This window comes from Comamonas serinivorans, from assembly GCF_002158865.1.
GTDB classification, from domain to species: domain Bacteria; phylum Pseudomonadota; class Gammaproteobacteria; order Burkholderiales; family Burkholderiaceae_C; genus Comamonas_E; species Comamonas_E serinivorans.
Map to the genome: position 1 here is coordinate 1,818,428 of NZ_CP021455.1, position 57,671 is coordinate 1,876,098.

Genomic DNA, 57,671 nt, shown 5'->3' on the forward strand with positions numbered 1-57,671 from the left:
TGCCTGTGCTGCCCTACGATGATCTGAGTGAGGTCATCGACACCATCAAGCGCAAACCCAAAGCCTTGGCGGCTTACATCTTCAGCAAGAACCAGGTGGACATTGATCGCTTCCTGAAGAGCGTGTCCTTTGGCGGTGGGTGTGTGAACCAGACCAACCTTCATTGCTGGATTGACAGCTTGCCCTTTGGTGGTGTGGGGATGAGCGGCATGGGCAAATACTACGGAAAGGCGGGATTCGACGCCTTGTCCAACACAAAATCACTGCTCATTGGCAACCCGGACAAGCTGCTGGATGTGTTTCCTCCCTATGCAGGCAAGGACATCGCGCGCAATTTGAGTGTGTTTGCCGGCTGAGTCATGCGGAGTGCGTGGCGCTTTCGAGAGAGCAATGCCTGACTTGTCGACCGAGATGGCCAAGGTCCGGGGGGCGCTTCCGCGATCTACACACCAAAGCGTTGAACGACGTGAGGCAGAGCGGCTGGGTAGGGCCCGGTGTGGCCCGAAAAGCCAGGACCATGGAGGTGCACGCCGCTCACTGACGGATGATGAATCCGCTCATGCCTGTGAAAGGCGTTGACCAGACAAAAGGGCTTAGCTCTTTCGAGCTAAGCCCTTGAATCAATTGGTCGGAGCGGCGGGATTCGAACTCGCGACCCTCTGCTCCCAAAGCAGATGCGCTACCAGACTGCGCTACGCTCCGACGAAGCTGGCATTCTACTCTGAAATTTGATGAATCTGCCGAAGTGCTTCATCATTTCTCAGTGGACATTGGTGGAGTACATCGAAATCACCATCGATGCCCTCACGCCACGCCCCCAGACATGGCGCGAGAACCCGGATCAGACGCGCTCGATGATGATCGCCGGGGCCATGCCGCCAGCAGCGCACATCGTGACCAGACCACGCTTCAGATCGCGGCGTTCCAGCTCGTCCAGTACCGTACCGATCAGCAGCGAACCCGTTGCGCCGATGGGGTGGCCCAGGGCCATGGCGCCGCCGTTGACGTTGACCTTGTCGCGGTTCAGCTTCAGGTCACGGATGAACTTCTCGGCCACCACGGCGAAGGCTTCGTTGATTTCCCACAGGTCGATGTCGTCCACCGTCAGGCCGGCCTTGGCCAGCACCTTGCGGGCAGCAGGCACGGGAGCGTTCAGCATCAGGGTGGCGCTGTCGCCCACGTTGGCCATGGCCACGATGCGCGCGCGGGGCTTGAGGCCGCGCTTCTTGATGTAGTCGCCCGAAGCCAGCAGCAAGCCACCCGAGCCGTCCACCACGCCCGAGCTGTTGCCGGCATGGTGCACATAGTTGATGTTCAGCTCAGGGAAGACCTTGCGGATCATGCCGGCGTAGGTGTTGCCGAATTCATCGATGGGCTTTTCCGCCATCACTTCAAAAGCGGGCTTGAGCGAGGCCAGGCCTTCGAGCGTCGTTTGCGGACGAGGGAACTCTTCGTGGGCCAGCGCCACGCTGCCGTCTTCGTTGAGCACGGGCACCAGGCTGCGTTCAAAGCGATTTTCGGCAATGGCTTTGGCGGCACGCTGCTGGCTTTCATAGGCCAGCTCATCCAGCGCGCTGCGGGGAATGCCTTCCAACGTGGCGATGGCATCGGCGCACACGCCTTGGTGCGACTGCGGCACGGTGTTGCGCAGGTGCAGGTTGCCCGCATCCATCAGGTTGGGCTTGGTTGGGTCCGCCAGCGTGGCGGTGTAGCTCATCATTTCGCAGCCGCCTGCGATGACCAAATCTTCAAAGCCGGCAGCCACGGTGGCGGCGGCGAAGTTCACCGCGGTGATGCCCGAACCGCAGAAGCGGTCCAGGGTGACGCCGCTGGCCTTTGGGTTGTAGCCAGCGTCGAGCAGGGCCATGCGGGCCATGTCGCGGCTTTGTTTGCCTTGCTGGGTCGAGGTGCCCCAGATCACGTCGTCGACTTCGGCCGTGTCAATCTGGTTGCGCTCGGCCAGGGCCTTCAGCACCGTGGCGGCCAGGTGCTGGGGGTGGAAGTCGGCCAGGGCACCTTTGCCCACTTTGCCAATGCCGCGAGGGGTGCGGCAAGCGTCGATGATGTATGCGTCGGACATGGTTGGATCTAGTGTGTTGCGAACGTTGCGAGCCTAGCCCAGCTTGGCGGCCTCGTCATTCTCCAAGGTGACCTGCCGCCTGAAAAGCGACCGCGTTGCCAGGCCTTTGCCGCATGAGTGCCGAATGATTGGCAAAGGTATATGCAAGTTCTCGTTGATGAAGCGAGGAATCTGAATGAATACTGGCAAATGAGTGAGGCAATGCATGCAATGGGAAATGTGCTTTGCGGACCTGAACGCACCCTTTGCGTACGCCACGACGCGGCCAAACAGTTCGCGCGGCTGCCAGCCTCCGCCTGGAGTGGCAAGGGGACCGAGCCGCAGCAAGAAGCCCGCTGGTGCGGGCTCTTTGCTGGCAGGCGGGGTGTCGCTTACTCCACTTTCACACCCAGTTCGCGCACGTACTTGCCTTCCTCGGCGTAAAGGTCGTGCGCATAGCGCGTGTAGGTGGGGCTGTCCATGAACAGGGCAGGTTGGTCGTCGCGCATCAGCATGCGCTTGAAGTCGGAGTCTTGCGAGGCCTTTTGGAACGCGTCCTGCAGCACCTGGATGATTTTGGGGTCCATGCCGGCCGGGCCCCCAATGCCCCAGGAGCTTTTGGCCACCAGGTCGAAGCCCTGCTCGCGCAAGGTGGGGGTGTCAGGCCGGCTGGGGACGCGGTCGGCCAGGAAAATGCCCAGCGAACGCAGCTTGCCGCCGTTCACGTGGGTGCCGAAGGCGGCCTCGGGGCTGAAATCGACGTGGCCGCCCAGCACGGCCGAGAAGATCTCCGTCGAGCTTTTGAACGGCACCATGTTGAACTGGGCGCCGGTCATCTTCTCCAGGCGCAGCATCATGAGGTGGCTGGTGCCGCCCTTGCCCGTGGTGCCGTAGCTGAGCTTGCCGGGGTTGGCCCTGCCGAAGGCGACGAGGTCTTTCACCGACTTGAACGGCGATTCTTGCGGCACGGTGATGCCGAAGGTGTAGGCCGTGATGTTGGCGATGTAGGTGAAGTCCTTGAGCGGGTCGAACGGCACCTTTTGCAGGTGCGGCAGGCGGAACAGCGTTGCCGGCGTCATGCACAGGCTGTAGCCGTCGGGCGCAGCGCGCTGCGCGACCTGCGAGGCCCCGAGTGTGGCCGACAGGCCGGGGCGGTTCTCGATGACGATGCTCTGACCCAGCGCCATGCTCGCTGCCTTGGCCAGCGCACGGGCTTGCACGTCGGTGCCCCCACCGGCACCGAAGCCGACCACCAGGGTGATGGGCTTGCTGGGGAACACATCGGCGGCACGCAGGCTGGGGGCGGCCATCAGGGGGGCCATGCCCATCAGGGCGGCGGCACGGCGGCGGGTCATGGGCATGCAGGTCTCCTGGATGAGTGAGGACCGCATGCTCGGGCCGAGCCGATGCGCGTGCCACCGGGCAAACCCGCCTGGCCGCGGTGACGAATCACCCAAGGGACATGGTGCTGTGCTTGGAGGCGGAGCCTCACCTCGACCCAGCCAACGCGTGAGGTCATGGAGTCCGATCCGCTGTCAGCGGCACGTGCGGGCCACAGAACGCATGGGTTCGACACCCCAACCAGGTGCGTGCAACAGGCGGTGCCTGTTGTGTGGTGATAATTCTTGAAGGGGTATACCCAGCTTTCCGTTAACAAGAAAACGAGAGGCGCGCCATACCCATCATTTCCGTACAAACGCTGGCTTTCATCGGCGTAGCTGCCAGGGGCTGACGCGCGTGGCCCAGGCGATACGTGGCCCACAGCGTGCGGACGAGGGCGTCAGCGCCGGCCGCGGTTCATCAGGGCGGTGCCGGCCACCGCCAGGACGCCGCCGGCAATGGTGGCGGCATCGATGTATTCGCCCAGCAGCAGGGCCGAGCTGACCACGCCGACCACGGGCACCAGCGTGATGTAGCCCGCGGCCGCCCCGGCGCCCAGGGCCTTCACGCCGTCGAAGTACCAGGCATAGGCGATGGCGGTGGCGCCCAGCGCCAGGAACAGCAGGGCTTGCCAGGCGGCCGCGCCAGACTGAAGGGCGGCGCCAAACCCGGCCGGGCCCTCGACCACCAGGCTGGCCGCGGTGAGCAAGGCTGCGCCCAGCGTCGCGGTGACGGCGGTGGTGGCCAGCGCATCGACCCCGACCAGCAGCCAGCGGCCCAGCAGCGTGTACACCACCCAGCACAGCACGCAGCCCACGATCAGCAGTTCGCCACGCCCGACAGCCCCTTGCAGCAGCAACCACGGTTGGCCGTGCGAGATGACGATGACCGCCCCCAGGGCCGCAATCGCCATGCCCAGGCCGATCGTGCGGTTGATGCGCTCGCGAAACAGCCAGCTCGCGGCCACCAGCGTGATGACGGGGTTCAGGGTGACGATCAGGGCGGCCTTGCCCGCGGGCAGGTGCTGCAGGCCCATCAAAAAGCACAGCGCATAGCCGAACACCCCGGTCAGTGCCGCCGCGGTCATGCCCAGCCACAGCCGTCCGTCCCAGGCGCGCAACAACCCAAGCCCCCGCGTGCGGTGCAGCCAGATCAACAACACGGCGCTGGCCATCAGAAAGCGCAGCGCCGCCGCAGCCATGGGCGGCATGGCCTGGGCCACGACGCGGCCGGCGGGCCACGAGGCGCCCCAGAGCACCACCATGCCCAGCAGGCGCAGGTGCGGGGCCCAGTGGACGGCGCTGCTCATGGCGCCTCCACGCGCTGCCGCATGCCGGTGCTGGCCGTGATGGCGCAGCCGATGGAGGCAGCCATCACGCAGGCGATCGCCAGCCACTGGAACGCGGTCAGGCGCTCGTGCAGCAGCACCCAGCCCAGCATCGCCGCCATGGCGGGCTCGGTGCTGGTCAGCACGCCGAACGTCTCTTTGGGCAGGCGCTGCAGCGCGAACATTTCCAGCGAAATGGGGATGGCGCTGGACACGATGGCCACCCCCAGCGCGAACACCAGCAGGCCCGGGTCCAGCAGCAGGGGGCCTGCATGCCACACGCCCACCGGCACCACCACCAGCGCTGCAAAGCACATGCCCCAGGCCACCACGGCGCCGCCCGGCAAAGTGCCGGCCCGCTTGCCATAGACGATGTAGGCGGCCCAGAACACCGCCGCGCCCAGCGCGTAGGCAACGCCCGAGGGGTCCAGGGCCTGATCGGCGCCTTGCCAGGGCAGCAGCAAGCAGAGGCCGACCACCGCCAGCGCGATCCACACGGCATCCAGGCGCCGCCGCATGCCCATCAAGGCCACCGCCAGCGGCCCGGTGAATTCGATCGCCACCGCCAGTCCGAACGGGATGGTGCGGATGGCCATGTAGAACAGCAGGTTCATCAACCCGAGCGCCAGGCCGTACTGCATGACGGCGCGCCAGTCGCTGCGGGTGAGCCGCCAGCGCCACGGCCGGAAGATCAGCGTCAGCACCAGGGCCGAGAAGCCCACGCGCAGCCCGCTGGTGCCTTGTGCGCCGATGAGCGGGAACAGCTGCTTGGCGAACGAGGTGCCCAGGCCCAGGGCCGCGACCGAGCCCAACACAGCAGCCGTGGCGATCAACACCTGGCGCGATGACGAGGACATGGGGAGCAGCCTTTTGGAAAAAACGAGAGTATGCCGCCATGCCCGTTGATCATTGAGCGGGAATGGTGGCATACCCCAATAAAAACGAAACGCCCTCAAAGAGGGCGCATGGGGCTGGAGCAGCCGGTGGGGCAGGTGGACGACAGGCCATCTGCCGGGTTGCTCCTCAAAGGCTCAGCGCGCATCGCAGGGCGGCACGCGCATCACCTGGGTGGACGGATTCAGCGGCCGTTGAGCGAACGCCAGCCGTTGCCGCCGCCGTTGCTGCTTCCGCCGCCACCACCACCGCCACTGCGCGAACGGCTGCGGCCACGGCCGCCGCCATTGCCCGCGCCGCCACCGAAGTGGTTGCCGCCACGGTTGCCGCCGGCACCGCCGCCGCCGCCATAGCGCTTGCCGGCGCCCATGGCATCGATGCTGGTGCGCATCGGATCCGGCTGCGAACCCGGCGCGGCCGGACGGCGCACGCCGTTGCTGCGGCGGTTGTGCAGGTTGGTTTGCAACGGGTCGACGTTGCGTGGCAGGCGTTCCAGATCGGGATCGTAGTCCTCGTCGAAGTCGGCGCGTTCACGGGGCTGGGCGCGCTGACCGTCGTTGCGGTCCTGGCCATAGGGCGCGCGGCTGCGGCGGTTGCGACCGCCGCCCTCGCCATCGGCGCGAGGCTCGCGCATCGGTGCGTGGCCGGCTTCGCCATCAACGCGCTCCTGGAAGTCGGCGCGCGGTGCCGCGCTGCCGCCGGCACCATTGCCGCGGCGGCGGCTGCGGTTGTGGCCCTGGCCCGGACGGCCATCGGCGCTGGCAGCCTGGCCGGCATTGCCACGCGCCGGGCGTTGGGCGTTGCCGCGTGCCGGGCGCTGGCCGTCGGCTTCCGCGTCGCCATCGGCACGCTTGGGCTTTTGCCCTTGCGTGGCCTTGTTGTCGCGGATGCGCTGCATCATTTCCTGGCGCGCGGCCTTGGCGGCAGCGGCCATCACGTCGCGGCTGGGCGGCTTGCCCAGGCCGCCCCACAGGGTCTGGCGTCCCATGGCGATGGGTTCGGCGCGCTCGCCTTCTTCGGGGCCGAAGCCGTCGAGCATCTGGGCGGGGATCTCCTGCTTGGTGAAGCGTTCGATCTCCATCATGAAGCCTTCTTCGTCCATGCAGACCAAGCTCACGGCGTGTCCATCGGCGCCGGCGCGGCCGGTGCGGCCGATGCGGTGCACGTAGTCTTCCGGCACGTTGGGAATTTCGTAGTTCACGACGTGCGGCAGGTCTTCGATGTCGATGCCACGGGCGGCGATGTCGGTCGCCACCAGCGCGCGCAACTCACCGCTCTTGAAGCCGGCCAGGGCCTGCGTGCGGGCGGTCTGGCTCTTGTTGCCGTGCAAGGCCATGGCCTGTACGCCGTTCTTGGTCAGGTACTCGGCCACGCTGTTGGCACCGTACTTGGTGCGCGTGAAGACCAGCACCTGGCTCCAGTTGTGCTGCTCGATGATGGACAGCAAGGCAGCCTTTTTCTTGCCGCGGCCCACCGGGTGGATGAGCTGCGTGATGCGCTGCACCGTCGTGTTGGGCGGCGTCACCTGGATGCTCTTGGGCGAGTGCAGCAGGCCGTTGGCCAGCTCGCGGATCTCGTTGCTGAAGGTGGCCGAGAACAGCAGGCTTTGCTTGTCCTTGGGCAGCAGCTTGAGCACCTTCTTCACGTCGTGGATGAAGCCCATGTCCAGCATGCGGTCGGCTTCGTCCAGCACCAGGATTTCGACCGTGGACAGGTCGAGGTAGCCCTGGTCCTGCAGGTCGAGCAGGCGACCCGGTGTGGCCACCAGCACGTCCACGCCCTTGGCGAGGCGGTCGATCTGCGGCTTCATGCCCACGCCGCCGAAGATCACGGTGGAGTTCAGCTGGGGCAGGTTCTTGCAATAGGCGCGGACGTTGTCGTCGATCTGTGCGGCCAGCTCGCGCGTGGGGGTCAGCACCAGGGCGCGCACGGCCTTGCCGCCGAATTTGCTCTTGCCGGCGGCTTGCTGGCTCAGCTTGTTCAGCAAGGGCAGGGCGAAGGCGGCTGTTTTGCCGGTGCCGGTCTGGGCGCCGGCCAGCAGATCATGGCCTTCCAGAACCAGGGGAATGGCTTGCGCTTGAATCGGAGTCGGGGCGTCGTAGCCCATGTCGCGCACGGCGTCCAGGATGGCTGGCGCCAGATTCAAATCATCAAATGTCATGTTGGAGCGCCACAACCGATTTTTGTTTTGGGCGCGGGTGCCAGGGTCATGGCCGGCTTCTTGCGTTGGAAGACTGGTCAGTGTCAAACCCGGGCGGTTTCAAAAATGGGAGCCGGAATGTGCTTCTTCGTCCCCAGCCGATTGCTGTGATCGCGAGCTCACTGCGGTTCGCGACCCATGCATTGTGACACAGGCGTGGACAGGTCTTGTGGCGCTGCCGTGTTTTCCGCGCGGCGCCAGGGTTGACGCCGGTTTGCGGAGGGTGCTGCCGCTGACGGGGCGACCGGCCGTGGGATGGTCCGCCCATGCGGGCGCATGGCCGCCGGGTGGTCGCTGCGGCCCGTGCCGTCAGACCGTGAGGCCGAGTTCGCGCGCGTCGCGTTCGTAGTGCGGGTACGAGGCTTTCATCACCGCGCTGTTCAGGATCATCTCGGCCACCAGCGTGCGGCTGGGCAGCTCGAACACCCGGGTGCGGATCCAGGCCGACTCGGTGCGCGCGCTCTCGCTCAGGGCGATGATTTCGCGCTCCAGCGCATAGTCCTGGTCCACGAACAGCGGGCCTTGGATCAGGCGGATCTGCTGCCCTGCGAACAGGCCCACGGCCGGTGACCGCCCCTTGAGCTTGGCCTCCATGGTGGTGCTGCCCAGCAGCACGCTGATCATCTCCGTTGGGATGATGGGGCGGCCCCACGGCGACTGGGCACCGCCCTCGGGCGTGTACCAGGGGCAGGGCTCGGTGATGACCTTGAGCTTGTCGGCCAGCGTGAAGGGGTAGTGGTCGCCCATGTGCTGGTGGAAGCCCATGCGGATGGTCTCGGGCGCGGCGCCACGTTGGCCGACCTTCAGGTCGCGGTTGATCACCAGGCCGGTGGGCGGACGCAGCTTGGCGATGCGCTGCTCCAGTTCATGGGGCTGCGTGGACGCGCCGACCGAGGCCGTGCCGGTGAGCACCGGCGTGCCATCGGCCTTCTCGGCATGGATGCGCACAAAGGTCGCGCCGGGCGTCGGCTGCTCCACGAAGGCACGCACCGATTCGCCTTCGACCACCATGGTCTGGTAATGCGCGCTGATGCAGCCGGTCTCGAACCACTGCTGGCCAAACACCTGCACCAGCAGTGGGTCGAACTGGCTGAAATGCGTGGGGCCTTCGATGGGGCCCGCGCGCAGGCCCAGGTTTTCGGCCGTGGCGTCGTCGTGGATGGACTTGTGGCCGTCGTAGGTCTGCTCGGCCAGCATCTGGCGCGGCTGACGCAGCGGGCCGCACAGGCTCAGGGGAGTGGAAAACGGCGAGGCGAGGGTCATGGCGAAGTCCGCTGAGTGGGTGAGGCGAAGATGGTGAAGCGTCGGGTCCGGCCCCCTTGTCTCATGCGCAACTGAGCGCCGCGTGGCCGGTGCGCCTGCCCGCCAGACCCTTCATCTGCAGCTTGCTGTGCACGGCGACCGTGTCCATCTGCGGCGTCGGCCTGTGTGACCATGGCGAAGGCTGGTGTTGGCCCAGAAGATCACCTGCCCGACGGGCTCAAGGCCCGGGATCGGCAGGTGCCATGCCCCACAGCCGGAAGTCCCGCCCTGGCACTGAGGCGATAATCACCCCCATTCCCTCGCACGATGCGGCCGCTTGGCCGGGCCCCTCTTTCTCGGGGTGCCGGCGCTGGCCTGCCCCTCTTTCACCTCACTGTTCACATGGCTCAATACGTTTACTCGATGAACCGTGTCTCCAAGACCGTGCCGCCCAAGCGGCAGATCTTGAAAGACATTTCGCTGTCGTTCTTCCCCGGCGCCAAGATCGGCGTGCTGGGCCTGAACGGCTCGGGCAAGTCCTCGCTGCTCAAGATCATGGCCGGCGTGGACAAGGAGTTCGAAGGCGAAGCCCTGCCCATGCAAGGCCTGTCCATCGGCTACCTGCCGCAGGAACCGCAGCTCAACCCCGACCACACGGTGCGCGAGGCGATTGACGAAGCCATGGGCGAAGTCAACAACGCCAAGAAGCGCCTCGAAGAGATCTACGCCGCCTACGCCGAACCCGACGCCGACTTCGACGCCTTGGCGGCCGAACAGGGCGAGCTCGAAGCGGTGATCGCGGCGGCCGGCACCGACTCCGAGCACCAGATCGAGATCGCCGCCGACGCGCTGCGCCTGCCGGCCTGGGACGCCAAGATCGGCCTGCTGTCCGGCGGTGAAAAGCGCCGCGTGGCGCTGTGCAAGCTGCTGCTGTCCAAGCCCGACATGCTGCTGCTCGACGAACCCACCAACCACCTGGATGCCGAGTCGGTCGAATGGCTGGAGCAGTTCCTGCACCGCTTCCCGGGCACCGTGGTCGGCATCACCCACGATCGCTACTTCCTGGACAACGCGGCCGAGTGGATCCTCGAACTCGACCGCGGCCGCGGCATCCCCTACAAGGGCAACTACACCGACTGGCTGACGCAAAAGGGCAACCGCCTCGAGGCCGAACAAAAGGGCGAAGAAGCCCGCGCCAAGGCCCTGAAGAAGGAGCTGGAGTGGGTGCGCCAGAACGCCAAGGGCCGCCAGTCCAAGTCCAAGGCCCGCCTGGCCCGCTTTGAAGAGCTGAGCGACTACGAATACCAGCGCCGCAACGAAACGCAGGAAATTTTCATCCCTGTGGCCGAGCGCCTGGGCTCGCAGGTCATCGAGTTCAAGAACGTCAGCAAGAGCTTTGGCGATCGCCTGCTGATCGACAACCTGTCGATGAACATCCCGGCCGGCGCCATCGTCGGCATCATCGGCCCCAACGGCGCCGGCAAGTCGACGCTGTTCAAGCTCATCGCCGGCAAGGAACAGCCCGATTCGGGCGAGGTCGTCATCGGCCAGACCGTGAAGATGGCCTTCGTGGACCAGCACCGCGACGCGTTGACCGACGAAAAAACGGTGTGGGAAGACATCTCGGGCGGGCTCGACATCATCAACGTCGGCAAGTTCCAGATGGCCAGCCGCGCCTACGCGGGCCGCTTCAACTTCAACGGCCAGGACCAGCAGAAGAAGGTCGGCAACCTGTCGGGTGGTGAACGCGGCCGGCTGCACCTGGCCAAGACGCTGATTCAGGGCGGCAACGTGCTCATGCTCGATGAACCGTCGAACGACCTGGACGTGGAAACCCTGCGCGCGCTGGAAGACGCGCTGCTGGAGTACGCCGGCACCGTCATGGTCATCTCGCACGACCGCTGGTTCCTGGACCGCATCTGCACCCACATCCTGGCGGCCGAAGGCGACTCGCAGTGGTACTTCTACGACGGCAACTACCAGGAGTACGAAGCCGACAAGAAGAAGCGCCTGGGCGAAGAGGGCGCTGCCCCCAAGCGCATGCGCTACAAGGCCCTGAAGTGAGGCCCTGCGCCTGACCGCGAAAGCCGCCCCCGGGCGGCTTTTTTTTTGGTCGCAGGCCGTCTCCGGCACCGGCGCGATGCGATGCGCTCACCAGGGCGACGGCCGGCGCCTCACAGCCAGTTGGTCATGGCCAGTGCCCCCAGGCCCAGCGCGCCCATTTGCCAGCCCAGCAGCTTGCGCCACGAGATGGACCGCGACTCCACGGTCTGGTAGAGCACCTGACCCGCCGCCACCGACAAGGCGATGGCGACGCCCAGCCCCAGGGCGTTGGTCAGCACGCCCTGGGGCCACAGCGCGGCCCACACCGCGTTGACCAGCAGGCACATGGGAAAGTGGATCAGGAACACCGAGTACGACCGCGTGCCCAGCCAGGCCAGGGGCGACCAGCGCCAGGCGCGCAGGCGCGCGGGCCACGGCCAGTCGCGCGAGGTGGCCAGCACCAGCGCGCCCACGCCGGCCAGCGCGATGCGGGTGCGCCATTCCAGGCACAGCGCCAGGCCCGTGGCAAAGGCGATGGCGCCGACCCAGCGGTGGCGCTCGCGCTGCTCGGGGGCGTGGCCGGCCCACCACGCCATCATGCCCAGGCCGTAGGCGCCGACGAAGTAGATGGCCCACACGTCCAGATCGGCATCGCGGTTCCAGTGCCACAGCGACAGGCAGGTCGCCACCACCACGCCGGCCTGCGCCAGACGCGAGGGGCCGTGGTCGGCGCTGAGCGCATGGGCCAGCCACAGCCAGCCGGCGCACAGGGCATAGAGCTGGAAGTCGATGGCCACGTACCACACGCCCGCCGACAGCGATTCCCAGCCGCCCAGGGTGTGCAGCAGCAACAGGTGGGCCAGCACCTGCACCACGCTGGGCTCGGCCGACACCGAGTCGTGGACGAAGCCCGCGGCGCGCACGCCCTCGTTGACCAGGATGGCCACCAGCAGCGCCACGCAAAACGGCAGGCTCAGGCGCAGGTAGCGCTTGAGCAGCAACGGCAGCAAGGGCTTGCGGGGTGCCATGTGGCCGCTGGGCGCCAGGGCGGCGGCGCATAGGTATCCGCCCAGGACCAAGAAAATCTGAACGGCCATGCGAGCATACTCATAAAGCCAGTTCATGAAAGCGGGCACGGCGGGCCACACTTGATCGGCCATGGGGCCGTAGAACGCGAGGTGGTGGGCGACGATGAGCAGGCAGGCCAGGCCTTTGGCCTGGTCGATCCAGAGGTTGCGAGGGGGCACGAACACGAGGGGCCGGCGCGTGGGGCGCGGGCGCTTGACTGCGGAAAGGGCTGCATTGTCCGCCTGAATGCCGGGCCGGGGCGGCGGCGCTGTTGCCCAGGTGGCAGGCGGGCAGTGACTGTGTCGTGCCGGCACCGGGGCGGACCGTGCGGACCTGGGCGCATCACCAGCCAGCCGCCTGCGCCCTCTTGGACGAAGGGCGCACGTTGCAGGAGACCGGACGCCTGCGCGCGGTCTTGACCGGCTGCCGTTTGGGGCATGAACGCGGCCACGCGGTTCTGGGCGCCGCCTTCACCGCGCGTCGGCATGCATCCAGGGCCTGCGCTGGTCGTCCAGGCCGACATGCGGGCCCACCCATCCGCCTGGCAGGCCTGGCCTGCGAACCCCTTGTGAACGGGTTCGGCGCGGCGGGCGCGCACGCCGCACGCCAGGGCTGGGATACTCGGCGCTTTGCATGGCGCAGCCATGCACGCTTTTTCGCAGGCAAGGCCATGCACTTCATCGACCTGAAATCCCAGTACACCGCGCTCAAGACCGACATCCATGCGCGCATGCAGACCGTGCTGGACCACGGCCAGTACATCATGGGCCCCGAGGTGGCCGAGCTGGAGGCGGCGCTGGCGGCGCGCGTGGGCGTGCCGCACTGCATCACCGTGGCCAGCGGCACCGAGGCGCTGCTCATCAGCCTGATGGCCCTGGACCTGCAGCCCGGTGACGAGGTCGTCACCACGCCCTTCACCTTCGCGGCCACGGCCGAGGTCATCGTGCTGCTGGGCGGCGTGCCCGTGTTCGTCGACGTGGAGGCCGACACCGGCCTGATCGACGCGCAGCAGATCGAGGCCGCCCTCACGCCGCGCACGCGGGCCATCCTGCCGGTCAGCCTCTACGGCCAGGTGGCCGACATGGACGCCATCCAGGCGGTGGCCGACCGGCACGGCCTGCCCGTGATCGAGGATGCCGCGCAGAGCTTTGGCGCCAGCCTGCGCAACGCGCACGGCACGCGGCTCAGCGGCGGCCTGTCCACGCTGGGCTGCACCAGCTTTTTCCCCAGCAAGCCGCTGGGCTGCTATGGCGACGGCGGCGCCATCTTCACGGCCGACGCCGCGCTGGCCCAGGCCTGCCGCGAGATTCGCGTGCACGGCCAGAGCGCGCGCTACACGCACACCCGCGTCGGCGTGGGCGGCCGCATGGACACCCTGCAGTGCGCCGTGGTGCTGGCCAAACTCGGCCGCTTCGACTGGGAGCTGGCGCGCCGTGCCGAGGTGGGTGCGCGCTACGACGCGGCGTTCGATGCCGCCGGCGTCGAACGCATGCGGACGCGGCCCGGACGCACCAGCGTGCATGGGCAGTACACGGTGCAGGTGCCGGCACGCGATGCCGTGCAGGCCGCGCTGACGGCGCAGGGCGTGCCCACGGCCGTGCATTACCCCCGGCCCATGAACCAGCAACCCGCGTATGCGCGCCATGCCACGCAGCCCACGCCCGTGGCCGATGCCCTGGCCGAGCGCGTGCTCAGCCTGCCCATGAGCGCCGACCTGAGCGAGGCCGACCAGGACCGGGTGATCGCCACCCTGCTGAAGGCGTTGCGTGGCTGAATGTGATGTGTGATGTTTGTGCAGTATGACCCTGTTCCCGTCGCCATGAAAACGGCAATTGATGCATACCCCAAGAATGAGTACCCAGGAGACGGTGAATGACCGATGAACCCAGCCAGCCAGCCGTGCTGGAGGACGACGCGGTCGATGCCGGCGCCGGCGCGCCGGCCCTGCACGTGCGCGCCGGTGTGGCGCCCAAGCTCAACCTGTCGGCGTTCCAGAACGCCGTGCCCGCCCTGCACGAGCTGGTCATCGTCAACGACACGCCGGTGGCGGTGGAGGGGCTGACGCTGACGCTGACCTCCAGCCCGGCCTTCGTCAAGCCGCGCACCTGGCACGTCGAATCGGTGGGGCCGGGCGAGACCTACCACCTGAGTCAGCTCGATGTGCAGCTCGACGGCGCCTTGCTGTCGCGGTTGACAGAGGCCGAGTCAGCCACGCTGCACCTGGCCTTGCGCAGCCGCCGCGAGCCCGAGCGGCTGCTGGCGAGTGCCGAGGTGGGGGTCGAGCTGCTGGCGCGCAACCAGTGGGGCGGCCTAGACCACCTGCCCGAGCTGGTGGCGGCGTTCGTCCAGCCCAACGACCCGGCCGTGGACCGTGTGCTCAAGGGCGCTGCCCTGGCGCTGGAGGCAGCCGGCAAGCCCGGCGCCCTGGACGGCTATGCCCAGGGCGCCACGCGGGCCTGGGAGCTGGCGTCGGCCATCTGGACCTCGGTGCTGCAGCTCAAGCTGCACTACGCGCTGCCGCCGGCCAGCTTCGAGCATGCTGGCCAGAAGGTGCGCAGCCCCGGCCAGATCCTGGATGCGGGCCTGGCCACCTGCCTGGACACCACGCTGCTGTTTGCCGCCTGCCTGGAGCAGGCGCGGCTCAACCCCTTGCTGGTCTTCACGCCGGGCCATGCCTTCGCCGGCGTGTGGTTGCGCGACGAGGAGTTCGCCACACCGGTGGTCGACGACATCACGGCCGTGCGCAAGCGGCTCAAGCTGCGGGAGCTGCTGGTGTTCGAGACCACGCTGGCGGCGCAAAGCCCGGCGGCGAGCTTCAGCCAGGCGATTGCGCAGGCCGAGCGGCAGCTGGACGAGGCCCAGGCCGATGCGTTCGAACTGGCCATCGACGTCAAGCGCGCGCGCATGTCGCGCATCCGGCCACTGGCGCTGGCCGAGTCCCCGCAGCCGGCGACGCCCGAGGCCGCGCCCGGCGAGCAGGCGCTGACGCTGGAGTCGGCGCCGGAGCTGCCCGCCGAGGTGCAGGGCGAGGCGCCGGCGGCGGCGCTGGACCCGCGGGATCGCCTGGCCCGCTGGCAACGCAAGCTGCTCGACCTTTCGTTGCGCAACGCGCTGCTGAACTTCAAGCCGGGCAAGAAGGCGCTGGTGCTCGAGGCCTCGGCCACGGCGCTGGAAGACGCCTTGTCCGGCGGGCAGAGCATCCGCCTGCTGCCCGCCCCCGAGCTGATGCAGGGCCAGGACCCGCGCAGCCTGCAGCTGCACGAGGCGCGCAGCCTGGAAGACCTGCGCCGGGCCCACGCCGCCGAGGCGCTGGCGCGCCGCCAGGTGTTCATCGCCGTGGCCCAGGACGAGCTGGAGCTGCGGCTCGTCGAGCTGTACCGCAGCGCGCGCCTGGCGCTGCAGGAGGGCGGGGCGAACACGCTGTTCGTGGCGCTGGGCTTTCTGTCGTGGATGCGCGCCGACAAGCCCGACACGCGCCTGCAGGCGCCGCTGATCCTGCTGCCCGTCACGCTGGACCGCACGAGCGTGCGTTCGGGCTTCACGCTGCACCTGCACGAAGACGAGGCCTTGTTCAACCCCACGCTGGTCGAGATGCTGCGGCAGGACTTCCAGCTCGAGCTGGGGGTGCCCACGGGCGATTTGCCGCGCGACGATGCGGGGCTGGACATCGCTGGCATCTGGGCCAGCGTGCGCCAGGCCATCAAGGACATGCGGGGCTGGGAGGTCAGCGAAGACGTGGTGCTGGCCATGTTCTCCTTCGCCAAATACCTGATGTGGAAGGACCTGACCGAGCGCACGGGCGACCTGCGCGAGTCGCCCGTGGTGGCCCACCTGCTGGACACGCCGCGCGAGCCCTATCCCTCGTCCACGCCGTTCCCCGACACGGCCCGGCTTGACCGCGACTACCCGCCCCAGGCGGTGTTCAGCCCGCTGCCGGCCGACTCCTCGCAGCTGTCGGCGGTGATGGCGGCGGCCCAGGGCAAGGACTTCGTGCTCATCGGCCCGCCCGGCACGGGCAAGAGCCAGACCATCGCCAACCTCATCGCGCAATGCCTGGCCGAAGGCAAGCGCGTGCTGTTCGTGGCCGAGAAGATCGCCGCGCTCGAGGTGGTCTACCGCCGCCTGCGCGCCGTGGGCCTGGGCGATTTCTGCCTCGAGCTGCATTCCAGCAAGAGCCGCAAGCTCGAGGTGCTGGGCCAGCTGCAGAACGCCTGGGAGGCGCGCGGCGAGGTGAACGCCGACGATTGGCACGCCAAGGCGCAGGCCCTGGCGCGCGTGCGCGAGCAGCTGTCGACCTATGTCGAGCGCCTGCATTGGCGCCACGGCAATGGCTTGAGCGTGTACGCGGCCATTGGCAGCGTCACGGCCGGGGCCGCCTTGCCCCAGCTGGGCCTGAGCTGGCCCAGCGCGGACACGCACGACGCCGCGGCCCTGGCGGACTTGCGCGAGCTGGTGGCCCGCCTGCAGGCCAACGCGCAGGCCGTGGGCGCGGACGCGCTGGCGGCCGGCCCGCTGGCGCTCGTGCACGTCAGCGACTGGTCGGCCCGGTGGCAGCAGCAATTGATGCAGGCCGCCCAGTCTGTGCATACCCTGGGGCGGGAGTTTGAGTCTGCTGCCGTTGAATTGCAAACGCTTGTGGGGGTGAACTGGCCCACGCTGGGTCGCCAGACCCGGGCCGCGCTGGGCGTGCTGGCCAGCATCCTGCCGCCTGCGTCGGCGCAGGACTGGCGCTTTTGCGCCAGCGCCGACAGCGAGGCGGTGTGCGCCGAGCTGGGGGCCGCGCGCGAGCTGCTGAGCCAGCATCGCGCGCATTCGGCCCAGCTGGTGGCGCCATGGCCCGCCACGCTGCAGGCGCGGCTGGCTCAGGCTGCCGGACTGCTGGCGCAGCGCCAGCGTTTGCAGGCCGAGCTGGGCCAGCCGTGGTCGGCGACGGTCGCGGCCGACCTGGCGCAAGGCCTGCGCGGCATCGAAGAACTGCAGCGCCTGCGGGCCGGCCTGTCGGTGTCGTATGGCGCCGAGGCCGGGCAACTCAACGCCGCGCAGCTGCTGCGCGACTGGACCAAGGCCGAGCAGGCGATCTGGCCGCTGTCCGCGCTGGGCAAGCGCAAGGTGCGCCAGGCGCTGGAGGCGGCGATCGACGGCACGGGCGAGGCGCGCGTGGCCGATGACCTGGCGGCGCTGGCGCGCATCAAGCGCCTGCGCGAGGAGGTGGCTGCGCTGCCGCTGGACGCCGCTGCCGAGGTGTGGGCGGGCGAGCGCACGCGGCTGCCGCCGGCGCAGGCCGCACTGCAGGCCCATGCCGCGCTGCAGGCGGCGCGCGCGCACCAGCCGTTTGCGCTGGATGGCCTGGAGCCGGCGCTGCAGGGCGAGTGCGGCGAGCGCTGGGCTGCCGAGGCGCGACGCCTGAAGGCGCTGCACGCGCTCGACCGTGACCTGGCGGCGTGCGCGGACCTGGCCGAAGTCAGCCACGGGCTGTGGCGCGGGCCGGACACCGACGTGGCGCTGCTGCGCGCGGCCCTGGCCTTCGAGCAGGACCGCCTGGACCTTGCCCGGCGCGGCCGCCTGCCATCGGCCCATGCCGAGGTGGCGCAAGGCTTGGCGGGGCCGGTGTTGCAGCAGCAGCATGCGGTGCTGACGGCGCGTGGCGCGGTCGAGGTGCAGCTGCTGAGCCGGCAGGCGCTGGCCGACCGCTGCCCCGGCGTCTGGCAGGGCCTGGACACGGACGAAGCGGCCCTCGAGCGCGCGCTGCGGTTTCACGCCTCGCTCAAGGCGGCGCTGGCCGGACTGGGGCTGCCGCTCGATCAGCTGCTGCAGGTGCGCCAGCGCCTGCAGCAGACGGTGTGGGGCGCCGAGCCCGCGGTGCAGGCGGCCCTGGGCCCCGCTTGCCACCGGGTGCAGACGGCGCTGGCCGGCCTGCATGGGGCGGTGGACGCGCTGTGCCGCGCCGCGGGCCAGCCCGCAGCGGTGCAGCAGGCCTTTGGCGATCAGCCCCCGGCGCAGCTGGTGGACGCAGCAGCGCACTTGACCGCGCAGGCACACGACCTGCACGCCTGGTGCGCCTGGCGCCTGGCGCAAACCGAGGCCCGCGACCTGGGCCTGGGCGCGCTGGTGGATGCGCTGGTGTCCGGCGTGGTCAGCACGGCCCAGCTGCCCCAGGCGTTTGAGGTGAACTACGCGCGCTGGTGGCTGGACGAGGCCGTCGATGGCGACGAGGTGCTCAAGCGCTTCGTGGCCGCGGAGCACGAGCGCCGCATCCAGGCCTTCCGCGCGCTCGATGACGAATTCACCGCCATCACGCGGCAGTGGATTCGCGCGCGGCTGTGCGCCGACCTGCCGGTGATGGACGGCGTTCAGCGCAGCAGCGAATGGGGCATCCTGCGGCGCGAAATGGCCAAGAAGCGCCAGCACCTGCCGCTGCGCCAGCTGTTGCAGGCCATCCCGTCGGCGGTGTTGCAGCTGGCGCCGTGCCTGCTGATGAGCCCGCTGTCGATCGCACAGTACCTGTCGGCCGATGCGCGCCATTTCGACCTGGTGGTGTTCGACGAGGCCTCGCAGATCCCCGTGTGGGACGCCATCGGCGCCATGGCGCGTGGGCGCCAGGTCGTGATGGTGGGTGACCCCAAGCAGCTGCCGCCGACGAACTTTTTCGACCGCACCGACAACGCCGACGACGACGCGCAGGTCGTTGAGGGCGATCTGGAAAGCATCCTCGACGAATGCCTGGGCGCCAGCCTGCCCACGCGCAACCTGTCGTGGCACTACCGGTCGCGCCACGAAAGCCTGATCGCGTTCAGCAACCACCGCTACTACGGCGGCGGCCTGGTCACCTTTCCCTCGCCCTTCACGCAGGACCAGGCCGTCAGCCTGCACGTCGTGCAGGGCCGATACGAGAAGGGCGGTGCCCGCACCAACCTGCCCGAGGCGCGGGCCCTGGTGGCCGACCTGGTGGCCCAGCTTCGCTCGCCCGAGGTGGGGCAGGCGGGCCTGACCCTGGGCGTGGTGACCTTCAACGCCGAGCAACAGCGGCTGATCGAAGACCTGCTGGACGAGGAGCGGCGCCAGGACCCGGGGTTGGAGCCGTTTTTCTCGGATGCGGGCCTGGAGCCGGTGTTCGTCAAGAACCTGGAAAGCGTGCAGGGCGACGAGCGCGACATCATGTACTTCTCGATCACCTATGGGCCGGATCCGGCGGGCGTGCTGTCGATGAACTTCGGCCCGCTCAACCGCGATGGCGGCGAGCGCCGGCTGAACGTGGCCGTCACGCGGGCCCGCCACGCGCTGCGGGTGTTCGCCAGCCTGCGCGGCGATCAGATCGACCTCTCGCGCACGCAGGCGGCGGGCGTGCGCGACCTGAAGCACTTCCTCGAGTTTGCCGAGCGCGGCGCCAAGGCCCTGGCCGAGGCGCACCAGGGCAGCGTGGGTGATTTTGAAAGCCCCTTCGAGGCCGGCGTGGCGCAAGCGCTGCGTCAGCAGGGCTGGCAGGTGCACGCGCAGATCGGCGCGTCGTCGTTCCGCGTCGACCTGGGGGTGGTGCACCCCGATCTGCCGGGCCGCTACCTCGCGGGCGTCGAGTGCGACGGCGCCACCTACCACCGCAGTGCCACCGCGCGCGACCGCGACAAGCTGCGCGAGGCCGTGCTGCGGGGCCTGGGCTGGGAGATCGAGCGCATCTGGTCGACCGACTGGTGGGTCAACCCGGGCGGCACGCTGGCGCGCCTGCACGCCCGGCTGAACGCGCTGCTGGCCGCCGACCGCAGGCGGCGGGCGGCCGAGGCTGCCGCGCGGCCGGTGACGCCGGCCTTGGCCGAGCCAGCTGCCCAGGCCGATGGCCACGTCCCCATGCCGGACGGGGCCCAGGCGCCCACGACCGAACGCGTGGGCGAGGCGGTGATGGCGGGCGCGTTCATGCCCGAGCCCGCGTCGGTGGCGTCGCATGACGCCGAACCGGCCAACCCGCCCACCCGCGACGGAGCCGATGAACCCAGCCCGGTGGATGCTGGGGCATCGCCGCCGACCCTGTATGCGCGTGCGCCCGAGCAGCGGGTGCGGCCCGTGCCGCAGGCCCGGCCAGGCGGCCCGGTCATGCCGCGCGTGCTGCGCATCTCGCAGCCGGCCGATGCGGTGCCGGCCGGGGCGGTGTGTGCCGAGCGGTTTCACGAGCCGGCGTACGACGCGGTGCTGCAGGCCATGGTGGGCTGGGTGGTGCAGCACGAAGGGCCCATCCTGGACAGCGTGTTGGCGCGGCGCATCGCCCGCGCGCACGGCTTTCAGCGCACGGGCAGCCGGATCCACGAGCGCGTGCTGCAGGTGGCTGGCCGCCTGGGCCACACCACGCAAGAGCCCGTGGGGTGCTTCCACTGGCCCGCCGATGGCGCGGACGCCGCCGGGCTGGCCTGCCGCACACCCGCCGATGCGGACAGCGTGCGCGACATCGAGGAGATCTGCATGCCCGAGCTGGTGTCGCTGGCGCGCTGGGTGCGGGCTCAGGGGCACCACGGTGACCAGGCCCTGGGCGCCATGGCGCGCGAATTGGGGCTGAGCCGGCTGCGCGCCGCCAGCCGCGAACGGCTGCAGGCGGCGGTGAACGCCGCGGCGGCGGCCTGATCGGCCCGTTGACCGAAGGTGGCCCCATGGCGCTGACACCGGCCCGTTCTCCCCACCTGGCGCGTGCCGTGGCCGTGCTGCTGGCGGGCGGCGCGGCGGCGCAGCTGCTGCCGTTGCTGCTGGGGCCGGTGCTGGCGCGGCTCTACAGCCCGGCGGCCATGGGGCTGTACACCGCGTTCGCGGCCTGGGCCGCCACCCTGGCGGTGGCGGCGTGCGGACGCTACGACTTCGCGCTGCCCCTGGCCCGCGACGAGGCCGAGGCCGAGGGCCTGCTGGCCCTGTGTGTGCGCATCGGGATCGGTGTATCGCTGAGTATGGTGCTGTTGTCGATCGTGTGGATTGTGCTGTGGCCGGATACCAGCCATCTGGTGGCCTGGCTGGCACCCCTGGTGGCCCTGATGGCCTGGGTGCAGCTGCGCGTGATGTGGGCCACGCGCGCCCAGGCGTTTCAGGCCATGGCGCTCAGCCGTTTCGTGCAGTACGGGGCCGTGGCGCTGCTGCAGGTCGCGGTGGCCTGGGGGGCGATGGGCGCGCCGGGCCTGCACGCAGCGTGGGGCGGACCGCTGCCGGCCGAGCAGGCCTGGCTGCTGGTGGCCAGCCAGGCCGTGGCATTGGGGCTGGCCGCCTGGGTGCTGCGCCGGCCGGCGCCGCGCCGGGGCTGGCTGCGCGCGGCCTGGCCACCGGCCGATGCGCCCGGGCTGCGGGAGTTGGCGCGGCGCCACCGCGACTTTCCGCTGCTGAACGCGCCGCATGCCTTGCTGGGCGCGCTGCAGGACGCGCTGGCCGTGGCCCTGATCCTGGCGTTCACGGGCGACGTGGCGGCCGGCTTCTGGGGCCTCGCGCTGCGTTACCTGAAGGCGCCCGCGGCCCTGGTCGGCCAGGCGGTGTCGCAGGCGGTGTACCCCCGGCTGGCGCAGACGTCGGTGGCCGAAGGGCGGCGCCTGGTGCGGCGCCTGCTGGCGCTGCTGGCGGCCCTGGGTGTGTTGGGGGCGGCGCTGCTCATGCTGGTCGGGCCGGCGCTGTTCGCCTGGGCCTTTGGCGAGCCCTGGCGGCCTGCGGGTGAGCTGGCGCGGGCGCTGGCCCCTTACATCGCCGTGCATTTCGTGGCGGCGCCGCTGGCGGTGGTGACCATGGCCTGGCAGGCCCAGGCCTGGGCGTTCAAGCTCGCCCTGGTCGGGCAGGCGGTGTTCCTGCTGGCGCTGGCGCTGGGCCTGTGGCAAGGCGGTCTGCAGGGCGCGGCCTGGGCCGTGTCGCTGGCCATGCTGCCGTACTTCGGCTGGTATTTCTGGCGCCTGGCGAACTGGCCGCTGGCGCCCAAAGGCCGAGAGGCGGCGTGACGCCATCCGGCCGGTTGGCCTTCAAGGGCCTGGCGCCGGCACACCGGTGATGAGCAGTATGGGATGGTTGCCGTTCATGTTACATCGGGAATCGGTGAATACTGCCAAGCTGGGTTGACCAGACCGCCAACCCGCAGGTGCATCGTGATGCCGTGCAGGCCCGAGCGCACGCGCGGCCAGCCCGCAGATCGACACGCTCGCGGGTCAACCGGGCAGACGCTGGCGCAGCCGCCAGCCCAGCCACAGGCCGACGCCGCACGCCACGGCGAACACCCAGCCCGACACGGCCGCGGCCATGATGCCCGACAACAGCGTGCCCACGGTGCACCCCAGGGCCAGCATGGCGCCCCAGCCCATCAGCAGGCCGCCGAGCAGGTTGCGCCAGACCTCGTGCCGCGTGGGCCATTGCAGGCGAAAGCTGCCCGACCCTGCCGCCGCCGCGAACGAGCCCAGCACCAGCGCCGCGATGAAGGCGCCGTTGCGCGTCCACAAGCCGTTTTTCACCGCCGTGATGCAGCCACGAAAGCTGTCCAGCCCCTGCAGGGTGTCGGGCAGCAGGCCGGCCGCGTGGGCGCCGGTGCGGCCCCAGCTGCCCAGCTCGGCCGTCACGCCCAGCGGGGCCACGCGCAGGAAGGCCACCGTGGCGATGCCGGCCACCAGCGCGCCGGCGCATCGGCCGCAGGGGTGCGGTGCAGGCGCAGCAGCACCAGCGCCACGCCGCCCAGCAGTGCCAGCTGCAGCAGCAGCGAGCCGCCGTAGCCCAGGTGGTGCGGCAGCCAGAGCACGGGCGCGCCATGCACGGCGTTCAGGTACAGCGTGTTCCAGCACAGGAAACCCAGCGCGAAGCCGATCACCGTGCCGGCCAACGCCAGCAGCGTGCCCAGCGCGCCTTCGCCCAGCCGGTACAGCTGGGCGCTGATGCACGAGCCGGCCAGGGCCATGCCCAGGCCGAACGCCAGTGCGCCCAGCACCAGCACCCAGCTCACGGGGCCGATGTGCGCGTTGGGGGGCAGCCGCGGCAGCTCGGGGGCGGGCAAAAACGCGCCGAACACCGCGTGGTAGCCCAGCGTGCCCAGGGCCAGCGCCAGGGTGATGCCCCACAGCCCGCGGGCGTCGCGCCGCTCGAGGAAATCGCGCGCATCGCAGTAGAAGCACAGGCGGGTGCGCTGCAGCACCACGCCCAGCGCGGCGCCCAGCCACAGCGAGAGCACGAGGTCAGGGCCCAGGTCGGCGTGCACAACGTGGCCCTGCAGCAGCGCCAGCACGGCGGCCACGGCCAGCGGCGCGAGCAGGAGACGGCCTGGCGGCAGCCAGGATGTGGGAGGTGGATGCGCGGTGGGGGTGAGGTCATGGCGTGGGGCTTCGCAATAGGGGTGAGGACGGGCGGCGGGCGCGCGCTGCGGCTGCGCGGCAGGTCAGGGGCGGGGCATGGGTGTGTTTGTGGGTGTGGGGCAGGGTGCGGATTCGCGGTCGCCCGTGGTCATGGCCGGGCGCTCGTGGGCAGGCATCAGGGCGGGCGTTGCGGTTCGCGGGATGCGTCTGCCGCGCTGGCCCGTCGCGGCTTGGCGTCGAGGCGTCGTTGCATGGGCGAGACCGACACCGACGACGCGTACCGGCGCCTTGGGCTGCGGATGCGGGCGCCGTGAGCAGTTGCAGCACATGGGCCGATGGCTGCGGACGCTGGCGCGTCGACCGCTGCGCAGTCTGGTGCAGCGCTGCACCGGATGGCATCGGGTGGCGAAGGGTTGGCAAAAAAAGGCCGGTCCAAGCCATGCTCGGAACCGGCCCAACACCAAGTCACCCGTCGACTCACCGCCACAAAGTGTCTTACATCAGGGGTATGGGCTGATTGCCGATGTTCATGAATCGGACATGGGCGCATACCCTGTACTGAATCATTTGCCCGTCCAGACCGTGCCGGCGAGGTTGGCCACGGGCACGCCCACGGCGTTGCCGTACTCCGTCCATGAACCGTCGTAGTTGCGCACCTCGTACCCCAGCAGCTTGCTCAGCGCGAACCAGGTGTGGCTCGAGCGCTCGCCGATGCGGCAGTAGGTGATGACGGGCTTGCTGCCGTCGATGCCGACGGCGCCGTAGAGCTTCTTGAGCTCCTCCACGCTCTTGAACGTGCCATCGGCGGCCACGGCCTGGCTCCAGGGCACGTTCACGGCGCCGGGCACGTGGCCGGCGCGCACGGCCAGCTCGGCCACGCCGGGCGGCGCGATCACCTTGCCCGAGTACTCGTCGGCCGAGCGGATGTCCACCAGCTGGGTGGACGATTTCTTCTCGGCCGCGGCCACCACGTCAGGCAGGCGGGCGCGCAGTGTGGGGTTGGCCGCACTCAGGGTGATGTTGCCGGCCTTGGCTGTGGTCGCCAGCGGCGTGAGGGGACGCTTCTCGGCCTCCCACTTCTTGCGGCCGCCGTCGAGCAGCTTCACGTTGGGCACCTGGTAGACGTCGAACACCCAGGCGCCCCAGGCGGCGAACCAGTTGTTGTTGTCGCCGTACAGGATCACGGTGTCGCCGCTGGAGACGCCGGCCTTGCGCAGCGCGGCCTGCAGGGCGTCTCTGCTGGCGATGTCGCGCCGCACCGGGTCGACCAGGTCGGTGTGCCACACCAGGTTGGCGGCGCCCTGGATGTGGCCGCGCTCAAAGACACCGGGGTCCACGCTGACTTCCAGCACCTTGACCTTGGGGTCGCCGATGTTCTTCTCCAGCCAGTCCGTGCTGACCAGGAACTGGGCCGGTGACGCCTGGGCCGCCACCGTGGTGCCCGCCCACAGGGCCACCGCCACCATCCACTTCGTGCCGCGCATCGTTGTGCTCCTCATCTCATCCGAAAACCGCAGTCTCGGGGCGCGCGCCCCGTGCGCCAACGAAGTTGTCTGCATGTGCATGCGCGGTGCGCGCATATGCGGGGCCTGGGTGCGCCGGCGGCTGGTGCGCCGCGCGGCTGCGGCGACAATCCGGGGCAGAGACCTTCATGCGCTTGTTTCCGTCACCCCTTCGCGTCCGCATCCGCGCCAGCGTCAACCGCCTGCGCCGCCAGCTCTGGCGGCTGCTGTTCGGTCGCCTGCTGTTTGGCGAGCGCAGCCAGGGGGCGCTGCGGCCGGCCACGCGGCTGTCGCCCACGGTGCTCATCGAGCACGAGGACCGCCTGCGGCTGGCCGACGACGTCTTCATCGGCCATTTCGTGTTCATCGAGGCCAGCGCAGGCGTGGCCCTGAGCACAGGCGTGCAGGTCACCAATTTCGTGTCCATCGTCAGCCACTCGACGCACCGCAGCGTGCGTGTGGCCAAGGCCTTGTCGGGGCTGAGCCTGGACACGGCCGAGCAGGCCACGGGCTTGCCGGGGGACCGGCGCGAGGCCGTGACCGTGGGCGCGCACAGCTTCATCGGGCCGCACAGCACGCTGGAGGCCGGCACCCGGCTGGGCGCCTGTTGCCTGGTGGCCGCGCACAGCCGCGTGCGCGGCGTGGTGCCCGATTTCGCCGTGGTGGCCGGCAGTCCGGCGCAGGTGGTGGGCGACGTGCGGACGGGCGACGCCGCGTGGCTCACGCGCCTGGCTGGCGAGCACGGCCTGGATGGCGCCGAGCTGCAGGCGGCCTACCAGCGCTGGGTGCAGGCGGTGACGGCCTCGTCGCCCGGCGCGCCGGGGCTGCCGCAGGTCGGTGCGTGGCATGCCTGAGCCACGCTTGATGCCCTATCCCGCAACGGCCATGTTGGCTGACTTGCCCGCTGAGCCGCCCGCCCGCCCGCTGCGCCATGTGCTGGTGGGTGATGGCGAGAGCCCGCACCTGCTGAAGTGGGCGCGCGCGTTGAGTCAGGCGCGCGTGCACGGCCAGTCCGTCGAGGTGTTCGCCGTCTCCACGCGGGGCTTTGTGCCCGATTGGGACGCCTGGGTGGCGCCCGAGCGGCGCCTGGCGCTGAACACCCGGCCGCAGCACGCGGGCGGCAACACCAGCCTGCTGAAGCAGCTGCCGCGCGTGGGGGCATGGCTGGCCCGCGTTGATGCCGACTGGATCAACCCGCATTACCTCACGTCGAGCGGCACGCTGGCGCTGCTGGCCAAGCGCGTTTGGCGGCTGCGGGGGCGGGTGCTGGCCTCGGCCTGGGGCAGCGACATCCTGGTCACGCCCGAACGCAGCGCCGCGCTGCGCTGGCTGACCCAGGCCATCCTGCGCCAGGCCGACCTGTGCACCAGCGATTCGCACCACATGAGCGCACGCATGCAGGCCCTGGGCGCGCGCGAGGTCATGACGTTTCCGTTCGGCCTCGAGGCCCTGCCGCCCGCAACCGACAGCCACGCGGCCGCCAAGCCGCCCTGGCTGTTCTTTGCCAACCGCGGGCTGGAGCCCATCTACCGCCCGCAGGCCGTGCTCGAGTTGTTTGCCCAGGTGCAGGCCCACCGGCCCGAGGCGCAGCTGGTGGTGGCCAACGACGGCAGCCTGCGCGACGCGCTGCAGGCCTGGGTGACGCAACATGGCCTGGGCGAGGCGGTCCGCTTCGTCGGTCGCCTGGACGCGGCCACGCAGGCGCAGCACTACGCGGCGGCGCGCTGGTACCTCAGCCTGCCCGCCAGCGATTCGGTGGCCGTCTCGGTGCTCGAAGCCATGGCGCACGGCTGCGTGCCGGTCTTGAGCGATCTGCCAGCCAACCGCGAACTCGTTGCGCACCGCGTCAACGGGCTGCTGGTGGGCGATGCCATTCAGGGTGCGAGGCAGGCCGTGCCCGAGCGCGACTGGCTCGAGGCGCTGGCCGAGGCGCCGCGCATCGCCGCGCGCAACCGCCAATGGGTGGCCGAGCACGCCGTGTTCGGCCCCTGTGTCGAGGCCCTGCTGAGGCGCATGCAGGCCATGGCTTGAGTGCCATCAGATCGCCATTGAGGCGTCCTTTTGATGTCAGGGCATCGAACAGGCCAGGGTTTGCCGCCCGTGTGCTCCTCGTGCAGCAAAAAGCCCGCCGAGGCGGGCTTGAATCAGGACGGTTTGCGCCCCACGCACAATGCCAATGTCAATGCGACGCCGAGGCTCAGTCCTCCATGGGCAGGCCCAGTTTGACCGATTTGAAGAATGGCCGACCCTGCAGCATCTCCAGACGCGAAAAGGATCGCGATGGCGTGGATGGCGCCTCATCTTCAACCTCAACGCGCAACGGCAAGATCAGCGTGCCTTCCAGGCTTGCGTTGCCTTGGTCATCATCCCCTTTGCCGTCGATGCGAATGCGGCAAGTCTGCAGGTAGCTGCCGGATATCCCCGGACGGTCTGAAATGTCCATCAGGCCGTGTTGCTCGCCCATGATGCGCTCGTAGTAATTGGCCGGCTTGAAGCCACCGCCAATCTTGTTGAGGCGCATCCCGTTTTCCAGCTCCATCGTCACTGTCGTGCGCCCCAGCAAACGCGTGTTGTTGCTCCTGCCCTCTTCCACAGAGTATTCCACCAGGCACTGCACCGCCGTGCTGCTTCGCACAGGAACCGGCGTGAATGCGCGCACATACACATGGGTGCTGCGTCCGGACTTGGAAAAGATGTCGGCATCGCCCCCGCTGACGTGGTTCAGGCGGGCAATGCGAACTTCAGTCTGCGGAAAAAAGTCAATGATCTTCGACATGATGGTCTCCGTAACTCCCTGCGACACTTGCAGGTTGTTCCAATGTAGTCCAAGAATTTTCGTATGGACTGTATTTGAACTTTCGGAAACATCTTTGCGGCGCAAGGGCTCCGCGCGGTGTCATCCGCAGACGCAGCGCCAGCCAGCCGGACATCGCGTCTGACCGTCGGCAGGGATGAATTCCACCGTGAACACAACTGGGTTCATCCATGCCCATTTGAACCCGTGGCGTACGGACGCGTGCGGCTTCAGTGCGCCAGCCGGTGACGCGTTGGCAGACCCGCCATTCGGCGGTCGATGCGCTGTGGCAAAGCCTGAGGCTTGGTCCAACAAGTCAGGGACCCGGCCGGCGAGCCAATCACAAGGCCGTGGCGCGCCGCTGCACGCAGGCCACGTAGGCGTCGCCGTCGGGCGGGCGCTTGTTGCGTTGCGCGTCCCACAGCATCTGGCCCAGGCAATCCATGGCGGCGTGGTGGGCGGCGTGCAGGTCGTCCTTGCGGCGGGCCAGCAGCTCGACGGCCTGGCGGATGCCGCGGGGCTGGTCGATGCTGCACTGTTCGCTGATCGACAGGTGCATGGACAGGTGCAGGAACGGATTGCCCATCTGGCGTGCGTCGCCGGCTCCGTCGCTGGGGTATTGGGCCTCGAGGGCCGCGTCGACGTCCGCCAGCACGGTGTGGTACTCGGGGTGCAGTTCGATCCATTGCGCGGCGATCTGCTCGATGGCTTCCATGGGCGCGCCGTCGCGCCACTTGGCATAGGCGCTGCAGAAAAAGCGGCGGACTTCCGCCTGGGTGGGGGCAAACATGGGGCGCGAGGGTAGCACGCGGGGGCTGCGCTGCACGCCATGGGGGTAAACGGCGGTCAGGTCCTGCGGTGGGGCTGTTGCTGAATCTGAATACGACAGTATGGTGTGCTTTGCGTTCAGCTTGAAACGGAGGAGGCTGAATACTGCTTGCTGTGTGCGGGCTGGCTCAGGCCTTGTGAGTGCGGGTCAGCCTTTGTGGGGTGGCTGCTCTGGAGCCTGAGCGCGAAGGCCGGCGTGTGCGGCCCTGGCCTGAAGCGGTGGGGTTGCGCGCCGCCTGCGGGGCGTCAGGCCGAGGATCGCGCCGCTGTCCAAGGGGCTCCAAAGGTCGAGACCATTGCGGGACGTTTTTGCCGGTATCGACGGGTGCGCAGGGCCTGGCGCCATCACTCCGGCACGTCGGGCACATCGGCCGCGTTGCGCTCGGCGTGGCGCTCGGACTCGTAGTTGAACAGCGCCCAGAAGGCCATGAACATGGCCGCCACGGTGGGGCCGATCACGAAGCCGTTGATGCCCACCAGCGACATGCCACCGATGGTGGACAGCAGCACCACGTAGTCGGGCAACTTGGTGTCCTTGCCCACCAGGATGGGGCGCAGCACGTTGTCCGACATGCCGATGACGATCACGCCCCAGGCCACCAGGGCCAGGCCTTGCCAGGTCTGGCCGGTGGCCAGCAGGTAGATGGCCACGGGCGCCCAGATCAGCGCCGCGCCCACGGCGGGCAGCAGCGACAGGAAAGCCATGATCACGCCCCAGAACACCGCGCCGGTGATGCCCAGGAACCAGAAGGCCAGCGCACCCAGCGCGCCCTGGACCACGGCCACCACCACGTTGCCCTTGACCGTGGCGCGCACCACCGTGGTGAACTTGCCCAGCAGGTAGGTGGTGTGCATCTTGTCCATGGGCACGGCGTTGCGGATCAGCCGCGAGATGGCGACGCCGTCGCGCAGCAGGAAGAACAGCAGGTACAGCATGATCACGAAGCTGACCATGAACTGGAAGGTGTTCTGGCCGATGGACAGCGCATGCGTGGTGACCACCTGGCCGGCCTGCAGCGCGGCGCTGCCGATTTTTTCGGCCAGCTCGTCCAGGTTGTTCACCGAGATGCCGACGCGCCGGGCCAGGTCGTCGACCCAGGGCGGAATCGCCTGCAGCACCTGCTGGTAGTAGTGGCGGTAGTCGATCTCGCCGTTGTTCACGCGCTGCGTGAAGGCGACGATGTCGGACACCAGCGACATGCCGACCAGTGCCAGCGGCAGCACCACGATGACCAGGCAGATCACCAGCGTGACCAGCGCCGCCAGCGTGGCCTGGCCACGAAACTTGCGCTTGAGCCACTGGAACGGTGCGTTGAACAGCATCGCCAGGATCATGGCCCAGAACACGGCGCCGAAGTACGGTGACAGCACCCAGCCAAAGGCCAGCGTCACCAGCAACAGCAGGCTGAGGAAAACGATGTGGTGCAGGCGCGGTGTGTTCATGGTTGCGGGCACTATACCTGCGCCGATGCGCTGTCGAGGCCCTACGCGGGCCGGTGGTCCGGGATGCTCGGTGCAGGCCGCACCGCCACGCCCGACCGCGACCTGGCGGTGCGTGCCGGTGGGGGCCTGGGTGTTTGTGGCTTAATGCCGGGCCTTGGCCTGCGGTGTGGCGGGTTGCGGCGGTTGGCGCTCCGGTGAGCACCTGAAGTTCCCCATGACCTCTGGCCATCCGTGCCGGCCTCGTCCCCGGTGGCGGCCTGACGTCGCGCGACGAGCGCAACCTCGTGGTCATCCGTGCCGCCTCGGTGCGTGGCGCCGCTGATGACCTGCCAGCACAGGGGCCGTCGCCTGCCGGCCCCGCGTTCCTCTGCCCGGGGTGCAGCCCACCGCCGCGCCGCGTTCCGATCTGTTTTCATCCCTGTCCGCCATGCACCCCAGTCCTGTGTCCATCACCGTCCACGCCAAGTCGCGCGTGCTGGAAATCGCCTTTGACGACGGCGCCGCGTTCCGCCTGCCGTTCGAGCTGCTGCGTGTCTACTCGCCATCGGCCGAGGTCAAGGGCCATGGCCCCGGCCAGGAGGTGCTGCAGACCGGCAAGCGCGCGGTGACGGTGACCGCCGTGGACCCCGTGGGCAACTACGCCATCCGGCCCACGTTTTCGGATGGCCACGACAGCGGCATCTTCACCTGGACCTACCTGTACGAGCTGGGCCGCGACCAGGCCGCACGCTGGGCCGACTACGAGGCCAGGCTGCAGGCGGCAGGCGCCTCGCGCGACTGAGGCTGCTGGCGCTGTTCATCGAGCGGCACGCCGTGGGTTGATGATCCGGTAGGTCTCAATGGCAGGGGTATCGGGCGTTGCTGTCGATGGATGAATCGGCAGCGTTGGATACTGCGTCAATCAATTCTTGTCCGGCCAGCAAAAGGATGACGAACCCGGGCGCGCACTGGACGTGGCCGTCGGCCGGCGGTACGTAGACGGGCTGGGGAGCGCTTCACTGCAGGCCGCTGTGGATGGGGCTCACGCTGGCGGCCGATGCCAGGGGCGTGAAGCGGGCAAGCACGCGCGCCACCAGGAGCGGCGATCCCACGGGCCGCGCTCACGGCGTTGGCCTGTTTGACAGGCTTGCATCCTGCGAACACCGCTCCGTGTGGTGCAGATGTCGGGGCCGGGCCCGCGGCGCGAGTCGGCGCGGCCCTCATGGACCGGCGCGCGCTCAACGCTTCGATGCGTCTACAACCCGCTGCGGCACACGGCGGCTCAGCCCTGGAACACCTCGAGCAGGCGGTCCAGCCCGCCTTCGTTGATGGCCACCTTGGCCTCGCCGCGCACGCGCGGTTTGGCATGGAAGGCCACCGACAAGCCCACGGCGCGCATCATGGGCAGGTCGTTCGAGCCATCGCCCACGGCGATGCACTGCTTGGGCGAGATGCCGAGCAGCGAGGCCACGTCCAGCACGGTCTGGCGTTTTTGCTCGCCGTCGCAGATGTCGCCCCAGCTCTGGTCCACCATGCGCCCGGTCAGCGCGTCGCCATCCCACTCCAGCAGGTTGGAGCGCGCGAAGTCCAGCTTCAGGCGTTGGCGGATGCGTTCGGCGAAGAAGGTGAAGCCGCCCGAGACCAGCAGCGTTTTCAGGCCTGCGGCCTGGCAGGCGGCCACCAGTTGTTCGACGCCCGGGTTCAGCTGCAGGCGCTCGTTGTAGACGTGCTCCAGGTGGCCCAGCGTCACGCCCTTGAGCAGCGCCACGCGCTGGCGCAGGCTCTCCTTGTAATCCTCGATCTCGCCGCGCATCGCGGCTTCGGTGATGGCCGCCACCTCGGCCTTGCGGCCGGCTTCGTCGGCGATCTCGTCCACGCACTCGATGTTGATCAGCGTGGAGTCCATGTCGAAGGCGATGAGCTTGAAGTCCGACAGCTTGAGCGGCGGCGTGAGCTGACGGATCACCAGGCCGGGGGCCAGTTCACGGGGAGCGAGGGCGGGGTCGAGTGCGGTCATGACGAAGGGAAGGGTTCGGTGCCGCACGGCGTGCGGCGTGGCGGGATTATCCCTTGGCGGCCTGCGCGCCCGGCGCGCGGCCTTGCCGCAACGCGTGGCCGCAAGGGCGCGAACTGGCCCCCGGAACGGCGCTCGACGGCATCTCCGCCGACGTGGCCACGCTGGCCCTGGCCGGCGACATCGACGCCCTGGTCAAGCACGGCCAGGGGTTGCCGGCCGACTGGCAAAAGCGCCTGCCGCACGTCCCCGAAACGGTTCCGCAACGGTTCCGCAACGGCCCTGCGGCAGCGGCCTGAATGGCCAGCAAGAAGGCCGCCACCGTCCGGGGCAAGTGGCGGCGTCAGGCCCGGCCGGCGCAGGCTTCTGGTAGCGTCAGCGCCGGATGCGGGCCCTGCCGACCGCCGACCGCGCCGCCGGGTTGGTGACCTGATTCGCGGTGGCCATCAGGCTGGGTGCCGCAGCATGCATTGGGGTATGGCCATGTTGCCGTTGAATATGAATCGGCAGCATGGTCATACTCTGTTTCATTGTTTGAAAGCCGCCTGCCATGCCGAGCCCCGCTCACACCGCCGAATCCGCCCCGGGGTTGCCCACCTCGACCGCTGCGCCCGCGGCGCCACGCGCCCCCAGCGTGCTGGCCCAGGGCTGGCGCGCGCTGTGGCGTGACCTGCGCGCGGGCGACCTGCGGCTGTTGATGGCGGCGGTGGCGTTGGCGGTGGCGGCGCTCACGGCGGTGGGCTTTTTCGCCGATCGCCTGCAGTCCGGGCTGGCACGCGATGCGCGGCAGCTGTTGGGCGGTGACGCCGTGGTGGTGGCCGACAACCCGCTGCCGCCCGAGTTCGAGGCCCGGGCGCAGGCGCAGGGCCTGCGGCTGGCGCACACCCTGAGTTTTCCGACCATGGCGCGGGCGCCGGACGAGCGCGGCGGCGCCAGCCAGCTGGTCACCCTGAAAGCCGTGGAGGCCAGCTACCCGCTGCGCGGTCAGCTCACCCTCAGTGCCGCCGCCGATGGCAGCGCGCCCGAGACGCGGCGGGGTGCCACGGGCACGGCGGCGACCGGCGCGGCCGTGCCGACCGGCAAGGGTGCAGTCGCTGCAGCTGCTCCAGCTGATGGCCTGGCGCAGCCGACCCTGCCAACCGGCGACGGCGCCCCGGAACGCGGCGAAGCCTGGGTCGATGCCAACCTGCTCGACGGGCTGGGCCTGGCGCTGGGCGACGCGCTGTTGCTGGGCGATGCACGCCTGCGCGTGACGCGCGTCATCGTCAAAGAGCCCGATCGCGGCACCGGCTTCCTCAGCTTTTCACCGCGGGTGATGCTGAACCTGGCCGACATGCCGGCCACCGGCCTGATCCAGCCCGCCAGCCGCGTGACCTACCGCCTGGCGGTGGCTGGCCAGGATGGCGCGGGCAACGCCGGCGACGCCGCGGTGGCGCGCTTCACCGGCTGGGTGCAGCAGCAGGTGGATGAGCGCAGCGTGCGCGGCCTGCGCGTGGACACCCTGGACGCGGGCCGGCCCGAGATGGAGCGCACCCTGGGCCGCGCCGACAAGTTCCTGTCGCTGGTGGCGTTGCTGGCGGCCATGCTCAGCGCGGTGGCCGTGGCGCTGGCGGCGCGGGGCTTTGCCGCGCGTCAGCTGGACCACTGCGCCATGTTGCGCGTGCTGGGGCAGTCGCAGCGGCGCATCGCGGGCGCCTACGTGGTCGAGTTCGTGCTGGCTGGACTCGCGGGCAGCCTGGTGGGCGTGCTGCTGGGCTGGCTGGTGCACCTGGGCTTCGTGCAGTTGCTGGCGGGCCTGGTGGCGGTCGAACTGCCGCCCGTGGGGGCGTGGCCGGCGCTGCTGGGGCTGGGCGTGGGGCTGACGCTGCTGGTCGCGTTCGGCTTGCCGCCGGTGCTGCAGCTGGCGCGTGTGCCGCCGCTGCGCGTGCTGCGGCGTGACGTGGGGCAGCTCAAGCCTGCCTCGCTGGCCGTGCTGGGCCTGGGGGTGCTGGGCTTCGCGGCCTTGCTGCTGGTGGTCAGCGCCGACCTGAAGCTGGGCCTGATCGCCGTGGGCGGCTTTGCCGGCGCCGTGGCGGTGTTCGCGGTGCTGAGCTGGCTGGCCGTGTGGGTGCTGCGCCGGACCGTGAACGAGCGCACCGCGCCTTCGTGGCTGGTGCTGGCCACGCGGCAGATCAGCGCCCGCCCGGCGTATGCCGTGGTGCAGGTCAGCAGCCTGGCCGTGGGCCTGCTGGCGCTGGTGCTGCTGGTGCTGTTGCGCACCGACCTGATCGCCGGCTGGCGCGAGGCCACGCCGCCCGACGCACCCAACCGCTTCGTCATCAACGTGATGCCCGATCAGGCCGAGGCGTTTCAGGCCCGGTTGCGCGATGCGGGGGTGCAGCAGTTCGACTGGTACCCCATGTTCCGCGGCCGCCTGGTGCAGGTGAACGACCGGGCCGTGACACCCGACGACTACGCCGAAGAGCGGGCCAAGCGGCTGGTCGACCGCGAGTTCAACCTGTCGAACAGCGCCCAGGTGCCCAGCCACAACCCCGTGGTGGCCGGGGCCTGGGTGGACGAGGAGCCGGGCGCCATCAGCGTGGAAGAGGGCTTGGCCACCACATTGGGCCTGAAGCTCGGCGATGTGCTGCACTTTGACGTGGGTGGCCTGCCGCTGCAGGGGCGCATCACCTCGCTGCGCAAGGTGGAGTGGGGCTCCATGCACGCCAACTTCTTCGTGCTGTTCCCGCATGCGCAGATGCGGATCAGCCTGGCCGAGGGCAGCGCGGGCGTGGTGAGCGCCGGCGGCGGCGCGCCGGCCAACGACGCGGACAGCGTGGACCTGCCCATCACCTACATGGCGGCCTACCGCGCCCCCGAAGCCGGCACGCCGCAGGCGCAAGGCTTCGACAACGCGCTGGTGCGCGCCTTTCCGAACGTGACCAATGTCAACCTGACGGCCACCCTGGCCCAGGTGCAGGGCGTGCTCGATCAGGTCATCGGCGCGGTGCAGCTGCTGTTCGCCTTCACGCTGGCCGCCGGGCTGATCGTGCTGTTTGCTGCCGTGACAGCCACGCGCGAAGACCGCGCGCGCGAGTTCGCCATCATGCGCGCCGTGGGCGCCAGCGCGCGGCTGCTGGCGCGCGTGCAGCGTGCCGAGCTGCTGGGCGTGGGCCTGCTGGCCGGCTTTCTGGCCAGCTGTGTGGCGCTGGGCGTGGGCTGGGCGCTGGCGCGCTACGCGTTCGAGTTCAGCTGGACCCCCGTGCCCTGGGTGCCGCTGGCCGGCGCCGGTGCCGGCGCGCTGCTGGCCTGGCTGGCCGGCTGGATCGGTTTGCGCCAGGTGCTGACGCGCCCGGTGATGCAAAGCCTGCGTGCCGTGACCTGAGGCTGCCAGTGGTTGCTGCGTGAATTGAGGGTATATGCCAGATGCCGTTCTAGGAAAAACGGCAATGGATCGATACTGCGGCCGATCGAGGCGCCATGCCAACGCTTGGTCAAGCCACGCGGATGGGCCACCGAGCCACGCGGTGCACAGCGGTCTGGCTGGCGATCCGCATGGATGGGCGCTCAGTGGGTTGGCGTCACGGGCGCCGGTCGCCCGCCCGCTGTGGACCCGGCGTTGACGTCCACCTTGCGATCGCTACCCAACGCCACCGTTGGCGCCTGTCACGAGCAGGTCGCCGCGCGCCGGCGTGATGCCGCTCTGCTGCCTGCAGAGAACATGGCCGCGTAGGCGGTGTGCAGGGCAGGCCGCTGCGTCCGTTCATCCCTGGTAGCGGGCTGCGGGTTGCGAACACGCGAAATCCGGGACCATCGCCTTGCGTGCGGCCTCGTAGTCGTCCCAACGGGCTGCATCGGTGAGGACAGGCAGGGTGATGGCCTCGCGCCGATCGAAGCCCACCAGCGCTGCGTCGACCAGCGTGCCGACGTCCATCATCGAAGCCAGCCGCGCGGCGTCCACGCCATCCCAGATATCCGTGCGCGTCGCCGAGGGCAGCACCGCCTGGACATACACCCCCCTCGGGCCCAGCTCCAAGGCCAGGCTCTGCGACAGGAAGGTCACGAAGGCCTTGGTCGCGCCATAGACGCTCATGCCGAACTCCGGCGCCAGTCCGACCACCGACGAGACGTTGACGATGGCACCCGCGCCTGCCGCGGCGAACCTGGGCGCGACCGCGCTGGCGAGGCACGCGACGGCGGTGGTGTTCAAGGCGATCAGACGGCCAACGTCCCGTGGGGTTTGGCCGATGAAGCTGCCGCTCAGCGCGGCGCCGGCGTTGTTGACCAGGACCTCGATGCGCGTGTCCTCGCGCAGCCGTGCCTCGACGGCTTCCAGGTCATCGGGCCTGGTCAGGTCGCCTTGCAGGATGTCGATGGTGACGCCTGTGTCCTGGGTCAGCCGCGATGCCAGCGCCTCCAGCCGCGCGGCATTGCGCGCGACCAGCACCAGGTTGTGCCCGCGCCGAGCGAAGCGGTCTGCATACGTTGCACCAATGCCGGAAGAGGCGCCTGTCACTAAAACGGTGGATGCCATGGGTGTGTTCCGAAGAGTGGGGGTGTTTTATTGATGATGACAATCATGAATAAGGTTTAAATATGACAGATATCATGTAAAAGTCAATGCATGCACGGAGAGCCCACGATGAAAGTCAGCCGGGAACAGATGGCGGACAACCGCAAGCGAATCCTGGAAGCCGCGGGTCGGCTCTTTCGCGAGAAGGGGTTCGAATCGGTCAGCGTGGCCGAAGTGATGAAGGCCGCCGGCCTGACACACGGCGGCTTTTACGGGCACTTCAGGTCAAAGGACGACCTGATCGCCCAGGCGCTGACCCAGGCCTACCAGCCCGCAGAGCGCAGTGCGTTCGATTTCGAGACCTTCCTCGGCGGGTACCTGTCCACACGGCACCGAGACAACCCTGCCAAGGGTTGTCCCACGGCGGGCCTGGCCGCCGAAACGCGCCATCAGGGGGCCCAGGCGCGGGCGGCCATGACCGAGGGCCTGCGCCAGCAGATCGCGCGGATCAGCGAAGCGCTCCCGTCAGGCTCTGCCGCTGAGCGCCGCCGCGCCGCCATCGGCAGTTGGTCCGCGATGGTGGGCGCCGTCATCCTCGCCCGCTCGGTCGATGATCCTGAGCTGTCGGTCGAGGTGCTCGAGCAGGTTCATGCGTGGCTTGCGGATGCGACTCGCGACCCATCACGGGCGCCCTAGACAGGCCTGTGCGCGTGTCTGCTGAGGGTCAGCTTTCCCGGCTGATGCGCGAGCATGCGCACCTGGCGCATCGTGGTCTTGCCCAGGAAGTCGCGTCTCCCGACGTCCTGCGGTTCGACGGCCTGGTCTTGAGGCTGAGCCGCATCGACTCGGACGGGGGCGCTGGAGCTGCGCCAGGTTGATGCCTCGGAAAGCGTGGTTTCCAAGCGCCGCATGGGCGCCCAGCGAGCGGAAGGCTGGCCACGTTCGGAAATACCGCACCGGTACAGGTCGACGTCACCTCGGTGATGAACCTGCTGCATCGCGCCTTGGCGAAGGCCAGCGGAGAACCAGCTGCTCGGCGCCCTGGCGAAGGCCAGCGGACTGCGGATTGGATGCATCGGGCAACAAAAAAGCGCCTGCATCAGGCGCTTGGGGCGGCACCGGCGAAGGACTCGCCGGGGTGCATCAGCCTTGGTGCGGGCGTTTGCCGGCGTTCTTCTTGCTGCGCGTGTGCGAGCCGCGCTCCAGGCTCACGCGCTGGCCGGCGCCCTGGCGGGCCTTGGTGGCGCCAGGCAGGGGAGGGGTGGCCTTGCGATCTGCTTCGGTGACGATTTTGTTGCCCATGGTGTAACTCCAGTCAATCGATTGAGAAAACCCTATATTGGGCCACAAAAATCGGCGTTTCGGCGAAACCGGCCGCAGGATGGCTGCTCGTCGCCCGCGTCGGCCGGCCTCCAGGCGCGTGTGACACGCCGGGTCAAGCGGTTCAGCCGGGGCTTGTCCGGGTGCTGAGGCCGTGCGGTGGCGGAGGCACAGGCACCGGCCCGCAGGCTTGCGACGTGTCGCTGCGGCGCGAGGCGCGGCGCGACGGTCCGACTCATCCAGCCGCACGCACTTCCGTGCCACATGGCCCTGCTGCCGATGTGCAGGTGGCAGTACGACTCGCTTGTCGATTGGCCTGAATCGCGAATGCTTGGATACTGCCTGACGCGGCATGCAGGCACAATCCCGCCTCATGAAAATCCTGTTGGTGGAAGACGACCAGATGATTGGCGAGGTGGTGCTGGACACCTTGCGCGCCGAGCAGTGGGCGGTGGACTGGGTCAAGGACGGCGAGATGGCCGAGACCGCGCTGGCCACGGGCGATTACGACCTGGTGCTGCTGGACCTGGGCCTGCCGCGCAAGGACGGGCTGGCCGTGCTGCGCGACCTGCGCGCGCGGCAGGTGCGCGTGCCGGTGCTGGTGGCCACGGCCCGCGATGCGGTGGCCGACCGTGTCGCCGGGCTGGATGCCGGGGCCGACGACTACATCGTCAAGCCCTACGACATCGACGAGCTGCTGGCACGCATCCGGGCGCTGGTGCGGCGGGCCAGCGGCCGGGCCGAGCCCAGCTACAGCTGGGGCGACGTCCGCATCACGCCGGCCACGCGGGAGGTCACGGTCAAGGGCGAGCCGGTCAGCCTGTCGGCGCGCGAGTGGGCGGTGCTGGAGCCGCTGATCGCGCGGCCGGGCCGGGTGCTTTCGCGCCCGCAGCTGGAGGAGAAGCTGTATTCGTGGCGCGACGAGGTGTCGAGCAACGCGGTCGAGGTCTACGTGCACGGCATCCGCAAAAAGCTCGGGTCCGGTCTGATCCAGAACGTGCGCGGCCTGGGGTACCTGGTGCCCAAGGAAGAAGCGTGAGGGCAGGCCTGGGCTGCGGGCCGTGTCTGCGTTCGCGCCTGCACGGCGCCCTGGGCGCCCCACCGTGCCGCGCTGGTGTCGGTCTTCCAGTCCGTGCCCGTTCTGTCGCCCGCCGGCTGGCCGCAGCCGCATGCGGTGGTGTGACGCCGGCCTGGGGCCCCTCTGGACTTGCGCCGCGCCGCCCCCATGTGTCTGGCTCCGAGGTGTGCCTGCATGCCCGCATCAAGCAGGATGGTGTTGCCGAGTATGGCCAAATTCCCGATCAAACTTCAACGGCATTCGGCTGATACTGCGCTGCAAGATGCAGCCGTGTCGGCCTGCGCGGCCGGGCGCGAGGCCGACGCCGACGAGCTGAACGCGCCCTCGCTGCGGCGGGGCCTGCTGTGGCTCATCGTGCTGGTGGTGCTGGTGGCGGCCAGCGTGCAGGCCATGGCCGTCTACCGCGTCGCCTTGAGCGAGACCGAAGCCGTGTTCGATTCGCAGATGCAGCGCATGGCGCTGTCGCTCAGCGGCGGCCTGGCCACGGCGGTGTTCGACGACAGCGAGGTGCCCGAGGGCCAGCGTGCGCAGGACTGGATCGTGCAGATCTGGCGCGCCGACGGCACCATGCTGTACCGCTCGGCCAGCGCGCGCCTGCTGCCGCAGCAGACCGTGCTGGGGTTCTCCGACGTGCGCGCCCACAACCAGCGCTTTCGCGTCTACGCGCTGCAGACCCCGCTGCAGGTCATTCAGGTGGCGCAGACCGAGTTGTCGCGTCGCGAGCTGGCCAGCAAGCTGGCGCTGCGCACCATGGCGCCCGTGGCCTTGTTGATGCCGCTGTGCCTGCTGCTGGTGTGGTGGGGCATTGCACGCGCCTTTGCACCGCTGGAGCGCGCCCGCGCCAGCTTGGCCAAGCGGTCCCTGGCCGATCTGTCGCCGCTGCCGCGCGACGGTTTGCCGACCGAGGTGCAGCCCTTGCTGCGCGAGGTGAATGGCCTGCTGACGCGGCTGGACCTGGCCTGGTGCACGCAGCAGCATTTCGTGGCCGACGCGGCGCACGAGCTGCGCTCGCCATTGGCCGCGCTGCGCCTGCAGGCGCAAAGCCTGCAGCGTGCGCAGGCGCCCGAACAGCGCGAGCTGGCCATGCTGCGCCTGATTGCCGGCATCGACCGCGCCACGCGCATGGTCGAGCAGTTGCTGACCCTGGCGCGGCAGGAGGGGGCACACATCAGCCCCGTGGCGCAGACGCCGTTCGATGCCACGGCCACCTGCCAGCGCGCGCTGGCCGATCTGGAACCCCTGGCCAAGGCGCGGGGCATCGCGCTGCAGGCCGAAGCGCTCGACGCCGTGCAACTGGTCGGCCACGTGGAGGGCTTTGCCTCGCTGGTGCGCAACCTGCTTGAAAACGCGTTGCGCTACACGCCCGAAGGCGGCGAGGTGCGGTTGATGCTGCGCCAGGGCGCCCCGCTGGCCGATGCGGCGGGCGCTGCGCCCACGGCGGCTACCGCCAAGGGCGTCACCTTGAGTGTCGAGGATTCGGGCCCGGGCATCGCGCCCGAGGAGCGGGAGCGGGTGTTCGACCGCTTCTACCGCGTGCCGGGTTCTGCGCCTGGGGGCACCGGCCTGGGCCTGGCCATCGTCAAGGCGATCGCCGATGGCTTTGGTGCCCAGGTGCGGCTGGGCCAGTCGCCGGCCCTGGGCGGGCTGCAGGTGCAGGTGGCGTTTCCCCTTTGACCCGCGCATGGCAGCTCGCCACCAGTCGCCAGGGGGATGGCACGCCCGGGTGAGCGGCGGGCTCACCAAGGCGGTTGATATAATGAGAATCATTATCATTTAATCCCGACTGCGGTATTCGCGCGGCTCTGGGAGGGACGAGGAAGGGCATCGTGGGAACCGCTGAGCTGGCGCTTTCGCAGCGCGTCGAGGTGCTGTACACCGACCACCATGGGTGGTTGCGTGGCCTGCTGCGCCGCAAGCTGGGCAACGCCTTCGATGCCGCCGACCTGGCGCACGACGTCTACCTGCAGCTGATGCGCACCGGACGGGTGCCGCCCGCCGGCGAATCGCGGCGCCACCTGACCCAGATCGCCAACGGGCTGGTGATCGACCTGTACCGCAGGCGCCAGATCGAGATGGCCTACCTCGAAGCCCTGGCACTGCTGCCCGAGCCCGTGGCGCCGTCTGAAGAGACGCGCGCGCTGGCGGTCGAGGCCCTCATCGAGATCGATGCCGCCTTGCAGAGTCTGCCGGCCAAGGCGCGGCAGGCATTGCTGATGAACCGGCTGGAGGGCCTGGCGTACCGCGACATCGCGACCGCGCTGCGGGTGTCGGTGTCGTCGGTCGAGAAGTACATCGCGGCGGGCTTGCTGGCCTGCTACGGCGCGCTGCATGGCCCCCGGCACTGACGCACGCACCATGCGGTTTCCCGTGGTTGATGGCCAGGAGACCGTCGATCCCGCCATCGCGCAGCAGGCGGCGGTGTGGATGGCGCGGCTGTGGGCCGACGATGCGACGGACGCCGAGCGCTCGGCCTGTGCCCGCTGGCGCGCCGCCCACCCGCACCATGAGCTGGCCTGGCATCGCCTGCAGGCCTTCGACGACAAGCTCCACAGCGTGCCGGGCGGCATCGCCCGCCATGCGCTGCGCGAGCCGGCACCCCAGGCCTATGTGAACCGGCGCCGCGCCATGCAGGTGGTGGCGCTGACGGCGGTGGTGGGGGGCACGGCCTGGGTCGCGCGCGGCACCGAGGCCTGGCAGGCCGCGCTGGCTGGCCACCGCACAGGGACGGGCGAGGTGCGCGAAGTCGTGCTGCCGGACGGCAGCCAGGTGGTGCTGGCGTCGGGCGCTGCCCTCGACGTGCGCTTCGACGCGCACGAGCGCTTGCTCGTGCTGCACGCGGGCGAGGTGCTGGTGACCACGTCGCCCGATCCGGCGGTCGTGGCCCGGCCTTTGCGGGTGCGCAGCCCCCAGGGCACGGTGGAAGCGCTGGGCACGCGCTTCACCGTCCGCCTGCATCCGGATCGCGCGCAGGTGCAGGTGTTCGAGGGGGCCGTGGACGTGCGGCCCGTCCATGCGCACGGTGCCCCGGTTCGCCTGCGGGCGGGGCAGGGCGCCTCGTTCTCGGCCGACAGCGTCGCGGCCGCGGTGCCGGCAACCGAGAGCGCCACGGCCTGGACGCGCGGGGTGCTGGTGGCGGATGACATGCGCCTGGACGAGGTGCTGGCTGAAATCGGCCGTTACCGGGCCGGCCTGCTGCGCTGTGACCCTCGGGTTGCCGGCTTGCGGGTCAGCGGCGTTTTTCCGCTGCGCGACACGGATCGGGCCCTGCACAACCTGGTGCTGGCCTTGCCCGTGGCGGTGGTGTTGCGCACGCGGTACTGGGTGACGGTGCAACCTGCCGCCGGTTGAAGCGGGCTGCGCCGGGTCGGAAGGCTGCGGCGTCGCTGAACCCCTGCAGCGCGGTCCCCCACCGGGGTCTGCGGGCAGCCAGGGCAGGGCAGCGGCAGGGGGACGCAACCCAGCGCCCCGGTGAATGGCCGACCCCCATAAGCCCAGCCAACCGCGCGGCGTCGCGTCGCCCTGCGCCATGGAGCGCGCTACAGCTTCCCGACAGGCTGCAGGGTTTGCCGGCCATCGAGCAGCGCTGGGAACCAGGCGTTTTCCTGCTCGGCCTGGCCATGCATCACCTCTCGGCTCAGGCAGGCCAAGTGGACTGGACATGACCAGCAGTATGACTGCATTACCGATGACCATGAAACGAGAAGAAAACCATACTCCATCACACGTTGCACACGGCATGCGCTGCAGTCTGGCATCGGGCAGTGCTGAGGTGTTTCAACTTGAAGCAATTTGGGGTTGAGGGTTTGGCGGTTTCGTTCGGAAGACAAATGACAGCCCATTTCATCTTCCGCTTTGAAAGGAATCCGCATGGCGACACGCCATTCCCCAGCCCGCGCCGGCCACCGGCGACCTCACGCGGTGGCCCAGCCGTTGTTTGCCCACAGCCACACGGCGGCGGCCGTGCGCCTGGTGTTGTTGACCGGTTTGACGGCGGGCCTGCTGAGCCTGTCCATCCCGCCTGCCCATGCGCAGTCGGCGGCGCAGCCGGGCGCGGTGCGGCACAGCTACAACGTGCCTGCCGGCACGCTGGGGCAGGCCCTCAACGCATTTGCGGGCGCCGCGGGTGTCGAACTCACGGTGGATGCCAGCGTGCTGCAGGGCCTGCGCAGCCCGGGCTTGTCGGGCAGCTACACGGTCTCCGAAGGGTTTGCCGAGCTGCTGCGTGGCCAGGACCTGCAGGCCGTGCGTGCGGCCAACGGCAGCTACACCCTGAGCCGCGTGCCGCAGCACCCGTCCCAGGCCAGCCCCGCAGGCGGCGCGGCCGCCGACACCTTGCCCGTGGTGACGGTGTCGGCGCAGGCCGACCGCAGCAGTCCGGTGAGCGAGGGCACGCGGTCCTATGGCATCCGCGCAACCTCCACCGCCAGCAAGCTTGACCTGTCGCTGCGCGAGACGCCGCAGTCGGTCACCGTGATCACGCGCCAGCGCCTGGACGACATGGGGGCGCAGAACCTGCATGAGGTCATGGGCGACGTCACGGGCGTGGTGGTGAGCGTGACGGACAGCGAGCGCGTCAACTACGTGTCGCGCGGCTACTCGATCAGCACCTACCAGGTCGATGGCGTCAACGTGAACTACGCCAACGGCTACACGCGCCTGGCCACCGATCCGGCGCTGTACGACCGCATCGAGGTGCTGCGCGGCGCGGCCGGCCAGACCATCGGTGCGGGCGACCCCAGCGGCACCCTCAACCAGGTGCGCAAGATGCCCACCTACACCTTTGCCGGCAGCGCCGGCGTGACGCTGGGCAGCTGGAACAACCGCCGGGGCGAGATCGACCTGAGCGGGCCGTTGGCGTTCGACGGCAAGATCCGCGGCCGGGTGGTGGCCGTCAAGCAAAAAGCCGATTCGTTCCGCGATTGGTACACCACGGACAAGCAGGTGTTCTACGGGGTGCTGCAGGCCGACCTGGGCGAGCGCACCACGGTGACAGCGGGCTACACCCACCAGGACCCCGACAACGCCGGCGCCAGCTGGGGCACGGTGCATTACTGGCTCTCGGATGGCTCGCTGGCCAACGTGCCGCGCTCGTTCAACCCGGCGGCGCGCTGGAGCCGCTGGAACCTGAAGGAGCAGCAGTCCTTCTTGCGCGTGGACCACCAGTTCAGCGACGACTGGGGCCTGCGCCTGTCCTACACCGACGACAAGCAAAAAGGCTACGGCATGCGCTGGTTCGGCGGCGCCGGTTACTTCCCGAATGCCGATGGCACCGGCAAGTCGGCCTGGTATGGCGGCGGCGACCACCATGCCGATGGCGCGACCTGGGACCTGGACCTCAAGGGCCGCTTCAAGCTGCTGGGCCGCGAGCATCAGGTCAATTTCGGCTACCACCACCAGACCTACACGCAGCACTCGCTCGCGGGCACCGATGTGCTGCCCGCCGACTTCTTCACCGACATCCCCGATTGGCGGAACTGGGACGGCATCGTGCCCGAGTACACGCGCAACTACCTGGGCTATGACTCGAGCCGCACCAAGGGCAAGCAGTCGGCGTTCTACGTGTCGAGCCGCCTCGCCATCACCGACCCCTTGTCCATGGTGGTGGGCGCGCGCCTGAGCGACTGGTCGCAGGATGCCTGGACCTACGTCAATGCCACCGGCCAGTACAACCGCACCGGCTACCGCAACAAGAACGTCGTGACGCCCTACCTCAGCATGCTCTACGACGTGAACCGGAACCTGACGGCCTACGCCAGCTACACCGACGTCTTCAAGCCGCAGAACTACCGCGACTTCAACGGCAACTACCTCGACCCCGTCAATGGCAAGCACTACGAGCTGGGCCTCAAGGGTGAGTTCTTCGACAAGGCCCTGAATGCCTCGGTGGCGGTGTTCCGCAGCATCAAGGACAACGAGGCCGAAATCGACGACTCCGGCGCGCTGCAGCCCGGCACGTTTGACCCGGCGAACCCGCCCGCGGGCTACAACAATGGCGGCTACCGCGTGATTCCCGGCACCGAGGAAGCGGCCTACCGCAGCACCGGCAAGGGCAACCGCATGCAGGGCATCGAGCTGGAGGTGCAGGGTGCGGTCAACCGCGACTGGAACCTGGCGGCCGGCTTCACGCATGTGCAGATGAAGAACAAGGATGGCCAGGCGATCAACCCGCACCTGCCGCGCAACACGCTGCGCCTGCGCACCACCTACCGCCTGCCGGGCGACTGGAGCCGCCTCACGCTGGGTGGCGGCCTGAGCTGGCAAAGCATGACCTACGCCAACGTCAACGGCGTGCCCACCGGTCAGACCGGGGCCGATGGCCGCGCCATCACCGAGTCGCGTCGCATCGTGCAGAACGCGTTCTGGTTGCTGAACCTGTCGGCGCACTACCAGTTCAGCCAGAACCTGTCGGCCAGCCTCAACATCAACAACGTGCTCGACAAGAAGTACTACTCGCGCGTGGGCTTCTACAGTGGCGTGACCTGGGGTACACCGCGGGACATCCGCTTCAACCTGCGCTACACCTTCTGAGACCACCGCGTTGGCCCGCACATCGCCTGGCGAGTGAGGGGGCTAAGCAAGCCTTAAGCCTGCGATACGACATTGCGTCCCATGCCATCGATTTTTCATGAGGACGTCATGACACACCGTACATCCAATCTCTCGGATTCTCTGGGCAGCAAGAAGCTGATCCTGGCCTTGCTGGCGGCTGGCGTGTTGGGCGGCGTGGGTGCCACGGCATTCAACCGCATCGACCTGTCGGAGCCGGCCCGGGCGCAAACGGTGCAGCCCGCGCTGGCGGCCCCGGCCGCGCCAGCGCAGACCCTGCCCAGCTTTGCCGCCATCACGCGTGAGAACGGCGCCGCCGTGGTCAACATCAGCGTGCGCGGCATGCGCAAAGTGTCGGACACCGCCGGTGACGACGACGAGGCCGCCCCTGCACGCGACAACGAGCTGCAAGGCCTGCCGCCGCAGCTGCGCGAGTTCATGCGCCAGTTCGGCATGCCGGGCATGCCCGGTCTCGGGGGCGGGCGCGGCGGCGCGGCCGAGGTGCCCGTGGCCGGCGAGGGCTCGGGCTTCATCGTGAGCCACGATGGCCTCATCTTGACCAACGCCCACGTGGTGCGTGGTGCCAGCGACGTGAACGTCAAACTGACGGACCGCCGCGAGTTCAAGGCCAAGGTGCTGGGCTCGGACACCAAGACCGACATCGCCGTGCTGAAGATCGAGGCCAAGGACCTGCCTGTGGTGAAGCTGGGCAGCAGCCAGGACCTGCAGGTGGGCGAATGGGTGCTGGCCATCGGCTCGCCCTTTGGCTTCGAGAACTCGGTGACGGCCGGCGTGGTCAGTGCCAAGGGCCGTTCGCTGCCCGATGAAAGCTATGTGCCCTTCCTGCAGACCGACGTGGCCGTGAACCCCGGCAACTCGGGCGGCCCGCTGTTCAACGCGCGCGGCGAAGTCGTGGGCATCAACTCGCAGATCTACAGCCGCTCGGGCGGTTACCAAGGCCTGTCGTTCGCCATCCCGATCGAGGTGGCCAGCCAGGTCAAGGACCAGATCGTCAAGACCGGCAAGGTGGAGCATGCCCGCCTGGGCGTTACGGTGCAGGAGGTGAACCAGGCGTTGGCCGATTCCTTCAACCTGCCCAAGCCCGAAGGCGCGCTGGTGGCCAACGTCGAGGCCGGCAGCCCGGCCGAGAAGGCCGGCCTGAAGTCGGGCGACGTGATCACGCGCTACAACGGCCAGCCCATCGTGGCGTCCGGCGATCTGCCCGCCCTGGTTGGCATGGGCATGCCGGGCACCCAGGCCAAGCTCGATGTCATCCGCCAGGGCAAGTCCGAATCGCTGAACGTGACGCTGGGCGGCGCCCAGGCCAAAGGCAGTGCCACCGCGCAGGCCGACGGGGCGAGCCAAGGCAAGCTGGGCCTGGCCCTGCGCGACCTGACGCCCCAGGAGCAACAGGCCGCCGGCACCGCGGGCCTGGTGGTGCAACAGGTCAGCGGCCCGGCCGCCATGGCCGGCGTGCAACCCGGCGACGTGCTGGTGTCGGTCAACGGCAAGGGCGTGCGCAGCGTGGACCAGGTGCGCGACATCGTGGCGGGCTCGCCCAAGTCGGTGGCTTTGCTGATCTCGCGCGACGGGCAGCAGATCTTCGTTCCGGTGCGGCTGGGCTGATGCCCCGATCGGCAGGCGGCTCGGCGCGCTGGCGACCCAGACCAGGTTCTCGCCAGCTCGCCCGAGCCGCACCAGTGCCTTGGTGGCCGGGCACCATGGTCGTGCCGGGGCCCGTGCACAGCGGGCCTCGGGGCCGACGCGCCTGGCCGTTCACATGAATCCAAGGAGCCTGTCATGAACCCGAATCCCCATCGCCTGTCTCAAAAGGCCCTGCTGGCCAGCAGCGTGCTCGCCATCTTGCTGGGTACACCTCCGTGGGTGCGTGCGGCACCTCATGCGGGCCCGGCCGCACACCCGGCCTCGGCCGGGTCAGCTGTGGGCGCCTTGCCGCCCGAGCAGGTTCAAGGCGGCGTGCGTTACCTGTCGGGCGGCATCGGCACCGACGAGTCCCGCGCGCTGCGCGAGGCGGCCAAGGATTGGCCGCTGACGCTGGCGTTCGCAGTGCGCGATGGCGAGGCCCATGCCTTCGCGGTCGACGTGCGGGTCCGCATCGCCGACGCACAGGGCCAACCCGTGCTGACCATCACGGCGCAGGGCCCCTTGCTGTTGGCGCAGCTGCGCCCGGGGCGCTACACCGTGACGGCGACCTTCGAAGGCAACACCGTGACGGCGACCTTCGAAGGCAACACCGTGACGCGTCAGGTTCATCTGCAGGCTGGCCAGCCCGTGCACGAAACCTTGCTCTGGACCCCGGGTGTGACAGCGGCCAAGCCTTGATCGAGCGTTGGCGCAGTGAGGCGGTGCAGACGCCGCACGGCTCCAGGGCCGCATGGGCGCGGCCGACTGGTCGAAGGTGACATGGTCGCTGCACGCGATCCGTCGGCTGCGCAGCCGCATCCACGGCCCCGGGGGCGGATGGGCCAGCTGTGTGGCCGCAGGTGTGTCGAGGTCAGCGATTCCGACGCCTGGGCAGTTCAGGATGTGTGGGGTGCGGCCAAGGCCAAGCCCCGCCTCAAAATCTGGCCGCGAATCTGCCTTCGCGCGGAGTGCTGCACCGCGTCGGCAAGCCCAACTGGGTGATCAATTGATGTGGAGTATGAGTCCCTTGCCGTTCGCAAAACAAAGGCAAAGGTGTCATACTCGCTCGCATGCCAGCGGATTCGCCTCGTCAACCCACCGGCCTGGCCGAGCGGGACGCCATCGCCCGCGCCTTGCTGCGCGATTGCTTCAACGCCGCCGTGGCGGCGGCCCAGCCCGCGCGCGTGCTGGCCGCGCACCTGCCGCCGCCGCCGGTGGGGCGCACGGTGGTGGTGGGCGCGGGCAAGGCCGCGGGTGCCATGGCCCAGGCCCTTGAGGCCGCATGGCCCGTGGATGCGCCCCTCAGCGGCTGCGTGGTCACGCGCGACGGCCACACGCCACCGCGGCCAGCTGGCTTGCCCACGCCACGCATCGAGGTGCTGGAAGCCGCTCACCCCGTGCCCGATGCCCGCAGCGCCGCTGCGGGCCGGCGCATGCTGGAGTTGGTGCGCGGCACGGGGCCGGACGACCTCGTCATCGCGCTGATTTCGGGTGGCGGATCGGCGCTGCTGATGACGCCCGTGCCCGGCCTGGATGTGCCGGCCCTGCAGGCGATGGTGCAGGCGCTGCTGACCTCGGGCCTGCCCATCTCGGCCATGAACACGGTGCGCAAGCACGTGTCGCTGGCCCACGGCGGGCGCCTGGCCCTGGCCAGTGGCGCGCCGGTGTACAGCCTGCTGATCAGCGACGTGCCCGGCGATGCGCCGGCGGTCATCGCCAGCGGGCCCACGGTTGCCGACCCCAGCACCTGCGCACAGGCCCTGGCCGTGCTCGATGCCCAGGGCCATGTGCTGCCCGCTGGGGTGCGCCAGGCGCTGCTGCGCGGCGAGCTGGAAACCCCCAAGCCGTGCGACTGGCCGGCGCTGCGGCCGCACGACCGCGTGCAGCTGATCGCCACGCCCTGGCAGTCTTTGCAGGCCGCGGCCCGGCTGGCGCGCGAGCGCGGCTGGCCGGTGCAGGTGCTGGGCGATGCGCTGGAGGGCGAGGCCAGGGTGCTGGGCGCCCTGCAGGCCGATTTGGCGCTGGCCGTGCTGCAGGGGCGCAGCACCTTGGCAGGGCAGGCGCTTGGTGTCGCCGCGTCGGCGGAGTGGCCCGCAGACCGGCCGCAGCCTTGCCTGATCCTCAGCGGCGGCGAGGCCACGGTGCGCGTGTCGCGGGATGTGCCCCGGGCGCAACCGGCGGTTGGCGCGGCCCAGCCGAGTGTGGCTCAGCCTGACGTGGCCCGGCCAGCTCAGCCGGATGGGGCGCACGCGGGTGCGGCTCTGCGGGAGGTGGCACCGATGGATGGCGCCCGGCATCCGCCCCTGGGGGGGCGTGCGGGTGAGTTCTGCCTGGGTGTGATCGACCGCTTGCAGCACATCGCTGCCATCCAGGACGCGGACGGCGGGCCGTTGCCGGTGTGGGCGCTGGCCGCCGACACCGACGGCATCGACGGCAGCAGCCCCAGCGCGGGGGCGGTGGTCACGCCCGACAGCCTCGCGCGCGCAGCGGCCGTGGGGGCGTCGTTGTCACAGGCGCTGGCCGATCACGACAGCCACGGCTTTTTCGGCCAGCTGGGTGACCTGGTGACGCCCGGGCCCACGCACACCAATGTGAACGACTTCCGTGCGCTGCTGGTGTGGCCGTGACGCGGCGCGGGGATGCTTTGACGTTGCCCGGTGCTTTGACGCTGCGGATGCCTGGCTGAGCCCCGGCGTCGCTACACCCGCGACGCGCGGCGCACGCCTGGCCCAGGCCTACGCCATGCCGGGCCCCGGGTCGAAGCCAGGACTCCGGGGATCGTTGCCTTGCGGAGGCACGTGAGGGTGCCGACGGGGTTGCGGTGCGGGTTGCGTCGGCAGCCTGGGGCAGCGGGGCCTGACCCAGGCACGCGATGGATCGGGCTGCGAGCACGGCGCGGGGGGCAGAACCACAACGGCCTGTCCCGGCAGCTGATCGAGGGGGTTGCAGGCCGACGGCGCTTGAATCCAGAAGCCGGCCTGACCCCATCCGAGAAAAAGCGGGCTTCATGGGGTATGAGACTGTTCCCGTTGAATCACTAACGGGAGCAGGCCTATACCTCAATGAATGCGCATGCCAGGCTGGGCACCTGGGAAGGGTTCGAGCACGTAGATGCCGGGCTGGGCGGCTTCGTCGGCATGGCTGGCGGCCAGCACCATGCCCTCGCTGAGGCCGAACTTCATCTTGCGCGGGGCGAGGTTGGCGACCAGCACGGTGAGCTTGCCGACCAGCTGCTCGGGGGCGTACATGCTGGCGATGCCGCTGAACACGTTGCGCGTCCGCGGTTGGCCGGCGTCGTCCTTCTCGCCCACATCGAGCGTGAGCTGCAGCAATTTGGTCGAGCCTTCGACGGCCGTGCAGGCCAGGATCTTGGCGATGCGCAGGTCGATCTTGGCGAAGTCGTCGATGGCGATGGTTTCGGCCAGCGGCTCGCCACCGGGCGCGTTGGGGTCCACCACGGGGGCGGCCTTTTTGTCGACCTTCTTGGCCTTGGCCGGTGCAGCAGGCTGGGCTGCGGCGCTGCCGGCGGGCGCTTCGAACAGCGCGTCGAGCTGCTTGATGTCGACGCGCTGCATCAGGTGCTTGTAGTCGCCGATCTGATGGTCCGGGCCCAGCAGCCGGGCTGCATCGCCGAACTGTTCGGGCGGCACGATGAGGAAATGCGCGACCTCGGCCGCCAGCTGGGGCAGGATGGGCTTGAGGTAAATGGTCAGCAGGCGGAAGGCTTCGATGCAGACCGTGCACACCTCTTGCAGGCGGGCGCTGTGCTCGGGCTGCTTGGCCAGGTCCCAGGGCTTGTTGGCGTCGACGTAGGCGTTGACGCGGTCGGCCAGGGCCATGGTCTCGCGCACGGCACGGGCGGTGTCGCGGTCTTCGTAGTGCTGGGCGATGGCGGTGCGCATGGCGGCGATCGCGTCGAGCAGGTCACGGCCATCGGGCGGCACTTCACCGAGCTTGCCGTCGAAACGCTTGCTCAGGAAGCCCGCGGCACGCGAGGCGATGTTCACGTACTTGCCGATCAGGTCGGCATTGACGCGGGCCATGAAGTCTTCGGCCGTGAAGTCGATGTCTTCGTTCTTGCCATTGAGCTTGGCGGCCAGGTAGTAGCGCAGCCACTCCGGGTTCATGCCCAGCTTCAGGTACTTGAGCGGGTCCAGGCCGGTGCCGCGGCTCTTGCTCATCTTCTCGCCGTTGTTGACGGTGAGGAAGCCGTGCACGCAGACCTTGTCGGGCGTCTTGCGGCCGCTGAACTTGAGCATGGCGGGCCAGAACAGCGTGTGGAAGGTGATGATGTCCTTGCCGATGAAGTGCACCTGTTCCAGGTTCGGGTTGGCCATGTAGGCGGCGTAGTCCTCGCCGCGCCGGGTGAGCAGGTTCTTCAGCGAGGCGAGGTAGCCCACGGGCGCATCCAGCCACACGTAGAAGTACTTGCCCGGTGCATCGGGGATGTCGATGCCGAAGTAGGGCGCGTCGCGGCTGATGTCCCAGTCGCCCAGGCCTTCGCTCGTGCTGCCATCGGGGTTGGTGCGGGTGCCGAACCATTCCTTGATCTTGCGGGCCACCTCGGCCTGCACGTGCTGGCCGTTCTGTGTCCAGTTCTCGAGGAAGCTCACGCAGCGCGGGTCGGACAGCTTGAAGAAGAAGTGGTCCGAGCTCTTGAGCACGGGCTTGGCGCCGGTCAGCGTGGAGTAGGGGTTGATCAGGTCGGTTGGCGCATAGACCGAGCTGCACACCTCGCAGTTGTCGCCGTACTGGTCCTTGCTGTGGCAGCGCGGGCATTCGCCCTTGATGTAGCGGTCGGGCAGGAACATGCCCTTTTCAGGGTCGAAGAACTGTTCGACGCTGCGCACTTCGATCAGGCCGGCGGCCTTGAGGTCGCGGTAGATGGTCTGGGCCAGCTCGGTGTTCTCGGGGCTGTGCGTGGAGTGCCAGTTGTCGAAGGCGATGTGGAAGCCATCGAGGTACTGCTTGCGACCCGCGGCGATGTCGGCCACGAACTGCTCGGGCGTTTTGCCGGCTTTTTCGGCCGCGATCATGATGGGTGCGCCGTGCGCATCGTCGGCGCCCACGAAGTTGACCTGCGCCCCCATCATTCGCTGGAACCGCACCCAGGTGTCGGCCTGGATGTACTCCAGCATGTGGCCGACGTGGAACGGGCCGTTGGCATACGGCAAAGCGGTGGTGACGAAGATCTGACGTGGATTCATGGCGTGCAAAGAGGTTGTCCCGTCACGCTCGGATGAAGCGCGGCGCATGACGGGCGTTGCATTTTAGGGCTCGGGGGATGGGCTTGGCCCAGGCGGCCTGCTCGCCGTGCGCTGCGCGGGCCGTTGCCGCATCCGGCGGCCCGACTTGGCGCGCTGACGCCGGTGTGCCGGAACGACAGGCGGGCTGCGGCCGATCTTCTAAGATCCGCTGGTTTCGGGCGCCAGCCCTGCTGGGCCCGACCGAGTGAGCCGGGCGCGCTGCACGCATGCGCGTCACTGAGGGAAAAACACATGAGCAAGCACCGCATCGCCGTCGTGGCCGGGGACGGCATTGGCCAGGAGGTCATGCCGGAAGGCATCCGGGTGATGGACGCCGCCGCGCGTCGATTCGGCATCTCGCTGCAGTTCGATCACTTTGATTTTTCGAGCTGGGCTTACTGCGAGCGGCACGGCAAGATGCTGCCCGACGACTGGAAAACCCAGATCGGGGGCCACGAGGCGATTTACTTTGGCGCGGTGGGGTGGCCGGAGAAGATCGCCGACCATGTGTCGCTGTGGGGGTCGTTGCTGCTGTTCCGACGCGAATTTGACCAGTACGTCAACCTGCGGCCGGCGCGGCTGATGCCTGGTGTGGTGGCGCCCGTGGTGCGACGCGATGGCACGCCGCGCGCGCCTGGCGAAATCGACATGTACATCGTGCGCGAGAACACCGAGGGCGAGTACTCCGCCGTGGGCGGACGCATGTTCGAAGGCACGCCGCGCGAGCTGGTGATGCAGGAAACCATCATGAGCCGCCATGGCGTGGACCGGGTGCTCAAGTTCGCGTTTGAACTCGCCCAGTCACGGCCCAAACAGCACCTGACCAGCGCCACCAAGTCGAACGGCATCGCCATCACCATGCCGTACTGGGATGAGCGGGTGGCCGAGATGGCCAAGGCCTACCCCTCGGTCAACGTCGACAAGTTCCACATCGACATCCTCACGGCCCACTTCGTGCAGCGTCCCGACTTCTTCGATGTGGTCGTGGCGAGCAACCTGTTCGGCGACATCCTCAGCGACCTGGGGCCGGCCTGCACCGGCACCATCGGCATTGCGCCCAGCGCCAACCTGAACCCGGATCGCACCATGCCGTCGCTGTTCGAGCCCGTGCATGGCTCGGCGCCCGACATCGCGGGTCGGGGCATTGCCAACCCCATCGGGCAAATCTGGTGTGGCGCGATGATGCTGGAGTTCCTGGGGCACAAGGCGGCGCACGACGCGGTGCTGGCGGCCATCGAGCAGCTGCTGGCCGCCGGCCAGGACGCGCCTCGCACGCCCGACCTCGGTGGCACGGCCACCACGCAGGACGTCGGCAAGGCGATTGCAGACTTGGTGGCCAGCGTCAAGTGAGGATGACCCATTCAATGGGCATTCAGGCCTGGCGTGGCTTTTGCGGTACTTTCGGCCTACAGGCCTGATGAACATTGCGCAAATGCGACTAGAATCCAAACTTTGACGGTGAGTCACTGTGAATCCCCATTGACGCTGCAGTCGCGCTTGGATTTAATTTTTGAGCGCAGCCATTTTGCTGCCGATGGGTTGAAGCGGATACGCAGCATCCAGCATCCGTCCTGACTTCGTACCGTTCCAGACCAACACGATCACTGTTACCTAGAGGGGATCTCGTGAACAAAACCGAACTGATTGAGCACATCGCCAACAACGCTGACATCTCCAAGGCTGCCGCCACGCGCGCCCTGGATGCCACGATCGGCGCGGTCAAGGCCACCCTGAAGAAGGGCGGCACCGTCTCTCTGGTTGGCTTTGGTACTTTCGCAGTCGGCAAGCGCGCCGCTCGCATGGGCCGCAACCCCAAGACCAACACGCCGATCAAGATCAAGGCGGCCAAGGTGCCCAAGTTCCGCCCCGGCAAGGCGCTCAAAGATGCTCTGAATTGAGGATTTGACATCCAGGTGGGGTGCTTAGCTCAGTTGGTAGAGCGGCGCCCTTACAAGGCGTAGGTCGGCGGTTCGACCCCGTCAGCACCCACCAAAAAATTGTCAGCATTATCAAGCCCTTGGAGGATTCCAAGGGCTTTTTTCATGGTTGTTTTAAATGGCAGCCACTTCGCGGTGGTCAGGTGGGACGTTGAGGTCAGCCGAGTCGGTACGTGGACTGCACCAAGCCAGACGGAAAGCTGCGGCTGGCCACCAGGGTCAATTCCGTGTCCTTCGCCAGCTCGCCAAACAGCGGTCGGCCTGCGCCAATCAAGACGGGCACGGTGGTGATCACCAGGTCGGTCAGCAGACCCTCGCGCAGGAACGACTGCACCACCTGCCCACCGTCGACGTAGACCCGGCGCGCCCCTTCGCGTGCCAGTTGTGCCAGCGCTTCTCGGGGCGAGCTGTTGGAGAAGCTCACCTGGCCCGCCAAAGACGCCGGCGCTGCAGTGCCGGCCAGTTGCGCCGACAGCACCAGCACAGGCAGGGCATACGGCCATGGGCTCAGCGTTGCCACCTTTTCAAAGGTGCCGCGCCCCATCACGATGGCGTCCTTGTCGGCGATGAAGGCGTCGTAGCCGTGGTCTTCGGCGGGGTCGTCGTGTTCCAACAGCCAGTCGATGTCCCCATCGGGGCGGGCGATGAAGCCATCGAGGCTGGTGGCGATGAAAACGTGTGCGGTCACCATGGGTGTGTTCAGGCTGTCTTGGTGCAGGGAGGGCGCAGTGCCATGGCGGCATGATGCCAGCTGGTCGGCACGTGGTCCGATGCTCGGCGTAAGTCCGCTTCGGCGCAGAGCGCGTGAGGGATGATCTGGCTGTACTGGGCGCCGACAGGGAGAAATCGCGCCTATGTCAAAATCCGGGGTTGCGAAAAGCCGTCATTGGTTCATCCGGTGATTGGCCTGCGCCTGCAAGGTCCTGATGCCATGGGGCTCATGACGCCACGTGCAGGCCCGGGTCCACACCGGTCAGAGAAGCCAATGGAGACAAGGGCTTGGAGAAATCCAAGCCTTTTTTGTGACCTGGGAAAGTTGATCCATGTTTGATTTGTTTCGCAACCACACCAAGATCCTGATGGGTTTGCTGGTGTTGTTGATCGTCCCGTCGTTCGTCTTCTTTGGCATTGAGGGCTACACCCAGTTCAATGACAAGCAAAAAGCCGTGGCGGTGGTCGATGGCCACAAGATCAACCAGTTAGAGTGGGACGAGGCCAATCGCCAGGCCGCCATGCGCCTGCGGGCCCAGAATCCCGATGTGGATCCGGCCTTGCTCGACTCCCCGGAGATCAAGTACGCGACGCTGGAACAGCTGGTGCGCGAACAGGTGCTGGCGGCCGCGGCGCGCAACGCACACCTGATCGTGGGCAACGCCCAGGTGGCCACCTACCTGTCGCAAGACCCAACCATCGCCAGCCTGCGTGGCGCCGATGGCAAGCTGAACATGGAGGCCTACGCGCAGATGCTGGCGCGCCAGAACATGACGCCTGAAATGTTCGAGGCCGGTGTGCGCCAGCAGCTGTCGGCCCAGCAGGTCATGCTCGGTGTCGTGGGCAGCGGCTTTGCCGTGCCTGCCCAGGCCGATGTCACCCTGAACGCCTTCCGCCAAGCCCGCAACATCCAGTATGTGCTGCTCAAGCCTGAGGAGTATGCTGCCAAGGTCGATGTAAAACCAACGGACCTCGAGGCATACTACAAAAAGAATGAGGCCATGTTCAAGCGTCCCGAATCGGCCGACATCGAGTACGTCGAGCTGACGCTGGACGCCCTCAAGGCCAGCGTCACGGTGTCCGAGGCGGACCTCAAGACGTACTACGAGTCGAACAAGGCCAGCCTGGGTGAGGCGGAGCAGCGCCGCGCCAGCCACATCCTCATCGAGGCGCCCAAGGACATGCCGGCCGACGAGCGGGCCAAGGCGCGCGCCAAGGCCGATGCGATCCACGCCGAGCTGCTGAAGAACCCGGCCAGCTTCGGCGATGTGGCCAAGCGCGAGTCGCAGGACGCCGCTTCGGCTGAGCAGGGCGGCGACCTGGGCTTTTTCAGCGCCCAGAATGCCGCCGTGGTCGACGACATCAGCAAGGCCGCATTCGCGCTTAAGAACAAGGGCGACATCAGCGCCGTGATCGATGCCGACTTCGGCTTCGACATCGTGCAGCTCACCGACATCAAGCCCAGCGAGGCGCCGGCGTTCGAAACAGTGCGTGCCAAGCTGGAAGACCAGTACCGGACCGAACAGGCCCAAAAGACCTTCACCAGCACCGCCGACGAAATGGGCAAGCTGGCCTTCGAGCAGCGCGACAGCCTCAAGCCGATTGCGGACGCGTTCAAGCTGCCGATCAAGACGGCCGCCGGCCTGGTGCACGACCGGGTGCAGCCGCCGCAGGTGCCGCAGGCGCTGGGCAATGCCGAGCTGATCAGTGCCATCTTTGCCGACGACGTGGCCCGCAACAAAGGCAACACCCAGCCCGTGGCAGTGGCGCCCTCCACCGTGGTGGTGGCGCGCGTGAGCAAGTACGTGGCCGCACACACCGAAAGCCTGGCCGACGTGCAGGAACCGCTGAAGAAGCTCTATGTGACCGAGCAAAGCGCCAAGCTGGCGCAAGAGGCGGCCAAGGTGCAGCTGGAGGCCGCGCGTAAGTCGCCTCAGTCGCTCGCCTGGCTGCCGGCCGTGGATGTGGCGCGCGACAAGGCGGGCGAGGTGCCTACGCCCATCGTGGAAGCCGCGCTGCGCGCTTCCACTCGGCAACTGCCGGCATTCAGCGTGGTGGACCTGGGTCCGCAAGGCTCGGCCATCCTGCGGGTGAACAAGGTCACGGCGCCCGAGGTGCTGCCGGCTGAGGCGCAAAAGCAGGCCGAACAGCAGTACGCCATGGGCTGGAGCCGCGCCGAGATGGACGCGTACTACAACATGCTCAAGGACCGCTTCAAGGTGAAGATCCACGAAGCTGACCCCAAAAAGCAAACAGCGCTCACAAACGCCAATAAATAGGTTATACTCTCATCTTTCCGGTGGCTGTAGCTCAGTTGGTAGAGTCCCAGATTGTGATTCTGGTCGTCGTGGGTTCGAGTCCCATCAGCCACCCCAGATAAAGAAACGCGCCAGTGCTGTCAAAGCCTGGCGCGTTTTGCTTTGGGGCCACGCAGTTCGCGTGGCGTGGATGGAAGGAGCCCGATTGTTCGCCGGCCAGCAGCTGCATGACAACTTTCCCGGCCCGTGCGCCGCCGCTTTTTCTGGGAAGACAGGCTGCCCACCGAGGGGCACAGCGCTCTGACCCAGTCCACAGATCCAAGACATCGATGGGGTGAAGCCGACCACAGCGCGCTGCGGTGCGTGTCCGTCGCTGTTCAACCATGACGGGGG

40 protein-coding genes, 3 tRNA genes and 1 pseudogene (1 of these 44 cut by a window edge) are annotated in these 57,671 nt (G+C 68.7%); 24 read left to right on the forward strand and 20 right to left on the reverse strand.

Features of this window, described 5'->3' with window-relative positions; all coding sequences use genetic code 11:
- Positions 1–356, forward strand: the 3' end of a protein-coding gene (locus CCO03_RS07750) for an aldehyde dehydrogenase family protein (protein WP_205690375.1). The gene continues 766 nt to the left of window position 1, outside the view; only the last 356 of its 1,122 coding nucleotides appear in the window; the start codon falls outside the window, past its left edge; its stop codon occupies positions 354–356.
- Between the two features lie 269 nt (positions 357–625).
- Here CCO03_RS07750 and CCO03_RS07755 read toward each other — a convergent pair.
- The 7 genes from CCO03_RS07755 to CCO03_RS07785 form a co-directional block, all read right to left on the reverse strand.
- Positions 626–702, reverse strand: a tRNA-Pro gene (locus CCO03_RS07755).
- A 139-nt stretch (positions 703–841) separates the two neighbouring features.
- On the reverse strand, positions 842–2,080 hold the full coding sequence (locus CCO03_RS07760) for an acetyl-CoA C-acetyltransferase (RefSeq protein ID WP_087279436.1): 1,239 nt from the start codon (positions 2,078–2,080) through the stop codon (positions 842–844).
- A 371-nt stretch (positions 2,081–2,451) separates the two neighbouring features.
- Positions 2,452–3,420 carry a Bug family tripartite tricarboxylate transporter substrate binding protein gene (locus CCO03_RS07765; protein ID WP_157667559.1) on the reverse strand — a complete coding sequence of 323 codons (969 nt, stop codon included), beginning with the start codon at positions 3,418–3,420 and terminating at the stop codon, positions 2,452–2,454.
- Between the two features lie 419 nt (positions 3,421–3,839).
- Positions 3,840–4,748, reverse strand: a complete 909-nt coding sequence (locus CCO03_RS07770) for a DMT family transporter (protein WP_087279442.1) — start codon at positions 4,746–4,748, stop codon at positions 3,840–3,842.
- Positions 4,745–5,623, reverse strand: coding sequence for an EamA family transporter (locus tag CCO03_RS07775; protein ID WP_087279445.1), 879 nt, complete (start codon positions 5,621–5,623; stop codon positions 4,745–4,747). Before CCO03_RS07775 ends, CCO03_RS07770 begins: the two co-directional genes overlap by 4 nt.
- Positions 5,624–5,844: 221 nt before the next feature.
- Positions 5,845–7,821 carry a DEAD/DEAH box helicase gene (locus CCO03_RS07780; protein WP_087284398.1) on the reverse strand — a complete coding sequence of 659 codons (1,977 nt, stop codon included), beginning with the start codon at positions 7,819–7,821 and terminating at the stop codon, positions 5,845–5,847.
- Positions 7,822–8,169: 348 nt separating this feature from the next.
- Positions 8,170–9,123: a hypothetical protein gene (locus CCO03_RS07785; protein WP_087279448.1), complete on the reverse strand. Its 954-nt coding sequence runs from the start codon at positions 9,121–9,123 to the stop codon at positions 8,170–8,172.
- 381 nt (positions 9,124–9,504) lie between these two features.
- On the opposite strand from CCO03_RS07785, the gene ettA reads away from it, so the two are divergent.
- Entirely contained in the window at positions 9,505–11,166 is a 1,662-nt protein-coding gene (gene ettA / locus CCO03_RS07790; RefSeq protein ID WP_087279451.1) for an energy-dependent translational throttle protein EttA, read from the forward strand.
- 110 nt (positions 11,167–11,276) lie between these two features.
- On the opposite strand, the gene CCO03_RS07795 is transcribed toward ettA, so the two are convergent.
- Positions 11,277–12,398 (reverse strand): acyltransferase family protein, encoded by a 1,122-nt coding sequence (locus tag CCO03_RS07795; RefSeq protein ID WP_087279453.1) that lies wholly within the window; start codon positions 12,396–12,398, stop codon positions 11,277–11,279.
- A gap of 485 nt (positions 12,399–12,883) precedes the next feature.
- Between CCO03_RS07795 and CCO03_RS07800 the strand changes: the two genes are divergently transcribed.
- From CCO03_RS07800 to CCO03_RS07810, 3 genes are all read left to right on the forward strand, one after another.
- Positions 12,884–13,987 (forward strand): DegT/DnrJ/EryC1/StrS family aminotransferase, encoded by a 1,104-nt coding sequence (locus CCO03_RS07800; RefSeq protein WP_087284401.1) that lies wholly within the window; start codon positions 12,884–12,886, stop codon positions 13,985–13,987.
- A 98-nt stretch (positions 13,988–14,085) separates the two neighbouring features.
- Positions 14,086–20,817: a DUF3320 domain-containing protein gene (locus tag CCO03_RS07805; protein WP_087279457.1), complete on the forward strand. Its 6,732-nt coding sequence runs from the start codon at positions 14,086–14,088 to the stop codon at positions 20,815–20,817.
- Between the two features lie 26 nt (positions 20,818–20,843).
- Positions 20,844–22,154, forward strand: a complete 1,311-nt coding sequence (locus CCO03_RS07810) for a lipopolysaccharide biosynthesis protein (RefSeq protein WP_087279459.1) — start codon at positions 20,844–20,846, stop codon at positions 22,152–22,154.
- 204 nt (positions 22,155–22,358) lie between these two features.
- Here CCO03_RS07810 and CCO03_RS20820 read toward each other — a convergent pair whose 3' ends face one another.
- The 3 genes from CCO03_RS20820 to CCO03_RS07820 all read right to left on the reverse strand — a co-directional run bounded on the left by CCO03_RS20820 (position 22,359) and on the right by CCO03_RS07820 (position 24,970).
- Positions 22,359–22,811 (reverse strand): YeeE/YedE thiosulfate transporter family protein, encoded by a 453-nt coding sequence (locus tag CCO03_RS20820; RefSeq protein WP_250645007.1) that lies wholly within the window; start codon positions 22,809–22,811, stop codon positions 22,359–22,361.
- Positions 22,760–23,428: a YeeE/YedE thiosulfate transporter family protein gene (locus tag CCO03_RS20825; RefSeq protein WP_250645008.1), complete on the reverse strand. Its 669-nt coding sequence runs from the start codon at positions 23,426–23,428 to the stop codon at positions 22,760–22,762. Before CCO03_RS20825 ends, CCO03_RS20820 begins: the two co-directional genes overlap by 52 nt.
- A 621-nt stretch (positions 23,429–24,049) precedes the next feature.
- Positions 24,050–24,970: a sulfurtransferase gene (locus CCO03_RS07820; RefSeq protein WP_087279461.1), complete on the reverse strand. Its 921-nt coding sequence runs from the start codon at positions 24,968–24,970 to the stop codon at positions 24,050–24,052.
- A gap of 167 nt (positions 24,971–25,137) precedes the next feature.
- Between CCO03_RS07820 and CCO03_RS07825 the strand changes: the two genes are divergently transcribed.
- Positions 25,138–25,842: an acyltransferase gene (locus CCO03_RS07825; RefSeq protein ID WP_236904082.1), complete on the forward strand. Its 705-nt coding sequence runs from the start codon at positions 25,138–25,140 to the stop codon at positions 25,840–25,842.
- Positions 25,843–25,873: 31 nt separating this feature from the next.
- Entirely contained in the window at positions 25,874–27,019 is a 1,146-nt protein-coding gene (locus CCO03_RS07830) for a glycosyltransferase (protein WP_087279468.1), read from the forward strand.
- Between the two features lie 166 nt (positions 27,020–27,185).
- Here the strand turns inward: CCO03_RS07830 and CCO03_RS07835 are convergent, their stop codons facing one another.
- From CCO03_RS07835 to CCO03_RS07845, 3 genes are all read right to left on the reverse strand, one after another.
- Positions 27,186–27,764 (reverse strand): hypothetical protein, encoded by a 579-nt coding sequence (locus CCO03_RS07835; protein WP_087279471.1) that lies wholly within the window; start codon positions 27,762–27,764, stop codon positions 27,186–27,188.
- A gap of 358 nt (positions 27,765–28,122) precedes the next feature.
- The gene (locus CCO03_RS07840) at positions 28,123–28,572 is read right to left on the reverse strand and encodes a DUF1841 family protein (protein ID WP_087279474.1); all 450 of its coding nucleotides are present in this window, start codon (positions 28,570–28,572) and stop codon (positions 28,123–28,125) included.
- Positions 28,573–28,955: 383 nt separating this feature from the next.
- Positions 28,956–30,053, reverse strand: a complete 1,098-nt coding sequence (locus CCO03_RS07845) for an AI-2E family transporter (RefSeq protein WP_087279477.1) — start codon at positions 30,051–30,053, stop codon at positions 28,956–28,958.
- 427 nt (positions 30,054–30,480) lie between these two features.
- Here CCO03_RS07845 and CCO03_RS07850 point away from each other — a divergent pair, with 427 nt between their 5' ends.
- Entirely contained in the window at positions 30,481–30,834 is a 354-nt protein-coding gene (locus CCO03_RS07850) for a gamma-butyrobetaine hydroxylase family protein (RefSeq protein WP_087279483.1), read from the forward strand.
- Positions 30,835–31,314: 480 nt separating this feature from the next.
- Here the strand turns inward: CCO03_RS07850 and serB are convergent, their stop codons facing one another.
- Positions 31,315–32,049: a phosphoserine phosphatase SerB gene (gene serB, locus CCO03_RS07855; RefSeq protein ID WP_087279486.1), complete on the reverse strand. Its 735-nt coding sequence runs from the start codon at positions 32,047–32,049 to the stop codon at positions 31,315–31,317.
- A gap of 131 nt (positions 32,050–32,180) precedes the next feature.
- On the opposite strand from serB, the pseudogene CCO03_RS19565 reads away from it, so the two are divergent.
- Positions 32,181–32,291: pseudogene (locus CCO03_RS19565) on the forward strand (sulfate transporter subunit); the annotation flags it as partial.
- Between the two features lie 130 nt (positions 32,292–32,421).
- On the opposite strand, the gene CCO03_RS20165 reads toward CCO03_RS19565, so the two are convergent.
- Positions 32,422–32,565: a hypothetical protein gene (locus CCO03_RS20165; RefSeq protein WP_157667560.1), complete on the reverse strand. Its 144-nt coding sequence runs from the start codon at positions 32,563–32,565 to the stop codon at positions 32,422–32,424.
- A gap of 31 nt (positions 32,566–32,596) precedes the next feature.
- On the opposite strand from CCO03_RS20165, the gene CCO03_RS07865 reads away from it, so the two are divergent.
- Positions 32,597–35,410, forward strand: a complete 2,814-nt coding sequence (locus CCO03_RS07865) for an ABC transporter permease (RefSeq protein WP_236904083.1) — start codon at positions 32,597–32,599, stop codon at positions 35,408–35,410.
- Between the two features lie 378 nt (positions 35,411–35,788).
- On the opposite strand, the gene CCO03_RS07870 is transcribed toward CCO03_RS07865, so the two are convergent.
- On the reverse strand, positions 35,789–36,559 hold the full coding sequence (locus CCO03_RS07870; protein WP_087279491.1) for an SDR family NAD(P)-dependent oxidoreductase: 771 nt from the start codon (positions 36,557–36,559) through the stop codon (positions 35,789–35,791).
- Positions 36,560–36,667: 108 nt separating this feature from the next.
- Here CCO03_RS07870 and CCO03_RS07875 point away from each other — a divergent pair, with 108 nt between their 5' ends.
- Positions 36,668–37,234 (forward strand): TetR/AcrR family transcriptional regulator, encoded by a 567-nt coding sequence (locus CCO03_RS07875; RefSeq protein ID WP_087284407.1) that lies wholly within the window; start codon positions 36,668–36,670, stop codon positions 37,232–37,234.
- Between the two features lie 447 nt (positions 37,235–37,681).
- On the opposite strand, the gene CCO03_RS20060 is transcribed toward CCO03_RS07875, so the two are convergent.
- A complete protein-coding gene (locus CCO03_RS20060; RefSeq protein ID WP_169717460.1) occupies positions 37,682–37,840 on the reverse strand; it encodes a hypothetical protein in 159 nt (52 codons plus the stop codon).
- A 391-nt stretch (positions 37,841–38,231) separates the two neighbouring features.
- Between CCO03_RS20060 and CCO03_RS07885 the strand changes: the two genes are divergently transcribed.
- The 8 genes from CCO03_RS07885 to CCO03_RS07920 all read left to right on the forward strand — a co-directional run bounded on the left by CCO03_RS07885 (position 38,232) and on the right by CCO03_RS07920 (position 49,753).
- Positions 38,232–38,897 (forward strand): response regulator, encoded by a 666-nt coding sequence (locus CCO03_RS07885; RefSeq protein ID WP_087279496.1) that lies wholly within the window; start codon positions 38,232–38,234, stop codon positions 38,895–38,897.
- Positions 38,898–39,143: 246 nt separating this feature from the next.
- On the forward strand, positions 39,144–40,610 hold the full coding sequence (locus tag CCO03_RS07890; protein ID WP_087279500.1) for an ATP-binding protein: 1,467 nt from the start codon (positions 39,144–39,146) through the stop codon (positions 40,608–40,610).
- Between the two features lie 152 nt (positions 40,611–40,762).
- Positions 40,763–41,281 carry a sigma-70 family RNA polymerase sigma factor gene (locus CCO03_RS07895; RefSeq protein ID WP_087279503.1) on the forward strand — a complete coding sequence of 173 codons (519 nt, stop codon included), beginning with the start codon at positions 40,763–40,765 and terminating at the stop codon, positions 41,279–41,281.
- A gap of 10 nt (positions 41,282–41,291) precedes the next feature.
- Entirely contained in the window at positions 41,292–42,284 is a 993-nt protein-coding gene (locus tag CCO03_RS07900) for a FecR domain-containing protein (protein ID WP_087284410.1), read from the forward strand.
- A gap of 519 nt (positions 42,285–42,803) precedes the next feature.
- Positions 42,804–45,464 (forward strand): TonB-dependent siderophore receptor, encoded by a 2,661-nt coding sequence (locus tag CCO03_RS07905; RefSeq protein WP_087279507.1) that lies wholly within the window; start codon positions 42,804–42,806, stop codon positions 45,462–45,464.
- 108 nt (positions 45,465–45,572) lie between these two features.
- The gene (locus CCO03_RS07910) at positions 45,573–47,108 is read left to right on the forward strand and encodes a Do family serine endopeptidase (RefSeq protein WP_087279511.1); all 1,536 of its coding nucleotides are present in this window, start codon (positions 45,573–45,575) and stop codon (positions 47,106–47,108) included.
- A 174-nt stretch (positions 47,109–47,282) separates the two neighbouring features.
- Positions 47,283–47,825 (forward strand): hypothetical protein, encoded by a 543-nt coding sequence (locus CCO03_RS07915; protein WP_087279513.1) that lies wholly within the window; start codon positions 47,283–47,285, stop codon positions 47,823–47,825.
- A gap of 371 nt (positions 47,826–48,196) precedes the next feature.
- Complete coding sequence (locus tag CCO03_RS07920) at positions 48,197–49,753, forward strand: glycerate kinase type-2 family protein (RefSeq protein WP_087279516.1); 1,557 nt, start codon at positions 48,197–48,199, stop codon at positions 49,751–49,753.
- 432 nt (positions 49,754–50,185) lie between these two features.
- On the opposite strand, the gene metG is transcribed toward CCO03_RS07920, so the two are convergent.
- Positions 50,186–52,333 (reverse strand): methionine--tRNA ligase, encoded by a 2,148-nt coding sequence (gene metG / locus CCO03_RS07925; protein WP_087279519.1) that lies wholly within the window; start codon positions 52,331–52,333, stop codon positions 50,186–50,188.
- 291 nt (positions 52,334–52,624) lie between these two features.
- On the opposite strand from metG, the gene CCO03_RS07930 reads away from it, so the two are divergent.
- The 3 genes from CCO03_RS07930 to CCO03_RS07940 all read left to right on the forward strand — a co-directional run bounded on the left by CCO03_RS07930 (position 52,625) and on the right by CCO03_RS07940 (position 54,364).
- On the forward strand, positions 52,625–53,722 hold the full coding sequence (locus CCO03_RS07930; RefSeq protein ID WP_087279522.1) for a tartrate dehydrogenase: 1,098 nt from the start codon (positions 52,625–52,627) through the stop codon (positions 53,720–53,722).
- Between the two features lie 275 nt (positions 53,723–53,997).
- Positions 53,998–54,270, forward strand: a complete 273-nt coding sequence (locus CCO03_RS07935) for an HU family DNA-binding protein (RefSeq protein ID WP_087279525.1) — start codon at positions 53,998–54,000, stop codon at positions 54,268–54,270.
- An 18-nt stretch (positions 54,271–54,288) separates the two neighbouring features.
- Positions 54,289–54,364: transfer RNA gene (locus CCO03_RS07940), tRNA-Val, on the forward strand.
- A gap of 102 nt (positions 54,365–54,466) precedes the next feature.
- On the opposite strand, the gene CCO03_RS07945 is transcribed toward CCO03_RS07940, so the two are convergent.
- On the reverse strand, positions 54,467–55,000 hold the full coding sequence (locus tag CCO03_RS07945) for a dihydrofolate reductase family protein (protein ID WP_087279527.1): 534 nt from the start codon (positions 54,998–55,000) through the stop codon (positions 54,467–54,469).
- 352 nt (positions 55,001–55,352) lie between these two features.
- Here CCO03_RS07945 and CCO03_RS07950 point away from each other — a divergent pair, with 352 nt between their 5' ends.
- Positions 55,353–57,299, forward strand: a complete 1,947-nt coding sequence (locus CCO03_RS07950) for a SurA N-terminal domain-containing protein (RefSeq protein ID WP_087279531.1) — start codon at positions 55,353–55,355, stop codon at positions 57,297–57,299.
- Positions 57,300–57,319: 20 nt separating this feature from the next.
- A tRNA-His gene (locus CCO03_RS07955) sits at positions 57,320–57,395 on the forward strand.
- Positions 57,396–57,671 lie beyond the last annotated feature (276 nt).

Bases quoted from the DNA above. Each gene is read 5' to 3' on its own strand.
- CCO03_RS07770 (WP_087279442.1), bottom strand. From the start codon at position 4,748: ATGAGCAGCGCCGTCCACTGGGCCCCGCACCTGCGCCTGCTGGGCATG.
- CCO03_RS07835 (WP_087279471.1), bottom strand. From the start codon at position 27,764: ATGTCGAAGATCATTGACTTTTTTCCGCAGACTGAAGTTCGCATTGCC.
- CCO03_RS07765 (WP_157667559.1), bottom strand. From the start codon at position 3,420: ATGCCCATGACCCGCCGCCGTGCCGCCGCCCTGATGGGCATGGCCCCC.
- CCO03_RS07930 (WP_087279522.1), top strand. From the start codon at position 52,625: ATGAGCAAGCACCGCATCGCCGTCGTGGCCGGGGACGGCATTGGCCAG.
- CCO03_RS07830 (WP_087279468.1), top strand. From the start codon at position 25,874: ATGTTGGCTGACTTGCCCGCTGAGCCGCCCGCCCGCCCGCTGCGCCAT.
- CCO03_RS07760 (WP_087279436.1), bottom strand. From the start codon at position 2,080: ATGTCCGACGCATACATCATCGACGCTTGCCGCACCCCTCGCGGCATT.
- CCO03_RS07950 (WP_087279531.1), top strand. From the start codon at position 55,353: ATGTTTGATTTGTTTCGCAACCACACCAAGATCCTGATGGGTTTGCTG.
- CCO03_RS07820 (WP_087279461.1), bottom strand. From the start codon at position 24,970: ATGCGCGGCACGAAGTGGATGGTGGCGGTGGCCCTGTGGGCGGGCACC.
- CCO03_RS07775 (WP_087279445.1), bottom strand. From the start codon at position 5,623: ATGTCCTCGTCATCGCGCCAGGTGTTGATCGCCACGGCTGCTGTGTTG.
- CCO03_RS07805 (WP_087279457.1), top strand. From the start codon at position 14,086: ATGACCGATGAACCCAGCCAGCCAGCCGTGCTGGAGGACGACGCGGTC.
- CCO03_RS07840 (WP_087279474.1), bottom strand. From the start codon at position 28,572: ATGTTTGCCCCCACCCAGGCGGAAGTCCGCCGCTTTTTCTGCAGCGCC.
- CCO03_RS20060 (WP_169717460.1), bottom strand. From the start codon at position 37,840: ATGGGCAACAAAATCGTCACCGAAGCAGATCGCAAGGCCACCCCTCCC.
- ettA (WP_087279451.1), top strand. From the start codon at position 9,505: ATGGCTCAATACGTTTACTCGATGAACCGTGTCTCCAAGACCGTGCCG.
- CCO03_RS07910 (WP_087279511.1), top strand. From the start codon at position 45,573: ATGACACACCGTACATCCAATCTCTCGGATTCTCTGGGCAGCAAGAAG.
- CCO03_RS07915 (WP_087279513.1), top strand. From the start codon at position 47,283: ATGAACCCGAATCCCCATCGCCTGTCTCAAAAGGCCCTGCTGGCCAGC.
- CCO03_RS07875 (WP_087284407.1), top strand. From the start codon at position 36,668: ATGAAAGTCAGCCGGGAACAGATGGCGGACAACCGCAAGCGAATCCTG.
- CCO03_RS07870 (WP_087279491.1), bottom strand. From the start codon at position 36,559: ATGGCATCCACCGTTTTAGTGACAGGCGCCTCTTCCGGCATTGGTGCA.
- CCO03_RS07825 (WP_236904082.1), top strand. From the start codon at position 25,138: ATGCGCTTGTTTCCGTCACCCCTTCGCGTCCGCATCCGCGCCAGCGTC.
- CCO03_RS07785 (WP_087279448.1), bottom strand. From the start codon at position 9,123: ATGACCCTCGCCTCGCCGTTTTCCACTCCCCTGAGCCTGTGCGGCCCG.
- CCO03_RS07810 (WP_087279459.1), top strand. From the start codon at position 20,844: ATGGCGCTGACACCGGCCCGTTCTCCCCACCTGGCGCGTGCCGTGGCC.
- CCO03_RS07890 (WP_087279500.1), top strand. From the start codon at position 39,144: ATGGCCAAATTCCCGATCAAACTTCAACGGCATTCGGCTGATACTGCG.
- CCO03_RS07865 (WP_236904083.1), top strand. From the start codon at position 32,597: ATGCCGAGCCCCGCTCACACCGCCGAATCCGCCCCGGGGTTGCCCACC.
- metG (WP_087279519.1), bottom strand. From the start codon at position 52,333: ATGAATCCACGTCAGATCTTCGTCACCACCGCTTTGCCGTATGCCAAC.
- CCO03_RS07945 (WP_087279527.1), bottom strand. From the start codon at position 55,000: ATGGTGACCGCACACGTTTTCATCGCCACCAGCCTCGATGGCTTCATC.
- CCO03_RS07780 (WP_087284398.1), bottom strand. From the start codon at position 7,821: ATGACATTTGATGATTTGAATCTGGCGCCAGCCATCCTGGACGCCGTG.
- CCO03_RS07885 (WP_087279496.1), top strand. From the start codon at position 38,232: ATGAAAATCCTGTTGGTGGAAGACGACCAGATGATTGGCGAGGTGGTG.
- CCO03_RS20165 (WP_157667560.1), bottom strand. From the start codon at position 32,565: ATGACCATGCTGCCGATTCATATTCAACGGCAACATGGCCATACCCCA.
- CCO03_RS07905 (WP_087279507.1), top strand. From the start codon at position 42,804: ATGGCGACACGCCATTCCCCAGCCCGCGCCGGCCACCGGCGACCTCAC.
- CCO03_RS07845 (WP_087279477.1), bottom strand. From the start codon at position 30,053: ATGAACACACCGCGCCTGCACCACATCGTTTTCCTCAGCCTGCTGTTG.
- CCO03_RS07900 (WP_087284410.1), top strand. From the start codon at position 41,292: ATGCGGTTTCCCGTGGTTGATGGCCAGGAGACCGTCGATCCCGCCATC.
- serB (WP_087279486.1), bottom strand. From the start codon at position 32,049: ATGACCGCACTCGACCCCGCCCTCGCTCCCCGTGAACTGGCCCCCGGC.
- CCO03_RS07800 (WP_087284401.1), top strand. From the start codon at position 12,884: ATGCACTTCATCGACCTGAAATCCCAGTACACCGCGCTCAAGACCGAC.
- CCO03_RS07920 (WP_087279516.1), top strand. From the start codon at position 48,197: ATGCCAGCGGATTCGCCTCGTCAACCCACCGGCCTGGCCGAGCGGGAC.
- CCO03_RS07850 (WP_087279483.1), top strand. From the start codon at position 30,481: ATGCACCCCAGTCCTGTGTCCATCACCGTCCACGCCAAGTCGCGCGTG.